This window comes from Streptomyces sp. NPDC001889, assembly GCF_053594535.1.
Genome location: NZ_JBSFER010000020.1, coordinates 111,887 through 166,674 on the forward strand (window position 1 = coordinate 111,887; position 54,788 = coordinate 166,674).

A 54,788-nucleotide genomic window follows, 5' to 3' on the forward strand; every position below is an offset into this window, starting at 1 on the left:
AGACGAGCTGATCACTCTCGATCCCCACGGCCGTTCCCCTGACGTTCCCCGACGTTGCCCGCCGACCGTAGCGCGCCCGTCAGCGCTCCGGGGACTCCACGGGCCGCTCCAGCGACTACCGTGGTGCGGATGGGGACCACGCCCGAGGCAACACCCGCAGCAACACCCGAAGGATCACCCGGAACAGGCTCTCCGCGCACACTGGCCGAGGCCCTGCGCCACCGGGGTGACCCGGAGCTGGCCGCGCTGCTGCGCGCCCGCCCCGATCTGCTGAGCCCCGTCCCGGGCGATCTCACCCAGCTGGCCACCCGGGCGGGCACCCGTGCCTCCGTGGTGCGCGCGCTGGAGCGGCTCGACCGGTTCACGCTCCAGACCGCCGAGGCACTGGCCGTCGCCCCCGACCCCGCCCCCCGCGCCACCCTCCTCGCGCTGCTGGGCGGCGACGACGGCGACCCGGCCGTCGAGGCGGCCCTGCCGGGAGCCGTGGAGGCGCTGCGGACCCGGGCGCTGGTGTGGGGCGGCGACGACCGGCTCCGGCTGGTCCGCACCGCCCGCGAACTGCTCACCCCCTCCCCCACCAGACCCTCCCCCACCGGCCTCGGCCCCACCGTCGCGGAGGCGACGGCCGGGATGTCACCGGGCCGGCTCCAGGAGATCCTGGCCGCGAACGCCCTGCCGACCACCCACGATCCGGTGTCCGCCGTGGCCGCGCTGACCGCGCTGTTCACCGACCGGACACGGATGGGCCGGCTGCTGGACCAGGCCCCGTCGGAGGCGCTGACGGTGCTGGACCGGCTGGTGTGGGGCCCTCCGTACGGCGAGGTCACGGCCAGCCCCGCGCCGCCCGTGCGCTGGCTGCGGGACCACGGGCTGCTGCTGCCCGCCTCCCCCCGCACGGTGGTGCTGCCGCGCGAGGCGGCGCTGCATCTGCGGGCGGGCCGGGCGCACCGCGTGCCCGAGCCGGTGCCGCCGGCTGTCACCGCCACCTCGGCGGTCGCGTCCGGCCGTCCACAGGCTGTGGACAGCACCGCCGCCGGCCAGTCCTTCACCGCGCTGGCGACCGTCGAGGAACTGCTCCAGGACTGGCACGAGGGCGGCCCCCCGGTGCTCCGCGCCGGCGGCCTCGCCGTGCGCGACCTCAAGCGGACCGCCGCCGCCCTGGACACCGGCGAGCCGATGGCCGCCTTCTGGATCGAGGTGGCGTACGCGGCGGGCCTGCTCGCCGCCGACGGCGAGGCCGACGAGCGGTACGCCCCGACCCCGGTGTACGACGAGTGGCTCACCCTCCCCGCCGCCGAGCGCTGGGCGCTCCTCGCCGACGCCTGGCTGACCGCCACCCGCACCCCCGGCCTGGTGGGCGGCCAGGACGGCAAGGGCCGCACCCTGTCGGCGCTCGGCCCCGAGCTGGACCGCTCGGCCGCTCCGGAGGTGCGGCTGCGGGTCCTGGAGCTGCTGGCGACCCTCCCGCCCGGCACCGCCCCCGACCCGGAGACCGTTCTCGCACGGCTCCGCTGGGAGCGCCCGCTGCGGACCGGCGGCGCCGGCACCGGCACCGGCACCGGGAGCGACGGCGCCGGAGGCGGCAGCGGCGGCCCGGTGGATCTGCGCTCCCGGATCGCGGCCTGGACCCTGGGCGAGGCGGAGACCCTGGGCATCACGGGCCGGGGCGCGCTCTCGGCCCCCGGCCGGGCCCTGCTGGGGTACGGACCCGAGGCCGTCGCCCCCGACAGCACCCCGCCCCCGGCCGCCCCGGCGCCCGCCGCCCTGACCACCGCCGGGCGCGCGGCGGCCCAGACCGCCGCCGCGGCGGCCCTCGCCCCACTGCTGCCCACCCCGCTCGACCACGTCCTGCTCCAGGCCGACCTCACCGCCGTCGCCCCCGGCCCGCTGGAGCGCCCCCTCGCCGAGACCCTCGCGGTGCTCGCGGACGTCGAGTCCAAGGGCGGGGCCACCGTCTACCGCTTCACCCCGGGCTCGGTGCGCCGCGCCCTGGACGCGGGCCGCTCGGCCACCGATCTGCACACCTTCCTCGCCACCCACTCCCGTACCCCGGTGCCGCAGCCGCTGAGCTATCTCATCGACGACGTGGCCCGCCGCCACGGCCATCTGCGCATCGGCGCCGCCTCCGCCTACGTCCGCTGCGACGACGACGCCCTGCTGGACGAGATCCTCGCCGACAAGCGCTCCCAGAGCCTCGGGCTGCGCCGGCTCGCGCCCACCGTCCTCGCCGCCCGGGCCGAGCCGCCCGCGCTCCTCGCCGGGCTGCGCTCCCTCGGCTACGCCCCCTCCGCGGAGTCCGCCGAGGGCGATGTGCTGATCACCCGCGCCCACGCCCGCCGCACCCCGCCGCGCACCCCGCCCGTCCCGGTCCCGGACGGCCCGCCGGTGCCGGACGCCACCCTGCTGGGCGCCGCGGTGCGGGCGATCCGCGCCGGGGACCTGGCGGCCACGGTGGAGCACCGGCCGGCGGGCGCGGCCCGGGAACCCGGCCGCCCGCCGGGCCCGGGTACGGGCACGGGCGCGGGCGCGGGCCGTCAGGGCGGGCTGCCCCGCTCGACCTCGGCCGAGACCCTGGCCACCGTCCAGGCGGCGGTGATGACCGGTTCGGCGATCTGGATCGGCTATGTCAACGCCGAGGGCACGGCGAGCCAGCGGGTGATCGCCCCGGTGCGGGTGGAGGGCGGCTTCGTGACCGCGTACGACCACACGGCCGACGAGGTCCGCACGTATCCGCTGCACCGCGTCACGGGCGTCGCGGAACTCGCCGACGAGCCGGCCGACGACCCCGCCGTCCCCTGAACGAACCCGGCCGCCGCCCCCGCCGTCCCCTGAACGAACCCGGCCGCCGCCCCCGGGCAACCGGCCCGCCCCCCGGCTAACCCAGCGTCGCGTCCACCACCCGCACCACCTGCCCCAGCAGCCACACCCCGACCAGCAGCGTGGTGAGCGCCTCCGTCATGTACCACGCCAGCGCGCACCCCGCCGCCCCCAGCACGATCCTCGGCCGCCGCCACCGCGCCGTCCGCCCCACCAGCCAGGAGGCGGCCACCAGCACCAGCGGCAGCAGATACACCAGCGCCCACCACGACGCCGTCCAGCCGCCCGGCAGCGCCCCCGCGTCGAGGTGCGCCAGCACCGGCGCCGCCGCCGTCGCCAGCGCGGGCGCCGCCCACCAGTGCCGGTCCGGCGGGTCGGCGGGGGCCACCGGCATCCGGGGCGGGACGGAGCCGTACGGGCCTGCGGGGTTCTGCGGGCTTCTCATGCCACCACTCAAGCGGCCCCCCGCCGCCCGGGGCACCGCCCGCGTACTCAGCTCCATTCGGACGGATACTCAGGACGAGTACGGCACACTGGAGGTTTGGCTTACCGAAAGGGCGCAGGTGTGAACGGACCACTCATCGTCCAGAGCGACAAGACCCTCCTCCTGGAGGTCGACCACGAGCAGGCCGGCGCCTGCCGCCGTGCCATCGCCCCCTTCGCGGAGCTGGAGCGCGCCCCGGAGCACATCCACACCTACCGCATCACCCCCCTCGGCCTCTGGAACGCCCGCGCCGCCGGGCACGACGCCGAGCAGGTGGTGGACGCGCTGGTGCAGTTCAGCCGCTACCCCGTACCGCACGCCCTGCTCGTCGACGTCGCCGAGACCATGGCCCGCTACGGCCGGCTCACCCTCTCCAAGCACCCCGTCCACGGGCTGGTCCTCACCTCCACCGACCGGCCCGTCCTGGAGGAGATCCTCCGCTCCAAGAAGGTCCAGCCCCTGGTGGGCGAGCGGCTCGACCCCGACACCGTGGTCGTCCACCCCTCCGAGCGCGGGCAGATCAAGCAGACCCTGCTGAAGCTGGGCTGGCCCGCCGAGGACCACGCCGGATATGTCGACGGCGAGGCCCACCGCATCGACCTCGACGAGACCGGCTGGGGTCTGCGCCCCTACCAGCAGCAGGCCGTCGAGGGCTTCTGGCACGGCGGCTCCGGCGTGGTCGTGCTCCCCTGCGGCGCGGGCAAGACCCTCGTCGGCGCGGGCGCCATGGCCCAGGCCAAGGCGACCACCCTGATCCTGGTGACCAACACCGTCTCCGCCCGCCAGTGGAAGCACGAGCTGGTGAAGCGGACCTCGCTGACCGAGGAGGAGATCGGCGAGTACAGCGGTACGCGGAAGGAGATCCGCCCGGTCACCATCGCCACCTACCAGGTGCTGACCACCAAGCGGAAGGGCATCTACCCCCATCTGGAGCTGTTCGACTCCCGCGACTGGGGCCTGATCGTCTACGACGAGGTGCATCTGCTGCCCGCGCCCGTCTTCAAGTTCACCGCCGACCTCCAGGCCCGGCGCAGGCTCGGACTCACCGCCACCCTCGTCCGCGAGGACGGCCGCGAGTCGGATGTCTTCTCGCTCATCGGACCCAAGCGGTTCGACGCGCCGTGGAAGGAGATCGAGGCGCAGGGGTACATCGCGCCCGCCGACTGCGTGGAGGTGCGGGTCAACCTCACCGACGCCGAGCGGCTCGCCTACGCCACCGCCGAGACCGAGGAGAAGTACCGCTTCTGTGCCACCACCGCGACCAAGCGGAAGGTCACGGAGGCGCTGGTCGCCAAGCACCGGGGCGAACAGACCCTGGTCATCGGGCAGTACATCGACCAGCTCGACGAGCTGGGAGAGCATCTGGACGCGCCCGTCATCAAGGGCGAGACCTCGAACGCGCAGCGCGAGAAGCTCTTCGACGCCTTCCGGCAGGGCGAGATCTCGGTGCTCGTCGTCTCGAAGGTGGCCAACTTCTCCATCGACCTGCCGGAGGCGACGGTCGCCATCCAGGTCTCGGGCACCTTCGGTTCCCGCCAGGAGGAGGCCCAGCGGCTGGGCCGCGTACTCCGTCCCAAGGCGGACGGGCACGAGGCCCGCTTCTACTCGGTGGTCGCCCGGGACACCATCGACCAGGATTTCGCGGCCCACCGCCAGCGGTTCCTGGCCGAGCAGGGGTACGCGTACCGGATCGTGGACGCGGACGAACTCCTGAAGTAGGAGCCGGGGTCAGTGGCGGCGGACGCCCGCGTCCTCCGCGTACTCCCCGAGGACGGCGACGCTGAAGAGCGCGCCCGCGAAGGTCATGACCGCGCGCAGCGCGCCGCCGACGCCCTGCGGGGCGGGGGCGGCGCCGCCCTCGGTGTGGCCGGTGCGGGAGGCGTGGGTGCTGGGGGTGAACGTCGCTGTGTTCATGTCCCCATCCTCGTTTCCCGCCCCTCCCGCCACATCGCCCCGAGGGCGGAACCCTGCCCCGCCCCTCCTACGACTCCAGGCATAGGGGTTCGTCTCAGGGTCCGGCACCTGAGGAGGAGACCCGGGTCCTCCCTCGCGCGGAGAAATCCGTTCGCCCTCCTCCCGGCCGATGACTAGACTCCCCCGCCTGCCCGCCTCCCGTTTCCCCGGGGAGAGCCGCCGCCCGGACGGAAACCGGCCGGTCATGTCATGTCCCCCATGCCTGTACGTCCGCCCGGAGGCGACCTGTGCCCGCGCACGCCCCTGACCACACCGACACCGGCCCGCTCGCGCGTGAGCGCGCCCATCTGACGGCCTCCCGCACCGCCCTGCGGGTGATGCGCGAGGGCGTGGAGGCCCTCGATCTGAGCAATGTCACCGCGAACTGGGTCAACTCCCTCGTGCTGGCCACCCAGATGGAGACCCGGATCAAGGAGCTGGCGGACCTCAGCCACACCCCGCTCTTCTTCGGCCGTCTCGACTATCTGCCCGGCGCCGGAAGCGCCCCGGGACCCGACGAGTTCCGCTTCTACATCGGCCGCCGGCACGTCCACGACGCCGACGGCGACCCCATGGTGGTGGACTGGCGCGCCCCCGTCTCCCAGCCCTTCTACCGCGCCTCCCGGAAGGACCCCCTGGGCGTCGGGCTGCGCCGCCGCTTCGGCTACACCGCGGGCGAGCTGACCGCCTACGAGGACGAGCACCTCACCGACCCGGCCGAGGAGGCCCGTACCAGCAGACTCCTCCAGGCCGAGATCGAACGCCCGCGCGTCGGCCCGATGCGCGACATCGTCGCCACCATCCAGCCCGAGCAGGACGAGATCGTGCGGTCCGGGCTCGGCGGCACGGTCTGCGTCCAGGGCGGCCCCGGCACCGGGAAGACCGCCGTCGGCCTGCACCGGGTCGCCTATCTGCTGTACGCGCACCGGGAGCGGCTCGCCCGCACCGGGACCCTGGTGATCGGGCCCAACCGGTCCTTCCTCCACTACATCGAGCAGGTGCTGCCCGCCCTCGGCGAGCTGGACGTCCGGCAGTCCACCGTGGACGACCTGGTCGCCGGGGTGGAGATCCGGGGCACGGACGGCGCGGCGGCGGCCGTCGTCAAGGGCGACGCCCGCATGGCCGAGGTGCTGCGGCGCGCCGTCCGTGCCCATGTCACCCTCCCCACCGAGCCCGTGGTGGTCGTGCGCGGCTCGCGGCGGTGGCGCGTGCCCGCCGGTGAACTGGAGGCGATCGTCCGCGAACTGCTCGCCCGGGACATGCGGTACGGCGCCGCCCGCGACGCCCTCCCCCAGCGCATCGCCCACTCCGTCCTCGTCCGCATGGAGGAGTCCGGGGAGGCGCCCGACGACCGGGTGCAGGACGCGGTGGCGCGGAACCCCGCCGTGAAAGCGGCCGTCAAGGCCGTGTGGCCGCCGGTCGACCCGGCGAAGCTGGTGCTGCGGCTGCTCTCCGACCCGGAGTACCTCGCGGTCCACGCCGACGGCGTGCTCAGCGAGGACGAGCAGCACACCGTCCGCTGGGAGAGGCCGGCGCGGAGCGTCCGGTCCGCGAAGTGGTCGGCGGCCGACGCGGTCCTGATCGACGAGGTGACGGATCTGGTGCAGCGCACCCCCTCCCTCGGCCATGTCGTCCTCGACGAGGCCCAGGACCTCTCCCCCATGCAGTACCGCGCCGTCGGGCGCCGCTGCTCCACCGGCTCCGCGACCGTGCTGGGGGACCTCGCCCAGGGGACCACCCCGTGGGCCACCGGGAGCTGGGCGGAGGCCCTGACCCATCTGGGCAAGCCCGACGCCGCCGTGGAGGAGCTGACCGCCGGGTTCCGCGTTCCGCGCGAGGTGATCGCCTACGCCTCGCGGCTGCTGCCGCACATGTCCCCCGGGCTGCGGCCGGTCAGCTCCGTACGGGAGTCCCCCGGCTCACTGGAGGTGCGGCGGGTCGCCCCCGAGCCCGCCTCCGCGACCGCCTCCGTGGTGGCCGCCTGCGAGGAGGCGCTGCGCCGGGAGGGTTCCGTGGGTCTGATCGCCGCCGACGCCCGGGTGCCGGAGCTGGCCCTCGCCCTCACGGACGCGGGGCTCGCCCCGCTCTCCCCCGGCTCCGAGACCACCGCCGAGTCGCGGCTCACCCTCGTCCCGGCGTCGCTGGCGAAGGGCCTGGAGTACGACTACGTGGTCCTGGACGAGCCGGCCGCCGTGGTCGCCGGGGAGCCGGACGAGCGGACCGGGCTGCGACGGCTGTACGTGGCGCTGACCCGGGCGGTGTCGGGGCTGACGGTGGTGCACCGGGAGGAGCTGCCGGAGCAGCTGGGCGCGGTGTGAGCCTCCGCTAGGCCGCCGGCGCTCTGGGGCGGGGGGCCGCTGGGGCGGGGGCGCGGGGGCCGTGGCGGGTGACCCGGGGTGTGGGGGCGCCTGTGGTGGCGGGACCGGGGGTCGCTCCGGTGCGGTGCCGGGACTCATGATTTACGGCGCGTGCGGGCCCCCGCGAAGCGCGGCCCCCTCAGCGCCACAAATCACGTTTTACGTCCCGGCACCTCCCCTGCGCGCCCCCCTCCCACCGTGAGCACCATGGTGTCCGACCCGCCGTTGCGCCCGACGGTCGTGAACCCGCACGCGGTGTACAGCCCCACGGCGGCGTTCCCGTCCTCCACACTGAGGCTGAGCCGGGGGACACCTGTCCGAGCCGCCCGGTCGATGAGCCCCCGCATGAGCGCCCGCGCGACCCCGCGCCTGCGGAAGTCCGGCAGCACGCCGAGGGTCAGCTCCGGCACGTCGGGGCCTGTGTAGCCGTACCCCTGGTCGTCGCTGGGGAAGCTCCGCGCCCAGGCGGCCCCCATGGCCACCCCCGAGGCGTCCTCGGCCACCACCCCGAAATCCCCGGCCTGCGGCCATCCGCTCACATAGTGCGCGATCTGCGGCTCCCGCATCATGTCGTCGAGCGTGAACCGTGCCTTCCCGTCCCAGTTGAAGGCTTCCAGGAGGATGAGCGCGAGGAAGTCGGCGTCGTGGGGGGCGGCTGAGCGGATGTGCATACGTGCCTCGGGGTTGGGAGGGATCGGAGCTGTCGCGGTGCGAGGGTAGGGCGCGGGCGGGCAGCTCTGCGACCGAATTCCGACCCGGAGGGGTCAGCCCGCCGGCGTACGGACGGCGAAGTGCACAAACGACGCCCAGGCCGCCGACCCGACCACCAGGGCCGGACCGGACCGCACCTTCGAGTCACGGACACCGACCCGGCCGGTCAGAGCCGCGACCTCGACACAGCTGTTGCCGGTGTCACCGCTGTAGGACGACGTGAACCACGCGTTTCCGGGAGCGGGGAGAGCCGCTTCAGTGGAGGTCATGCTCTCTCCGTTCCCCTGTCCGGGGCCTTCGATACGAACAGCGCCCCGTTGGAGTGATAAATCCGTGCGGCCCATTCCCGGGCCGGTCGGGCCGGAGCAGTCGTATGACCATGGGAATCGGGGACCGGCACCAGAAGAAGGATGTCGAAGCCGCACTCAGGAGGGCGGAGGCCTGTGGCCTTAAGGTGACCCACGACAAGAACCGGCACCGGTGGGGTTCGTCATCTGCTGTCCCTGCACACCCCAGAACGCGGGAAACGAGTCGAAGAGAATCGATGGTTTCGTCCGAAAGCGCCGGGACCACGCCTGGCTGGCATTTCATCATGCACCCTCAGACCCCGCTGACGGTGGAGCAGAACGACATCATGGACACCCATGACAGCTTTGAAGTGCGCGCTCGCCCGCATCGAGCACATCCCAGGGGTTCTGATCAGCAGCATCGAACTGGACCCGTGCTCCTTCGACCACAACGGCATGGTGACGGCATCCGTCGTGCCGTGGCCGCCTGACTGAGGAGGCGTGAACTGCCGCATGACCTCGGAAGTCTCTGTGAGGTGCCCTCCCCCTGAGCCGGGGGAGGGCACTCGCGCTGTACGTGTGTACGGATCAGGCCGCCGCGAAGTGCACGAACGACGCCCAGGCCGCCGAGCCGACCACCAGGGCCGGACCGGACCGCACCTTCGAGTCACGGACACCGACCCGGCCGGTCAGAGCCGCGACCTCGACACAGTTGTTGCCGGTGTCACCGCTGTAGGACGACTTGAACCACGCGTTTTCGGGGGCCGGCGCTATGGCCGGGGTCTGCGTGTTGATGGCTCTACTACCTTCTGGCTAGTTCCGTCAGGAATGCGATGGTCTCCTCGACCCCGAGGGCCAGGCCCACCATCGCGTCGAACCGGCGGTTGAACCGGTCCACTTCTCGGGGCTTGTCGGACGCGGAGACCGCTCCCCAAGCGTTGTCGGTCTGGACCCGGGGCGGAAGCTCGCCGAGATCCAGAATCGCGAAGTCGTTGTTGGCACGGTATCCGCGCCGGAAGGGGAGAATCTGTATCGAGACATGGTCCAGCCGGGCGATCCGGATGATCTCCTCGTACTGCTCGCGCATCACTTCGTCGTCACCGACCGGAATACGCAGCGCCGCCTCGCCCAGGATGAAGCGGAGGCGCACCGGTCCTTGGCGCGTCAGCACCCGGTGTTTGCGCTCCATACGGAGTTCGACATGGCGTTGGACGAACTCCGCCGTGGTGTCCTCGACCGGGCGTCCGGTCTCGAACAGCGCCTTCGCGTAGGACTCGGTCTGAAGGAGGCTGTAGACCACTGTGGGGTGGTACGCGGTGATCCCGACCGCCTCGGCCTCCAGACCCACGAAATGCGGCATGCCCGTCGGCAGAAAGCTGCGGTACTGGGTCAGCCACTCCTCGTTCGGCGCTTCCCGGTTCAGTTCGATGAGCTGTTTGATCAGATCCTCGTCGGTCACGCTGTACCGCTTGAGCAGCGTCCGGAGATTTCCCACATTGCGACGGAAGTTCAGCTCGCCGAGTTCGATCCGGGCAAGCGTCGGCTCGGAGATGTCCTTCAACCCCCGGACCGCTTCCTTTCGGGTCATCCCCTTCAGCCTGTCCTCTTCGACCGGCGGGCAGTTCTCCCTGATCTGCCTCAGCTGGATGCCTAACTCCAGCCGGCGTCCGGTGGCTCCGCGTTTTGCTCCCACCTGTGCACCCTTCCAGTTCCTCTGTGCGTGTCAAGTGCGTCCGTGCGCAGGCCCCCTGGAGCCTCAGACAGGTTCCGCATCGCACCGCGCATGTTCACGCATAGTCCATTTTTGGGGGTTGCTGAAAGTTCAGGGATGTTCCGCTTGCAAGGCATCATCCCTACGCGTCACGGTAGTTGAGAACAAGCGCGAGGGGACGAAGTTCCCAGAGCAGGGGGCGTGCGGCCCTCCGCCCGCGCGCTCCCAACACACCCTCACGCGGAGGACTCCGCCATGCCACTTCTCCCCCTGCACCCCGACACCGCGCATCTCGCCGCGCGGCGGGAGCAACTTCTCTCCGGACTGACCGAGCCGGCGAACGGCTTCCTGGTCGCCGTGTACGCGCTGACGACCAGCGACCGGGCGCCCGCGCGGACGCTGGAGCGGGTCACGGCGTACGCGGTCCACCGGGGGTGGCGGGTGCACGCGGAGGTGCTGTGGGACGGGTGCGGGATGACCGAGCCGCTGGGGCGGGCGGGGTGGCGGCGGGCCGAGGAGCTGGTTGTCGGGGGTTTCGTCCAGGGAGTGGTGACGGCGGGTCAGTCCGCCGTGAGCACCGCCGCCGGGGAGTACGAACAGGTACTGGACCGGCTGGGGTCGCGGCGGACGTTCCTGGCGCATGTGCCGCTGGGATGGGAGCCGGCCGGGGGCAGCGCCCCGGGAATCGCCGCACGGCGGGCGGATTCGTCGTGATCGCCGACAGGGGCACTCAGTAGGCTGACGCGTCGAGCGAAGGAGCAGCGCACATGGGATTCCGCCTCAAGACGATCACCCGTGAGGAGCATCTGGCCTTCATCGCGGCCCTGCCCTCGGCCAGTCATATGCAGGTCCCCTCGTGGGGGGATGTGAAGCCGGACTGGCGGGCGGAGAGTCTGGGGTGGTTCGACGACGGGGGCCGCCTCGCCGGGGTGGGGCTGGTGCTGTTCCGGCCGCTGCCGAGGCTCAAGCGGTATCTCGCGTATCTGCCCGAGGGGCCGGTCATCGCCTGGGAGGCGCCGGATCTTGAGCGATGGCTGGAGCCGATGCTGGCCCATCTCAAGAGCAGGGGCGCGTTCTCGGTGAAGATGGGGCCGCCCGTTGTCGCCCGCCGGTGGAGCGCGGAGGCGGTGAAGGCCGCGATCGCCGACCCGGAGGCCCGGCAGTTGCGCGATGCCAGGGCCACCGCACACGAGCCGGGGGCCTTCGATGTCGCCGACCGGCTGCGGCGGATGGGCTGGCAGCAGACCGAGGCGGGAGGCGAGGAGGGCTTCGCGGCGGGGCAGCCGCGCTATGTGTTCCAGGTCCCGTTCGCGGGGCGGTCGCTGGAGGAGATCCACCGGGGTCTGAACCAGCAGTGGCGCCGGAACATCAAGAAGGCCGAGAAGGCGGGGGTGAAGGTGGTCCTCGGCGGCTACGACGATCTGCCCGCCTTCTACGAGCTGTACGCGGAGACCGCCGAGCGCGACCGGTTCATCCCGCGACCGCCGGCGTACTTCCAGCGGATGTGGACGGTGCTGACGGCGGAGGACCCGGACCGGATGCGGCTGTATCTGGCGCACCACGAGGGGGAGGTGCTGGCGGCGGCGACGATGCTGACCGTCGGTGAGCATGTCTGGTACTCGTACGGCGCGTCCACGAGCCGGAAGCGGGAGGTGCAGCCGAACAACGCGATTCAGTGGCGGATGATGTCGGACGCTCACGCGCTGGGTGCGGGGGTCTACGACTTCCGGGGCATCACCGACACGCTGGAGGAGGGCAACCATCTGCTGGGGCTGCTCAGGTTCAAGGTGGGGAGTGGGGGGCAGGCCGTGGAGTACCTCGGTGAGTGGGACTTCCCGCTGAACAAGTTGCTGCACAAGGCGCTCGATCTGTACATGTCGCGGCGCTGAGGGGGGGCTGGCCGCTGGGGGGTGAGGGGGGTGCAGGGTCGTCCCCGGAAGGGATCGGCGGGGAGACCCGGTCGATCCCGGCGTGACCCCGCTGCCCGCCGACCCTGAGGAGTCGAGCCCGGAGGCCGCCGGTCCCGCCACCAACGCGGATGCCCAGCCCCGAGCGCCGGGCCCCGCACCCCGACCCCCCGCACCCCAACAGGGGCGGCCACTCCCAGCCCGTCTGGGGGCACCTCCCAGAGGCAGCTCTGGGGGAGTTTGAGGACGGACCCCGCACCACAGGACACCCGCACCCTGCGGGCCACCGTCGGGGACCAGCCCCCGAACCCCCGCGCCTCAAACGCCGGCGGGGCTGGATTTCGTGCCTCAGCTCGCCAGAGAGGCTGAGCAACCCCAGCCCCGCCGGGGGCACCTCCCAGAGACAGCTCTGGGGAAGCTTGAGGACGGACCCCGCACCACAGGACACCCGCACCCCGCGGCCCCCCGGGCCACAGGACCCCGTACAGCCCACCCCCTACCCGTCCAGGACCTTGCGCCATTCGCGGACCGCCCCCGCGTCCACCGGGCCCTCCCAGCCCTGGGGGCGGGCCGCGCCGCCGATGTGGAAGCCGGTGAGGCCGGCCTCGATGAGCTGGGGGACGTGTTCGAGGCGGAGCCCACCCCCCACCAGGATCAGGGGGTCGTACCCGGGCTCGCCCCGGCGGGCCGATTCCGTGAGGAGGGTGGGGAGGCCGTCGTCGACCCCGCCCGGCGCCCCGGCGGTGAGGTAGGTGTCGAGCCCGGGCAGGTCCGCGAGCTGCTTGCGCAGCGCGTCCCGGTCCGCCGCGCGGTCGATCGCGCGGTGGAAGGTCCAGGAGCAGCCCTCCATCGCGGCGACGAGCCGCTCGACGGTCACGAGGTCCGCGTTCCCGGCCTCGTCGAGGAAGCCGAGCACGAAGGCGTCGGCGCCCTCCGCCCGCAGCCCCTCGGTGGCGCGCACCAGCGCGTCCACCTCCGCGGGCGTACCGGCCGAGAACCCGTCGGCCAGCCTCAGCATCACCCGCAGCGGAACATCCACCGCCGCGCGAATCCGCGCGAACGTCTCCCGCGACGGCGTCAGCCCGTCCGCCGCCATGTCCGCGACCAGCTCCAGCCGGTCCGCGCCGCCGGACTGCGCCGCGACCGCGTCCGCCGCGTCCAGCGCGATCACCTCCAGGACCGCACGGTTGCTCATGGGAACCCCATTCCTCCTGGTCGACGGCTAATGGTTAGAAATAGGTCTAGTCCAATGCCAGCCTAGTGCGCACGCTCCGCGAGCGCACCAGCACCCCTGCCGGTCGAGGGCGGGATCAAGACAGGGGCACGGCCGCGCCCGGAGCCCATCCGGAACCGCGTCCGGGGTCGGCCTACACTTGCGATTAATACCTAGAGGGGGTATACATGGAGCCATAAGAGATACCCCCTAGGGGTATAGGCCACCGGACAGGGAGGAACCGTGGCGCACACAGCCACCCACCAAGAGGTAGAGCTCGCCATCGGCGGCATGACGTGCGCCTCCTGCGCGGCCCGCATCGAGAAGAAGCTCAACCGCATGGACGGCGTCGAGGCCACGGTCAACTACGCCACCGAGAAGGCCAAGGTCACCTACCGCGGCGCGGACATCTCCGTACAGGACCTGATCGGAACCGTCGAGGCGACCGGATACAGCGCCACCGAGCCCCGCCCCCGGGACACGGCCGCGGAGGCCGGACCCGGTGAGGACGGCGCTCCGGAGGACGACCGCGAGCTGCGCACCCTGCGCGAGCGGATGATCACGGCGGTCCTCCTCTCCGTCCCCGTCATCGCGATGGCGATGATCCCCGCGCTTCAGTTCCAGTACTGGCAGTGGCTCTCGCTCACCCTCGCCGCGCCGGTCGTGGTCTACGCCGGCTGGCCCTTCCACCGCGCCGCCTGGACCAACCTCAAGCACGGCGCGGCCACCATGGACACCCTGGTCTCCGTCGGCACTTCGGCGGCCTTCATCTGGTCGCTGTACGCGCTGTTCTTCGGCCACGCGGGCATGCCCGGCATGACCCACCCGTTCGAGCTGACCATCTCCCGCACCGACGGCGCGTCCAACATCTATCTGGAGGCCGCCGCCGGAGTCACCGCCTTCATCCTCGCCGGGCGCTACTTCGAGGCCCGCTCCAAGCGGAAGGCGGGCGCCGCGCTCCGGGCCCTGATGGAGCTGGGCGCGAAGGAGGTGACCGTGCTCCGCGAGGGGCGCGAGGTCCGCATCCCCACCGCCGATCTGGCGGTCGGCGACCGGTTCGTCGTACGCCCCGGTGAGAAGATCGCCACCGACGGCACCGTGGTCGAGGGCTCCTCCGCCGTGGACGCCTCGATGCTCACCGGCGAGTCCGTCCCCGTCGAGGTCTCCCCCGGCGACGGCGTCACCGGCGCCACCCTCAACGCCGGCGGCCGGCTGGTCGTCGAGGCCACCCGCATCGGCGCCGACACCCAGCTGTCCCGGATGGCGAAGCTCGTCGAGGACGCCCAGAACGGCAAGGCCGCGGCCCAGCGCCTGGCCGACCGGATCTCCGCCGTCTTCGTCCCGATCGTGATCCTGCTCGCCCTGGGCACCCTCGGTGTCTGGCTGGCGACCGGGGAGGGCTGGACCGCCGCCTTCACCGCGGCCGTCGCCGTACTGATCATCGCCTGCCCCTGCGCCCTGGGGCTGGCCACGCCGACCGCGCTGATGGTCGGCACCGGCCGGGGAGCCCAGCTCGGCATCCTGATCAAGGGACCCGAGGTCCTGGAGACCACCCGCAAGGTCGACACCGTCGTCCTGGACAAGACCGGCACCGTCACCACCGGCAGGATGACCCTGCTCGCCGTCCACACCGCCGCCTCCACCGACGAGAACGAGGTCCTGCGGCTGGCCGGCGCCCTGGAGAACGCCTCCGAGCACCCCATCGCCCAGGCCGTCGCCGCCGGCGCGGCCGAGCGGACCGGGGAGCTGGCCACCCCCGAGGACTTCGCCAACGTTCCCGGACTCGGTGTCCAGGGCATCGTGGACGGCCACGCCCTCCTGGTGGGCCGCGAGAAGCTGCTCGCCGAGTGGGAGATCCACCTGCCGGAGGCCCTGCTCCGGGCCAAGCGCGAGGCCGAGGCGGCGGGCCGTACCGCCATCGCGGTCGCCTGGGACGGCGAGGCCCGCGCGGTCCTGGAGGTCGCCGACGCGGTCAAGGACACCAGCGCCGAGGCCATCACCCGGCTGCGCGCCCTGGGCCTGACCCCGATCCTGCTGACCGGTGACAACAAGGCCGTGGCCGAGTCGGTCGCCGCCGAGGTGGGCATCGACGAGGTGATCGCCGAGGTCATGCCCGAGGACAAGGTCGATGTGGTCAAGCGCCTCCAGGCCGAGGGCCGCAGCGTCGCCATGGTGGGCGACGGCGTCAACGACGCCGCCGCGCTCGCCCAGGCGGATCTGGGTCTGGCGATGGGCACGGGCACGGACGCCGCCATCGAGGCCGGCGACCTGACCCTCGTACGGGGAGACCTGCGGGCGGCGGCCGACGCCATCCGGCTGGCCCGGCGCACCCTCGGCACCATCCGCACCAACCTGTTCTGGGCCTTCGCCTACAACGTCGCCGCCCTGCCGCTCGCCGCGCTGGGCCTGCTCAGCCCGATGATCGCGGGTGCGGCGATGGCCTTCTCGTCGGTCTTCGTGGTCGGCAACAGCCTGCGGCTGCGGGGCTTCAAGGCCGCCTCGTAGGACTCGCGGGACCCAGCGGGGAGGCGGGGCCGGGCGCGTCAGCGCCCGGCCCCGCCTCCCTGTCCTTGTCCCGGAGGGGTGCTCGGGGCGGCGCGGTCAGCCGTAGCCGCCGCTGCCGAAGGCCCCGCCGCCGACATTCGGCCCGTGGTCCGGGCGCGCCTCCCGGCCCTTGCCGGTGCTGTGGCTGCTGTGGGTCTTCATGTTGTACGGGAGGAGCCGGTCCTCACCCTCGTGCGGGAAGGTGTCGGCGTCCTCCTCCCGTACTTCCTCGATGTGCTCCCGGTGATCGGGCTTGTGCGGCTGTTCCTCGGCGGTCGGGGGGACGAACTTCTCCCGCCGGATCGCGTCCCACCAGATGGTGCTGGTCAGCAGGGCGACCAGAACGACGCCGATGACGATGATGACGGTGATCATGGTGTCTGCCTCCAGGGAACCGGGATGGCACACGGTGCTTTGATCCCAGTGTGACCCCATAAGCTGCTTTTGTGCAGACGGAGACCCGCGCGGACCCCTCCGGAGCGGCCCGGGGCCGCCCTAGAGTCGGCGTATGAGCCCCGACCGCCCCGACCTCCGCACCCGCTGGTCGCAGACGCTCCGCGCCGCCCGCCCCGCCCGCCCCGCCGGCTCCGGCGCCCCGGACCCGCTCCCGTACGCCGATGAGCTGCTCGCCCGCTGGGCCGAGCCCCAGCGCCGCTACCACACCACGGCCCACCTCACCGCCGTGCTCGACCACATCGACACCCTCGCGGACCACGCCGCCGACCCCGCGCTCGTACGCCTCGCGGCCTGGTTCCACGACGCGGTCTACCTCCCCGACCGCTCCGAGAACGAGGAGCGCTCGGCCCGCCTCGCCGAGCGCGCCCTCCCCGAGGCGGGTCTCTCCCCGTCCGGTACGCGGGAGGTCGCCCGCCTGGTCCGCCTCACGGTCACCCACGCCCCCGGGGACACCGACACCAACGGCGCCGTCCTCTGCGACGCCGACCTCGCGATCCTGGCCTCCGGCCCGGACGCCTACGCCGCGTACGCCGCCGCCGTCCGCGAGGAGTACGCCTTCGTCCCCGACGACGCCTTCCGCGCCGGCCGCGCCGCCGTCCTCGGCCATCTCCTCGCCCTGCCGAGGCTCTTCCACACCCCGCACGGCACCCGGCTCTGGGAGGCCCCGGCCCGCCACAACCTGGCGACGGAGCTGGCCCTCCTCGCCTAAAATCGGCGGACACCAGAGGGCCGGCGCCGGACAGCCGGCACCAGATGGCCGTACCGACCGGGACCGGGGGCTCATGGCACGGCAGAGGGCCCTCCTCATCGGGGCCGGCGACTACGACGACCCCATTCCGTCGCTCCCCTTCGTCAAGGACGACCTCCAGCGGCTCGCCGCCGCCCTCACCGAGCGCGGCTTCGACTCGGCGGAGGTCGCCGAGCCCCGGCGGGGAGTCACCCGCAACGTCGTCGACGGGCAGATAGCCCGCTTCCTCCGCGACGCCGGGCCCGCCGACACCCTCCTCATCGTGCTCAGCGGGCACGGCCAGCACTTCGAGGGCGACGACTACCTCATCCCGGAGGACGCCAGCTACGAGATCAGCCCGTTCTCCGACAGCTGTGTGAAGATCGGCTGGGGCAGGGAGCTGGAGAGCTGCGAGGCCGCGCGGATCGTCTTTCTGATCGACGCCTGCCGGGAGGGCCTGGAGCGCGACTCCATGGCACCGGGCGGCGCCCCGCGGGGCTGGAGCCGCCGCAAGATCGCCGCCGCGCTGCGGCGCAAGGTCGCCTATGTCTACGCCTGCTCACCGGCGCAGGTGGCGCTGTATGTGCGCCCGTCGGACACCGTCCGGGAGGGCGGCGACTGCGGCACGGCCCCCGGCGAGTCGTTCAGCCTCTTCTCCCGCGCCGTGTGCGATGTCGTCGCCTCCCACCCGCACGCGCTCGATCTGGAGGCGTTCGGCGAGGCCGTCCAGGAGCGGGTCCGCCTGCTCCACACCGGATACGGCAAGACCCGGCCGCTCCAGCGGATCCGGATCGTCGCCGACATCCCCGAGCGGGAGTTCACCGTCCTGCCGGGACCGGTACGCGCCCCGAACGAGCACCCCTGGAAGCGCGCGGTCGCCCGCCACCCCGCCTGGGAGCGCACCGACCCCGAACTCGCCCCGACCACCGAAGCCCTGCGCACCGCCTGCACCGCGCTGGCCGAACACCTCGCCGGACAGTACGGGAACACCCGCGCGAGCGGCCTCGGGGACGACCCCTGGCACGACCCCGACGTGGCCGGGCGCGTCAGCGAACGGCTCGGCTTCCTCATCGGCAGGATGGTCAGGGGCACGGTCCTCTCCCCGGGCGAGGCGGCGCTGCTCGCTCTGCTGCCCTTCCTCGATACGGCGTTCTGGACGCGGGAGGCGGCCCGCCGGGTGGGGGTGCTGAACGCGGCCCCGGGCGAGGACGGCGGGTTCCGGGAGTTCCTGCGGCAGTACCCACGGCTGGAGCGCCGGCTCTCCGACGGCCGCCGGCCGGACGCGGAACGGGCCCGGCCCGTCCTGTGGTGGGTCTTCCACCGCTGGCTGCCCCAGCAGCCGGCTGCCTACGCCCCCGGCGTCCTCGGCGAGTGCCTCGGCGCGGTGCCCGGCGCCGACCCCGTCGTGGAGCGGGTCCTCGGCCGGGAACGGCTGCTGCGCTTCGTCCAGGACCGGCGCACGGCCCCCTTCTCCGCACCCCGCCCCGGCACCCTCGCGGACAGCGAGGTGATCGCGGCGGCCACCATCCACGAACACCCCCTGCGCGAGACGCTCGTGGCCTGTCTGCTGAAGGCCGCGCACGCCCTCGCGCTCGACCCCGCCGATCTGCCCGCCGTGGTCGCCGAGCACCTCGGCATCTCCGACAGCGTCGACCTCGGCGCACTGCGCGAAACCCTCCGCGCGGCGCAGTGGACGGTCTCCGGCAGCGGCCGTTCGCTGCACGCCGTCTGCCGGCACCCGGCGGTGGAACTCGCCCTCCAGGAGCACACCGGCCGCGTGGACGCCCTGCTGCGCGACCTCAATGTGCTCGCCGCCCGCCCCGGCAGCCCCGCGGACCCGCTGGCGACCCTCCCCGCCCACGCCAACGCCGACGGGGTGCGCCAGAGCTGGGCCGCACCCGACGGACTCTCCTCGGGCATCCGCTTCCATCTGGCCGAGGACCGGGTGCAGCGGCTCCTCATGGGAAAGGAGCTGTACGGCGATGCCGGTCTCGCCGTCCGCGAGCTGTACCAGAACGCCCTGGACGCCTGCCGCTACCGCGAGGCCCGCACCGAATGGCTGCGCCGGACCACCGGCCGGACCGTCGAGTGGACCGGGCTGATCGACTTCACCGAGGGCGAGGACGAGCACGGCCGTCCCTATCTCGACTGTGCCGACAACGGCGTCGGCATGGGGGTCCGGGAACTCGCGAGCACCTTCGCCCAGGCCGGCACGCGCTTCACCGACCTCCCGGAGTTCGTGCGGGAGGCGGCGGAGTGGGCCCGGCTGGACCCCCCGGTGGAGCTGTACCCGAACAGCAGGTTCGGGATCGGGGTGCTCAGCTACTTCATGCTGGCGGACGAGATCACCGTGGAGACCTGCCGGATGGGGAGGGACGGGTCGCCGGGGCGGACGCTGCGGGTGACGATCGCCGGGCCCGGGAATCTGTTCCGGGTGGAGGATCTGGGGGAGGGGCGCGAGGCGGGGACGAGGGTGCGGCTGCATCTGAGGCGGACCGCCGACCGGACATCGGTCGTGGACCATCTCCTGGGGGTCCTGGCGGTGGCGCAGTACCGCACCCGGGCCCGGGACGGCCGGGATGATCGCGTCTGGGAGCCCGGCCGGCTCCTGCCGCACGGCACGGTCGCGTCCCTCGCCATGTCCCAGGTGGTCAGAGGGGATTCCCGGCCGTCGGGCCATCCCGATCTCTGGTGGCACCCCGGTCCGGGCCAGTTGCTCGGCGATGGCCTCTCCGTGAACACCGACCGCTTCTGGAACGTGAGAATCCCCCACGGTCTCGTCGTCAACCTCCAGGGGGCGCACCGTCCGGAGCTGACCGTCGACCGGACCCGGCTGCGCTCCTACGACGAGACCCATGTCCACGGTCTGTTCCGCTCCACCGTGGCCGGGCTGGTGGACTCACACCCGTCCCTGGTGACCCGGACATGGATCGCCGACCTCGCGCGGCACTCGCCCGATCTCGCCGACCTGGTCGTCGAGGAGCTGCGGAAGAGGGACCGTCCGTGGGACGGCTTCCCGCTGAGCTACCGCACAACGGGCTTCTTCGAACCGGATCTGCTGCTCGTGCCGTTGCTCACCGGCGACTACGACCACCCGGACACCCCCTTCCGGGACCACCACTCCGAGCTGGTCCGTGCGCTTCCGGAGAAGATCCTCCGGTGGCGGCTGCTCGCTCTGCACTCCGCGCGGGGCGATCTGGCCCCGGCAGCTCCGCCGGACGGACACCCGCCGCTGCCGGCACTCCCCTCGGACCTGCACCTCCTCAGCGATTCCCCGAACGGCCCCGGACGCTGGCGGAGCTGTCTGACCCAGGGGCCTCCGGGTTCGAAGATCCTCTCGCCGTATCTCGCCCATCAGCCCTCACCGGCACTCACCGCCACCGGCTGGTCCGTCCTCGCCACGCTGTTTCCCTGGCGTTATGAGCGCGAGGTGGACGCGGGAGCCGTGTTCCACCTCATGGCCGCCACCAAGCGATCGGCCGGTGAGACGGCCGATCGACTGGCGGTGCTCGGATACCGCGTACCCGGCCTGGGGGCGGCGCGCGGCGCGCTGCCGTCCGACAATCCCTTGCTGGGACCCGGCCATGGCCGCCTGCCGCCCCCGGGACATCCGGTCTCCAGACTCCAGGTCTTCCAGCGCGCCCGGTTCGGCGGAAGTCCGCGCGCGACGGCCCGGAGGCTCGGTGAACTGGGTTATCCGGTGGACGGTTCCGACTATCCGCCGGAGGTCGATGAGGATGTTCTGCTGCTCCTGCCCGAGTTGCGGTCCCGCCCTGCCGAGGACCAGCGGCTGTCCCCCGGTGAGGCCATGATCCTGGCGGCCCGCGTCCGCCGGCCGGTCGGCGTGGTTCTGCGGAGCGCCGCGCTCCTCGGACTCTCGGCTCCGGGGGAGAGCGAGACCCGTCGGCTCATGGAGCGGAACACCGAGCTGGTGACGCGACTGGCACGGCACGGAGCGCGGGGCGGAGAGGTCACCCGCGCCGAACTGGTCACCGTCGCGGCCGACCTCGGAGTGCTCCCCGAAGAGGTCGCCGCCCGGGCCGTCCAACTCGGTCTCGCGGTCCCGAGCCGGGTACCGGGGCCGGAGTGGCTGGACGGAGAGTCCCGGGCCGTCGTGGTGGGCCTGTCCCGCCGGCTCCCGGACCGCCGGCCGGTCACCGTCCGGGACCTCGACGCGATCAGCGAGGCATCGGGTCTGGACATCGACCGGGTCGGGGTGAGGCTGAGGCGCCTCGGCTACCGGGTCAGGGAGACCCGCCGACAGCGGGGTTTCCGCCGCTCGGACTGGCTGCTGATCGAGCGGCACGACCTCCGCGGCCGGCTCACCCCGGACACCGTCCACGCCGCCGCCCGGCACACCTGCCGGCCCCCGGAGGTCATCGTCGCCGCCCTCCGTGAACTCGGCCTCCCCGCCGGCCCCCTCCCCGAGGAGTTCCAGCGGGACCTCCTCGCCGGGGAGGTCCTCCACCGGTCCCTGAAGGGAGAGCAGCCCCTGCCCGACCTCCCGGGCGCCCCCGTCTCCCTCCGTGCCATCGCCGCCGTCGCCATGCGCCACCGCACCACCTTCCGCGCCGCCGCCGAGCGGGCGAGCGCGCTCGGGATGCGGCACTCGGCGGAGGGGTGGTTCGACGGAGCCGCCCCGTCAGGGGCGGACGGCCGGGGCCCGCTCCAGGAGTGCGGTGAGGATCGGCCCGGAGTGGGTCCACAGAAGGGCGCCGCCGATGCCCGGGACGAGCCGGTGGCGGGCGGCGGGGATACGGGTGGTGAGGAAGGCGCCCTGGTCCGGTGAGTGGGTGGTGTCCAGCTCTCCGTACCAGAGGTCGACCGGGACGGTGATGTCGGCGAGGGCGAACGGCCAGCGGCCCATCGCGAGGACGGTGTCGCGGGCGTAGCCCGCCGGGCCCCGGGCGAAGCCCTCGGCCAGGGCGCGGCGGTGGGCGGCGGCGAAGGCGGGGTCCCGGAAGACGGCGAGGTCGGGTTCCGGGCTGCCGCCCAGGACCAGGTTCTCCATGGCGTCCGCGCCGAACCCGGCGAAGAACTCCTCCGCCCCGGCCGGGTCGGTCACGGCCCGGTGGACCAGCTCCCGCAGCTCCGCCGGGAGCGCGGCGGCGAACTCCGGTGCCGCGACCTCGTCCGCGCCGGAGACGAGGGCGAGCGCGGAGACGAACCCCGCCGCCGCGCAGGCGAGGGCGAAGGGCGCGCCCTGGGAGTTGCCGACCATGAGCGGGCGGCCCAGGCCGCGCAGGGCGGCGAAGTCGTGGATGTCGGTGGCGAAGCCGGCGAAGGTGCGGCCGGGGGCGGGGGTGGAGGCGCCGAGGCCCGGGCGGTCCACCGAGATCAGCCGGACGCCGAGCGCCTCGACGGCCTCCGGGCCGAAGCCGAGCCGGCGGCTGGTGGCCGCCCCCGGGCAGAGCAGCACGGGCACACCGTGCCGCGGTCCCCACTCGGCCCAGCCCATCAGCCGCCCGCCGGGCAGCCGGGTCTCACCGAGGCGGGCAGGATCGTTGGCATATGCACTCATGGGTCGTCATCCTGGCAGCGCCCACCGGGACTCTTCTCCGGGTTTCCACCCTGTGGGAAGAGCCGGGGATCTAGGCTGACGGGCATGAGCGACAGCGCACCCGTGCCGGAGATGGAGACCCTGCCGTTCTGGGTCGAGGCGACCGACCAGGATCTGGAGGAGGCCGCTCAGGGCGGCGACACCATGGGCCTGTTCAGCCGGGACAACGACGCCGTGCTGCGTTCGGTCCCTCTTGGGCCCCTCCGCAAGAACCTCGCCGACACGGTGGACGCCCTCCAGAAGGTCTTCGAGGAGGTGGCGGCCCGTGGGGGTGCGCTGCCGCTGGCGGAGGCGCAGTTGTCGTTCCAGGTCACGGCGAGCGGGAGCATCCAGCTCATCGGCAGCGGGCAGGTGCAGGGCACCCGGGGACTGACACTCACCTTCCGCCGCACGGAGAACTGACACCGCCGCGCACACGGGAGCGGACGCCCGGAGCACAGCTCATCGGCAGCGGGCAGGTGCAGGGCACCCGGGGACTGACACTCACCTTCCGCCGCACGGAGAACTGACACCGCCGCACGCACGGGAGCGGACGCCCGGAGCACAGCTCATCGGCAGCGGGCAGGCGCAGGGCACCCGGGGCTCCGCACGGCCACGGCGGCGCGGCCGGAGGCCGCCCCGTGGCAGGCGGCCCCGTCGGGGGTGGGCTTGGCGGCGGCGACGGGCGCGGCGACGGGCCCGGGCCCCGGGGCCGGGCAGGACGCGGCCGGCTTCCCCGGGCCCGCGCAGACCCCGGGCGCTTCCCCGGGCCGGCAGAGACCCCGGGTTACAGCCCGGTGAATTCCCCCGCCCCCGGGAATGCCTGCCCCGACCACCCCCGTTACCCCTGTCATGCCCGATTCCGCCCCGCCGCGCCCCCGCATGCCCCTCGCCGTCTACATCCTCGGTCTCTCCGTCTTCGCTCTCGGTACGAGCGAGTTCATGCTCTCCGGTCTGCTGCCGCCGATCGCCGAGGACATGGACGTCTCCATCCCCCAGGCCGGTCTGCTGATATCCGCCTTCGCGATCGGCATGGTCGTCGGCGCGCCGCTGCTCGCCGTCGCCACGCTCCGGCTTCCCCGCAAGACGACGCTCGTCGCGCTCATCACCGTCTTCGGCCTCGGGCAGGTCGCGGGCGCGCTGGCGCCGACGTACGAGATCCTCTTCGCGTCCCGGGTGATCAGCGCGCTCGCGTGTGCCGGGTTCTGGGCGGTGGGGGCGTCCGTCGCCATCGCGATGGTGCCGGTGAACGCGCGGGCGCGGGCGATGGCCGTCATGATCGGCGGGCTCTCCATCGCCAATGTGCTCGGGGTGCCGGCCGGCGCCTTCCTCGGGGACCATCTGGGGTGGCGGTCCGCGTTCTGGGCGGTGGGGCTGTCGTCCGCGATCGCGCTGGTGGGTGTGGTGACCCTCATCCCGCGCATTCCGCTGCCCGCCGAGCGGCCCCGGCTGAAGCGGGAGCTGTCGATCTACGGCGACCGTCAGGTGTGGCTGGCGATCGGGCTCACGGCGCTCGCCGCGGGCGGGGTGTTCTGCGCGTTCTCGTATCTCGCGCCGCTGCTCACGGATGTCGCCGGGCTCGGCGAGAGCTGGGTGCCGAGTGTGCTCGGGCTCTTCGGGCTCGGTGCGCTGATCGGTACGGCGGTGGGCGGCCGGGTCGCGGACGCCCACCTCTTCGGGGTGCTGCTCAGCGGGATCACCGCGTCGACCGTCTTCCTGGCGGCGCTGGCGCTGCTCGCCTCCAGCCCGGTGGCCGTGGTCACGCTCTCGTTCCTGCTGGGGGTCTCGGCGTTCTACACGGCTCCCGCGCTGAACGCCCGGATGTTCAATGTCGCGGGCGCGGCCCCGACGCTCGCGGGCGCCACGACGACCGCCGCGTTCAATCTCGGCAACACGGGCGGGCCCTGGCTGGGCGGCACGGTGATCGACGCCGGTCTCGGGTACGCGTCGACGGCCTGGGCCGGTGCGGCGATGACCGTGGTGGCGCTGGCGCTCGTCGCCGTCTCGCTGCGGCTGCACGGCCGGTCGCGGACGGTGATGGTGTCGCCGGCGGTGGCCTCGGCCGGTGCCGGGACCCGCGTCAAGGGATAGCGCCGCCCACGGGGCGGCCCGGACCCCGTCAGGGGGCGGCCCGGCCCTTGGGGCGCCGCAGCCCCGCCGCGACCAGCAGCCGCACCACCTCGCGGCTCGACACCTCCACCGCGCCCGCCGCGACCGCGTCCCGGTAGCGGTCGGAGGGGAGGTCGTAGTGGTCGCGCTCGAAGGCGCGCGGCGGGCAGCCGATGCCCGCCGCGAAGCGGTGGAGTTCGCCGAAGGAGACATCGCTGACGAGGTGCGACCACATCCGGCCGTGGCCCGGCCAGGCGGGCGGGTCGATATAGACCGTCACGCCAGCTCGCCGACCCTGGCGACCGTCACCCCGGCCTTGTGGCAGACCCAGCGCGGGTCCGCCCCCAGCTCGGGCTCGATCTCCAGGGCGTGCGGATCGCCGGAGTCGCAGACCGGGCAGAGCGGCCAGCGGCCGTGCCGCTCCAGCAGGGCGTCCTGGACGTCCTGGGCGATCAGGCCCGTGACGTACTCCAGGCCGTCCGGCCACTGCTCGACCCACCAGCGGCGGTGTGTCACCGACTCCTCGACCAGGGAGACCACTCCGGAATCCGCCACATCCCGGGCGGCGAGATCGGCCAAGATCAGGGCGCGGGCGGTGTGCAGGGCCTGTTCACGCGGGTCGGAGGCGTCCATGGGCCCATTGTCCCCCGGACGGCGGACACTCCGTCCGCCCAGCAGGGGTTGACCACACCCAAATAGTGAAAATATCTTTCAAATGTGACCGACTCGCTGAAGGAAATTTTCAGTCCCGGGGTGCGCGCCGAGACCCCGCCACCCGCTCCGGCCGCCCTGGCCGCCAAGGTCCGCACACTCACCCCGTCCATGACCCGCTCCATGCAGCGGGTCGCCGGGGCCGTCGCCGAGAACCCGGCGGCGTGCGCCGCGCTCACGGTCACCGGGCTCGCCGAGCTGACCGGCACCAGCGAGGCGACCGTGGTCCGCACGGCCCGGCTGCTGGGCTACCCCGGCTACCGCGATCTCCGCCTCGCGCTGGCCGGGCTCGCCGCGCACCAGCAGTCCGGCCGGGCGCCCAGCGTCACCGCCGACATCGCCGTCGACGACCCCCTCCCCGAGGTGGTCGCCAAGCTCGCCCGCGACGAGCAGCAGACCCTCGCCGACACCGCCGCCGGACTGGACACCGTCCAGCTCGCCGCCGCCGTCACCGCCGCCGCGACCGCCCGCCGGATCGACATCTACGGGGTCGGCGCCTCCTCGCTCGTCGGCCTCGACCTGGCCCAGAAGCTGCTGCGGATCGGCCTGATCGCCCACGCCCACACCGATCCCCATCTCGCCGTCACCAACGCCGTGCAGCTGCGCTCCGGCGATGTCGCCATCGCGATCACCCACTCCGGCTCCACCGGCGATGTGATCGAGCCGCTGCGCACCGCCTTCGAGCACGGGGCGACGACCGTCGCCATCACCGGCCGCCCGGACGGCCCCGTCACCCAGTACGCCGACCATGTGCTGACCACCTCCACCGCGCGCGAGAGCGAGCTGCGGCCCGCCGCCATGTCGTCGCGCACCAGCCAGCTCCTCGTCGTGGACTGCCTCTTCATAGGAGTCGCCCAGCGGACCTACGAGACGGCCGCGCCCGCTCTCTCCGCCTCGTACGAAGCCCTCGCCCACCGCCACAGCCCGCGCGGCACCAGCCGCTGACACACACGGACCGACCGCAGCAGAACAGACGGACAGACCGAAGGAAAGCGTGCTCGATGACCTCCACCTCACCCGCGTACGGTGAACTCCGCGCCCAGCTCGACTCCCTCACCACCGAGGCGTTCCGGCCCGAGCTGGCCGAGATCGACCGGCTGCCCACGCTCGACATCGCCCGGACCATGAACGGCGAGGACCGGACCGTACCGGACGCCGTCGCCGCCCGGCTGCCGGAGATCGCCTCGGCCATCGACGCCGCCGCCGAGCGGATGGCGCGCGGCGGGCGGCTCGTCTACGCGGGCGCCGGCACCGCCGGCCGGATGGGGGTGCTGGACGCGAGCGAGTGCCCGCCGACCTTCAGCACCGACCCCGGTGAGGTGGTCGGTCTGATCGCGGGCGGCCCCGGCGCCGTGCTCAGCGCGGCCGAGGGCGCCGAGGACAGCGCGGAGCTGGCCGCCGCCGATCTGGACGGGCTGGGCATCGGCCCCGACGACACCGTGGTGGGGATCTCCGCCTCCGGCCGCACCCCGTACGCCGTCGGCGCGGTCACCCACGCCCGCTCGCTCGGCGCGCTCACCATCGGGCTCTCCTGCAACGCGGGCAGCGCGCTGGCCGCCGCGGCCGACCACGGCATCGAGGTGGTCACCGGGCCCGAGCTGCTCACCGGCTCCACCCGGCTGAAGGCCGGCACGGCCCAGAAGCTCGTCCTCAACATGATCTCCACCATCACCATGATCCGGCTCGGCAAGACCTACGGAAATCTGATGGTCGACCTCCGCGCCTCCAACGAGAAGCTGCGGGCCCGCTCCCGCCGGATCGTCTCGCTCGCGACCGGCGCGTCCGACGCCGAGATCGAGAGCGCCCTCGCCGCCACCGACGGCGAGGTGAAGAACGCCATCCTCACCCTCATCGGCCGGGTCGACGCCCCCACCGCCGGCCGTCTGCTCACCGAGAACGGCGGCCATCTGCGCGCCGCGCTCCGGTCCGCCGTCAGGGAGTGACCGCGCGGCACCCGCCGCTCGGCACACAGCACACCGCACAGCAAGGCAGCCCCACATGCCTCACAGACACCAGAACCCCCCGGATGACCACCGGGCCGTCGCCGCCGCGATCCTCCCGCTCGTCGGCGGCGCGGCCAACATCACCTCCGTCGCCCACTGCATGACCCGGCTGCGGCTCGGAGTGCGCGACCGCGCCCGGGTGAGGGAACCGGAACTGCGGGCGCTCCCCGCCGTCCTGGGCGTGGTCGAGGGCGATACGTACCAGATCGTCCTCGGCCCGGGGGCGGTCAGCCGGGTCACCGCCGCGTTCGAGAGGCTGATGGCGGCCGGGAGCGGGGAACCGGTGACCGGAACCGGGACCGGGACCGGCGGACCCGGGACCGGCGGACCCGGGCTCGCCGAGCGGGGCGCGGCCCTCAAGGCGGCGCGGAAGGCCCGCAACGCCACCCCGGGCAAGCTGCTGCTGCGCCGGATCGCCCAGGTCTTCGTCCCGCTGATCCCCGCCCTCATCGGCTGCGGCATCCTCGCCGGACTGGGCGGACTGCTGGTCAACCTCGGTCTGCTGCCGGGGCTCACCACCGCGCTCACCGCCCTCACCGGCGGATTCATGGCGCTGCTGCCCGTCTTCGTCGGCTATCTGGCGGCGAAGGAGTTCGGCGGCACCCCGATCCTGGGCGGCGCGGTCGCCGCGATCATCGTCTTCCCCGGGGTCGAGCGGATCGACGCCTTCGGCCAGCGGCTCTCCCCCGGGCAGGGCGGTGTCCTCGGCGCGCTGGGCGCGGCGGTGCTCGCGGTGTACGTGGAGCGGGCGTGCCGGCGGGTGGTGCCGGGGGCGCTCGATGTCCTGGTGACACCGGCGCTGACGGTGCTCATCACCGGTCTGGTCACCGTCTACGGGCTGATGTTCGCCGCCGGTACGGTCGCCACCGCCATCGGCGACTTCGCGGGGGCGCTGCTCGCCGGGGGCGGGGCGCTCGCCGGGTTCGTGCTCGGCGGGCTGTTCCTGCCGCTGGTCATGCTGGGGCTGCACCAGGCGCTGATCCCGATCCACGCCACCCTGATCGAGCAGCAGGGGGCCACGGTGCTGCTGCCGATCCTGGCGATGGCGGGCGCGGGGCAGGTCGGGGCCGCGATGGCGGTCTATCTGCGGCTCCCGCACGACCCGCGCATCCGCGCCACCATCCGCTCCGCCCTCCCGGCGGGACTGCTGGGCGTGGGCGAGCCGCTGATCTACGGGGTCTCGCTGCCGCTGGGCCGCCCGTTCGTCACGGCCTGTGTCGGCGGGGCCTTCGGCGGCGGGTTCGTCGGTTTCTTCCACATGCTGGGGACCACGGTCGGCTCGACGGCCATCGGACCGTCGGGATGGGCGCTCTTCCCGCTGCTCCAGGGCAGCGGGGGTCTCGCGCGCACGGTCGCGGTCTACGCGGGCGGGCTGCTGGCGGGGTACGCGGCCGGGTTCTGCGCGACGTACTGGTTCGGGCTGCGGGGGGTGCCGGAGGCCGGGGCCGGGGCCGGGGCCGGGACAGCGGAAGGGTCCGTGGCGGGTCGGGGCGATGCCCGGCCGGCCGCCGCTGCGGAATGACCATCCCGGTCGGGGGGGAGGGTTGGAATGTGTCGCATGGCTCAGGCCGACTGCCCCACCTGTGGTGGTGCGTCGCTGGAGCAGCGGGGCGATCAGTCCGGCCTGGCGGGCCCTCGCGGTGGCTACGTGTGCGGGACCCGCGACTTCGGTGTGACCCCAGTCGGGTACGAGCTGGAGAGCGCGGAGGCCCGGAAGCGGGTGTCCACCGGGCGGATCGCCCGCGCCAAGAAGGAGCGCGCCGCGCGGGAGAAGGCACCCCGCAGCGCTGAGGCCGCCTCGTAGTCGCGCGGGCGCCCGCCCCGCCGCAGGAACTCCGGCAGATCACGGTCCGAGTGCGCCAGCCGGAGGACCTGCTCTTCCACGGTGACCCGCCGACCGCCCGCGAGGGAGGGCCGGTGCAAGACGATCATCGGCGCGGCCGTGACTTCAGCCCAACGTCATCCCCGCTGGAAGCAACGGCACCACCGACCTGGTATCCCCTACCGTGTTCAACATGATCATTCGGACGGTAGCGCTTGATATCGGCGAGACGCTCACCCGGGATGACCGCTACTGGACCGCCTGGGCTGACTGGATCGGAGTACCGGGACACACCCTTGCGGCGCTGGTGGGCGCAGTAGTCGCTCAGGGGCGGGACAACGCCGACGCCCTCCGTCTCCTCAGGCCGGGCATCGACGTGCGGGCCGAGTACGAAGCTCGCGAGCTGTCAGGCTGCGGGGAGCAGCTGGGCGAGAGCGACCTGTACGACGACGTCCGGCCGGCGCTCGGAGACCTGCGCGCCCTGGGCGTTCGGGTGGTGGTCGCGGGAAACCAGACCGTGAAGGCGGGCCGGATGCTGCGCGCGCTGGACATCCCCGCCGATCTGGTCGTGGCATCCGGGGAGTGGGGGGTCGCGAAGCCGGAGCCCGGATTCTTCGAGCGGCTCCTTCAGGTCGCCGACGCCGAGCCGCACGAGACGCTCTACGTCGGAGATCACCCGGCCAATGACGTTCACCCGGCCAAGGCCGCTGGACTGCGGACCGCTCATCTGCGGCGCGGACCGTGGGGCCATCTGTGGGCCGACGATCCAGCCGTCAGGGACGCGGCGGACTGGAGCGTCAACAGCCTGCACGACCTGGTGGCCGTCGTCGCCGACGTCAACAGGACCGCCCCGCTGACGGATTGACGGGGCCATACCTTGTGCCAGCGCGTTACCACGCGGGTACGGTTCGAAGTGGACGCTTCGAACCTGGAGGCAGGTGTGCCCTCGTACCCCGCGCGCGAGCTAGGCAGACGCATCGCCTACTACCGCAGCATCGCCAGGCCCAAATTGACTCAACAGCACTTGGCCGATCGTGCGCTCATCCATGTCGGCACCCTGAGGAAGATCGAGCGCGGGGCGCGCGGTGTCGGCGACGCCGTGCTGGCCGCCATCGCCGAGGCACTCGGTGTGGACCCCTCGGTTCTGACCGGTCGGCCCGAACGCGGTGACGAGCTGGTCCACGCCGCCATGCCCGCCCTGTCCGCCGTGCTGGCGACCGTCGACATGCCCGACGACGGGCCCGTGCGCTCGCTCGCCGAGCTGACGGAGGCGGTCGGCCGTACCGTGCTGTGGCGTCTCGGCGCGCAGTACGCGCTCCTCAGCGAGAAGGTGCCCGACCTGCTCGCCGAGCTGGCTCGGGCCCGAGCCCAGGCCACCCCGGGTGACCGGCGCCCCGTCGCGCGTCTGCTGATCAGCACCTACCGGGCCGCAGACGCCGTGGCCTACAAACACGGGGCCACTGACCTCAGCGCCCGCCTCATCGACCAGATGCGCTGGATTGTGCCGGAGACGGAGGACTCGCTCACCAAGGCCGCCGTCGCGTACGTCCGCACGGAGACCTTCTTCGCCGCCCGTGCGCACAGCGCCGGCCTGCGGGCCCTGGAGCAGGCGATCGACGCGAGCGCCCGGCCGGACACCCGCCCGGCCGCCGCCGCGCGCGGCGCCCTGCACATGCGCGCCGCCGTCGTGGCCGGCAGGGCGCAGGATGCCGACGCGGCAGACGCACACATGCGCGCCGCCACCGAGCTGGCCGGCACGGTCCCCGAGGGCATCTACCACGGCACCGCCTTCGGACCGGACTCGGTCCGCATCCATCAGGTCTCCGTCGCCGTGGGCCTCGGAGGCGAGCACGCCGCCGACGCACTGGACGTCGCCAGCGAGTGGAAACCGGGTCGCGACATGCCGGCGGAGCGGCGCTCGGGCTTCTACATCGACCTCGCTCGGGCGCAGCTGTGGACCGGGCGGCCCGACCACGCCTTCGAGTCGCTGAGAGTCGCTCGGAAGGTCGCGCCCCAGCACACCCGCCGGCACCCCTGGGTGCGCGAGGACGCAGCCACTCTGCGGCGGCTCAAGCGCGCCGACGCCGAAGACCTCAGCGCCTTCGCCCTGTGGTGCCGCGCCGAAGGCTGACCCGCAAGGTGACCCCCGCTGGGTCAGTTGTGCCCTGTGCGCCGTTCCATCATCAGTTCCGTCAGCAGCCACGGCAGACGGAGCGGAGGGGGCATGGCACACCGATACGAGCATCCTGCCGCTGCGACGAGCACGGTGAGCATCGCCCGCCTCCACGGTGAGGCGTGCTGGCACTGTGGCACCGTCGCGGGACAGCTCGCACCGGCAGGCACGGTGGTGCTGCCCGGCCGCCGGACGCCGTGGCCCGTGGTCAGCTGCGGCTGTGTGCCAACGGCATTCACCATCTACCGGGTGCCCAGCCGGGGCGAGTGGCAGGCCCTCGCGCCGACAGACTTCGCCGAGCACCTCAGCGGGCCCTACGTCGTGGTCTGCCCCGCCGGCACCCTGCGCGTCGACGAACTGCGCTCCGCGCTCGCTGCGAGCATCCCCATCCGTACGTCCCCGGCGACCGCGGACACGGTCCCGGGGCATGGCCAACGCACCTCATCAGGAAGGTCAGGAGCGTCAACATGAATCACGATACGGCCCCTCCGTCCTCACCCGCAGCCGAAGAACCGGACATCGGCGCCATGCGCATGATGTACCGGCGACTGCTCAGCGGAACGGATGTCCCATCCCTGCCCGCGCAGTTGCAGAGCCTCACGGAGACTCTGCACACGTACGTCACGGAACTCATGCCCCGTGTTGAGGTCCTCATCCGATCCCGGCCTGTCAACGACCAGCCCGCGCTGGTGGCGCAGGCGGGGCTGGCGGAGGCCACCCGGCGGGTTCACACGCCGCCCGGTTTCGGTGCCGCTGCCGTCTACCGCCACGCCGAGCGACTGGCCCGGTCGGTCGGCGCGCTGTGCGACCACTACGAGAACCTTTGCCACGCGCCCCTGCCCACGTGCGAGAAGCTCGTGAGAACGTGGGTGGAACCGGAAGGTAAGGGGTACGTCCCCTGGCTGCTCATCGCCCCGATTGGGCCCGTGCCGTCAGTACGGGACATTGGTCGCGGGAGCGTCGCCGAGCTGGCCGAATCGCTCGGGCTGGTTCCCGTCAACGAGGCCGTGCCGAACGCGGGTCCCCGCATCCACGTCGCGGGCAGCAGAGCGGCGCTCCGCTACGGCGTCGGCTCTCTGGCCATCCCGGCCCCTCCGCCCGCCTGGCTGGACCTCCTCAGCCAGGGCGCCCTGGTCAGTATCGCCGTCGGCCTGGAGGCCACCCCGCCCGGCGAGCTGGGGCCCTCCTCCTCGGAGGCGACAGACGACGCGACGGCCGCCTACATGCTCCGGTGCGCACGCCAGCAGCTGCTGCTGCTCGGGGCCGCCACCCTCGCGCCCCCGGCGCAGTCCTGAGCCACGCCCCCGGGCCTCCCTCCCGGCCACGGTGGGCCTCCCCGCCCCGGCCTGCCGCCCCCGGGCAGGCCGGGGCACCCAGACACGAATGGCGAACCCATCATGTTCCGCATCAAGCCACTCGGCGACGACTTCGTCGAGCACCTCATCATCCGCGCCTGGCTCGACCAGGCCCCGGACGGCCCTCCCGGCATCCTGATCGGCCACCCCGGCGCACCTGAGCCCCAGGGCGGGTTCGTGGACGCGTGGCACAAGCTGGCCGTCGCCGGTCTGTCCATCTGGCCCGACGACGGGTACACGCCCGCCGTCCACCCGTCCCTCACCGTTCCGCGTCATGGCGAGGCATGGGTCCTCGACATCCACCAGACCCGGCTGCCCGTCCCCGGCATCACCGACGCCTGGGAGAGCCACGCCCACCGCACCCGCCGGGTGCGCCTCACCCTCGTCACCCACCCGCTCCCCGCCAACCTGGACGAGGACACCGCCCGGGCCCACGTCGACCAGGCCCTGGCGGACGAGAAGAGCGGAACCCGCACCGGCACCACCGATGTCCGCCACCCCCGGAAGAGGCGGACCTGATGCCCTGGTTCCCACACACCCAGCGGATCACCCGCCCACCCGACGACTTCGGCGCCTGGGTCGTCGCCGCCATCTGCGTCCTCTCGGCCATCGGACATGTCTGGGACAGCTCGGCCCGGCTGCTCGACGAACGGCCGCCGGCCCCCAAGCCCGCGTCCGCACCGCCCCCGCCGCCCGGCTGAGACCGTCCCGGACAGAACTCGCCGCCGCCTCTCGACAGCGGCGCTCACACCCACCACCTGCCCCGCGTTCGGACCAGGAGGCTCTGATGAGCACTGCCGCCTTATCGCCCGCGCCCGCTTCTTCGCTCGGCTTCGCCTGGCTGGAAGTCACTGGCTTCTGCAATCTGGAATGCACGCACTGCTACGCCGACTCCAGCCCCAGGGGCACCCACGGCACGATGACGGTCGGCGACTGGAAGTCCACCATCGATCAGCTCGCCGACATGGGTGTGGAGAACGTCCAGTTCATCGGCGGCGAGCCCTGTCTCTACCCGCACCTGGCGGAGTTGATCGACCATGTCCGGCACCGGGGCATCACCGGGATCGAGGTCTACAGCAACCTCACCCACGTGAGTGATTCGCTGTGGGAGACCTTCGTGGCGCAGCGGGTGGACCTGGCCACCTCGTACTACTCGGACCAGGCCGCCGAGCACGATGCTGTCACGGTCCGCCAGGGCTCCCACAGGCGCACGAGGGCCAACATCCAGAAGGCCCAAAGGCTGGGCCTTTCGGTCAGAGGATCGACCATCGAGGTCGGCCCTGGCCAGCGGGCAGGGCAGGCCCGCCAGGATCTCAGGGACCTCGGTCTCGGGAACGTCGGCGGAGACCGGGCGAGGGCCTTCGGCCGCGCGAGCCGAGGCGCGGCGCCAACCGCCGCCGACGTGTGCGGACACTGCGGACGGGGCAGCCTCGCGATCGGGCCCACCGGTGACGTCTGGCCCTGTGTGATGTCCCGCTTCATGACGGTCGGCAACGTCCGAAGGGCACTCCTTTCCACCATCTGGAGCGGCAACGCGATGGCGATGGCGCGGGCCCGTATCCAGGCAGCCCAGGACAGCAGCCCGGAGTCCTGCACTCCGCCTGCGTGCCTCCCTTGGTGCGGGCCCTGTCAGCCGTGCCCTCCGATGGTCGTCCGAGGCACGGCGAAGAGCCGGTCCCGGAGTCGGAACGCTGACTACGATCGGTGACCACGCCGAGCGAGTCGGAGGTACTTTCATGGATGATCACGGCGACGATTTCATCGCCTGGCTTGAGGGCCATGGTGACCCGGTGGAGCGGCACGAGGAGCAGTGGCAGTTGTTCGCCGGTTATGTACGGCACGCCGCGAACAAGGTGGGCCCCACCTTGCCGCTCTGCCTCCCTGGGGAGCCCCAGGAGTGCGGCCGTGACGCGCGGCAGCACACCCTCGCGTGGGCCGCCGCGCTGAAGGCGGCGGCCCAGCGGATCATCGAGACCAGCACGGCCACCCCGGCGGAGTCGTCGTACTACGCGGGACAGTTGTACCTGCGCAGGCTCGCCGCGCTCCGAGAGGGAGACTCAGCGAGGGCGAGCAGCGAGGTTCCGCTCCAGCGGCACTCAGGGGCCGACCGGCTCCACTGATCGGCGGCCGGCGGCTCCGGTACCACCCGAGGCGACCGAATCGGGTAAGGGTCGCGCCCATGAACGACCTCCCGGCCGGTGGGCCGGAATCCTCCGACGGTGGGGCCGGGGGCGGCCGGGACGAAGGGCTCCTCCTTCGCCGGCAGACCAGGACGGCCGGAGGAGCCGGGCGCGGCGCGTGGCACGGACCGCCGTGCCGCGATCGGCGGAGGAGCGGGACCGAGCCGGCGCGGGCTCCGGTGGCGGGGCTGATGGCATCGAAGCTCCGGTCACCAGTGCCGGTGGGGTGGGCGCCGTCGATCGGTGCCGGTGGGGTGGGCGCCGTCGATCGGTGCCGGTGGGGTGGGCCCGATGGCTCAGCGGCCCGATTCCCCGGTCAGGGCCGCGCGGAGGGGTCCAGGCCCAGCGATACGAGGAGCCGCCGGGCCCGGGTCCCGCCCCGCAGGAGGGCGTCCACCAGAGGCCCGGTTCCCCCGTCGCCGCCGGCGGCGTCCAGATAGGCGTCGAAGGGGCGGTCGTCCGGGCCGAGATCGGTGCCGGCGCGCTCGACGGCCCGGAGGAGCGGGGCGTAGCGGGCGCCCATCGCGGCCAGCCGGGCGCCGCCCGCCGAGCGGACCTCCGGGTCGGCGGCGCCCTCGCCGGCCATGTGCGGATAGCGCAGCCCCACCTCGTGGGTGGCGAGGACCGCCAGCAGCAGATGCTCGGTGCCGGTCTCCTGACCGGTCCTGCGGGACTGGTCGACGGTCTCCAGGGCGACCCAGGCGACCGGGTTCGCCGCGAGGTTGGCGCCCCGGGCGAGGAACAGCACCACCCTCAGCCAGAAGGGGCGCCCGGTGCGCGGGCGACGGCCCAGCAGGGTGTCCCGGGTGGGCCGCAGCTCCGGGCCGAGACCGTCGGCCGCCGGGGGGAGGGTGTCGTCGTCCAGCAGCCTCCGCACCTCCCCGGGGGACGTACCGCAGATCCGCAGGACCTCGGCGGCGCGGCTGTCCTCGTCGGCCAGCAGCCCGCGCAGCAGATGCTCCACCGAGCAGCTGAGCGCGTCCGCGCGCCGGGCGTCCTCCATCGCGGACCGGAACGCCCGGGTCGCGGCGCCCGTGAGCCGGCGGCCGCGGTGGCCGTCGTCGCCCAGCACCTCCACGGACGGAACGCTTCCCCCGGCGTCGTCCGTGCCGGCCCAGGAGCCGGGGCGGGAGGCGCGGTCGCGGATGACGGCCAGCTGGGCGGCCATGGTCGCCCCCGTCCGGCCGAGCGCTCGACCGGCGGGGCCCCTGGCCTTGGCGAGGGCGGCGAGCAGATGCTCGGTCCCGATGGTGTCGCCGCCGTCGTCCACCGCGCCCCAGGCCGCGCCCAGGACACCGACCACGCTCCAGTCCGCCTCCACGATCGCCGTCCTCGTCCTCATCCCGTTCTCCCCGCTGTCGCCGCTCATGGGGAGAGCTTCGCGGGGGGCGGGGGGCCACCGCGTCCCCACAATGTCGTTGCCGCGATCTCCCTTCGGCTGAAGAATCACGTCCGGGCCGGGCCGGCCCGTACCCGAAAGTCTTGGGGCTTTCCCTCTTCCGACTTCCGTCTTCCGTTCGTCAGGAGTGTCGATGACCGCCCGTCCCGGTTCGCTGAACGGTTTCTGCTGGCTGGATCTCAAGACCGGGGACACGGCCGCCGCCGGGGAGTTCTTCGGGGCGGTGCTGGGGTGGGGGTTCGCGGTGGACGAGGAGGACTGGCGGCGGGCGGTGAAGATATCGGCGGGCGGGTGGCGGATCGGCGGGGTGAGCGATCTGTCCGCGCCGGTCTATCCGCCCGGGACGCCCGCGCACCTCGCGTACTACCTGGCGGTCGACGAGGTGGACCGGCGGGCCGAGCGGGCGGTGGCGGGCGGGGCGCGGCTGGTGGTGGAGCCGTTCGACGCGGGGGACCAGGGGCGGATGGCGACGCTGGTCGATCCGTTCGGCGCGGCGGTCTCGCTCTGGCAGGCGAGGGAGTTCACCGGGTGGGGGTTCCCGGCGGGGGGCGCGGCGGGCCTGCCGCACCGGATGGTCCTGGCGTGCGCCGACCCGGCGGGCGCGCGCGCCTTCTACCGGGACGCGCTCGGGGTCGAGCCGCGTCCCGGCGACGTGGTCGCCGCGCCCGGGGAGCCCGGCTGGCGGCTGGAGGTCGCTGTGGACGACCCGGGGGCGGTGTCGGAGGCGGCGGCCCGCTCGGGCGGCGAGGTGAGGGAGGGGGTGCTGTACGCCCCCGAGGGGCTCGCCCTCCGGATCAGCCGGGCAGCGCGGCCGTGAGGTCGACCTCGACCAGCTGCCCGGGGAACCCGAGCCGGGCGACACCCAGGAGGGTGCTCGCACTGGTGAACGCCTCGGCGATGACGGATTCGTTCAGCCGGGTCCAGGCGGCGGCCAGGGCGGCGGGGTCGTCGGAGACGACGTAGATCACCGAGCGGACGACATGCTCGGGCCCGGCGTCGACGAAGCGGAGCGCGGTGAGGGCGTTGGCGGCGACCTGGTCGATCTGGGCGCCGAGGTCGTTCTCGCCGACGAGGGTGCCGGAGGGGTCGAGGGGGCACTGGCCGGCGAGGTGGGCGGTGAGGGAAGGGGGGGTGAGGGTGATGTGGTGGTAGCCGGGGGTGGGGTGGAGGGAGGGGGGGTTGATCCGTGTGATCCTGGAACTCATCCCCCGAGTCTCGCCCTTCCCTCCCCCGGGAGCACCTTCTTTTCCCTCCCGCCACCCGAGCAATCCCGGCCCGTCCGGGGGCACCTCCCGGAGCCGGCTCCGGGGGAGTTTGGGGACGGACCCTGTGCGACAGGACCCCGCACCCTGCGGGCCACGGCCGGGGGCCGGCTCGAACACCATCAGGCCGGGAGCCGTGCCCCGCGAGGGGCGCGTCAGGGAAGAAGGCGGTGTTCCTTCGCGAAGGCGACCGCCCCGGCCCGGGTGTCGACACCCAGCTTCGCGTAAATCCTCCCCAGATGCGTCTTCACCGTCGCCTCACTGATGAACAACTCCCGCGCGATCTCCCGATTCCCCACCCCCCGCCCCAACTGCCCCAGAATCTCCCGCTCCCGCTCCGTCAGCTCCGGCAGCCCCCCACCCCGCATCCGGTCCATCACCCGGCTCGCCACCGGCGGCGACAGCGTGGTGCGCCCCCGCGCCGCCGAGTGGATCGCGGTGAAGAGTTCCTCGGGGCGCTCCGCCTTCAGGAGATACCCGGTCGCCCCCGCCCCGATCGCCCGGGTGATGTCCGCGTCCGTGTCGTACGTCGTCAGCACCAGCACATGCACATCGGGCGCCGCGATCCGCCGTGTCGCCTCCACCCCGTCGATCCCGGGCCCCAGCTGAAGGTCCATGAGCACCACGTCCGGGCGGAGCTTCGCCGCCAGCGCCACCGCCTCCTCCCCGCTGCCCGCCTCGCCCACCACCTCGATGTCGGGTTCGCTGCCGAGCAGGGCGAGCAGACCGGCGCGGACGACGGCGTGGTCGTCGCAGAGCAGAATCCGTACGGCGGTCATCGGTCCTCCAGAGGGCGCCCCAGGGGCACGGCGGCCGAGACGACCGTCCCCTCCCCGGGCGCCGATTCGATGGTCAGGGTCCCGCCGAGCTGCCGCAGCCGGGCCCGCATCGCGGGCAGACCGTGCCCCCGGACCCCGGGCGCGGACTCCCCCGGCTCGAACCCGCTCCCGTTGTCGGCGATGTCCAGCACCACCTGGTCGTCCAGCCGGCTCAGGGTCAGCGCCGCCGTGGTGGCGCCCGCGTGCTCGGTCACATTGGCCAGCGCGCCCTGGGCGATCCGCAGCAGCGCCGACTGCACCCGGTCGGGCAGGGCGACGGGCGCTCCGTCCAGATGGAAGCGGACCCGCAGCGCGTCGGTGGTCTCGCGCTCGGCGAGCGTCCGCAGCGCCTGGGCGAGCCCGCCGCCCTCCGCCAGTTCGGCGGGGGCGAGGTCGTGGACGAAGCGGCGGGCCTCCGCGAGGCTCCGCTCGGCGATGGACTCGGCGGTACGGACATGGGCGCGGGCCCGCCCGGGGTCGCTGCCCCAGGTGCGCTCGGCGGCCTGGAGCAGCATCTGCTGGCTGGAGAGGCTCTGCGCGAGGGTGTCGTGGATCTCCATCGAGAGCCGCTGGCGTTCGGCGAGGGTCCCCTCGCGCCGCTCGGTGGCGGCCAGCTCCCGGCGGGTCCGCACCAGGTCGTCGACGAGGGCCCGCAGCCGGTCGGCCTGGCGGCGCATATGGAGGAAGACGGCGGTGGCGAGCGCCGCGACCACCGGCGGCAGCAGGAAGAGGTTCGGGTCGATGCCCTGCCGCAGCCGCCACTCCGCGATCACGACGAGCAGACAGAGCACCGCGACGAGGGCGACGGCCGCCCGCGTCGGCAGCGAGCGCAGCCCGGTGTAGATGAGCGGGACGGCGCACCAGGCGAAGCTGGGCGCCAGCAGCACGACCACCACCCAGCAGCCGACGACGAGCCCGAGCCGGATGGGCTCGCCGCGCGGGTGGAGCCGGGCGGCGAGCCGGCGCCCGGGGAGCTGGAGCACGGCGAGGGCGGTGCCGAGCCCGATGACCCACGGCACCGCCGGGCTCTCCGGGTGCCGGATCAGATACCGCAGCAGGGCCCCGGCGAGCAGCGCGAGGAAGGCCGTGTCCATGACGGCGTCGAGGAGCCGGCTGTCCCGGTCCGCGCCCCGGGTGTCGCGCGCCAGGGGGTCCCGGGCGTCCACGGGGGTCGGGTGCTGGGACATCGTTCGCCGTTCTTCTCTCCGCGTGCTCCGCCGACGGTCTGCGCGTGCTCCGCCGCCGGCCCTCCTCGCATCGTGACCCGGCGGGCGGCCCGCCGCATCAGCCGATCGGCTGACACCCGCCTCCACCATGATGCCTGCGCGGTCCAGCCGGTACGCCGATCCGCCGGGGCGGCCGCCGGCGACAGGATCGGTGGCGGAAGGCGACCACCAGCCCTCCACCAGCAGCAGCACCCCACCAGCACAGGAGCCCAGGCCATGAAGAAGCTGTCGACCCGCACCCGTGTCCTCGCCGGTACCGCCGCCGCCGCCGCCGTCGCCCTCAGCGCCGGAGCGTTCGGCGCGGTCTCCGCGAACGCCTCCGCCCCCGCCGCCGAGTCCCGGGCCGCGGTCAAGGCCGACCCCTCGCACCGCAGCCTCCAGCAGACCACGCATCTGACGGTCGACGCGGCGTCGAAGGCCGCGCGGGCGACGCTGGACGCGGCCGAGCGGGCCGGCCAGCGGGTGACGGTCGCCGTGGTCGACCGGAACGGCAACACCATCGTGACGCTGCGCGGCGACGGCGCGGGCCCGCAGTCCTACGAGTCCGCCGAGAAGAAGGCGTTCACCGCCGTCTCCTGGAACGCGCCGACCTCGGAGCTGGTCAAGCGCCTGGAGTCGACCCCGAACCTGAAGGACATCCCGGGCACCCTGTTCCTGGGCGGCGGCGCGCCGGTCCAGGTCAAGGGCGCACCGATCGCGGGCATCGGTGTGGCGGGCGCGCCGAGCGGCGCCCAGGACGAGGAGTTCGCCAAGGCGGGTGTCGCGGCCCTCAGCCGCTGAACCACGCCCTTCCGCCGCCCGGGGCCCTCCGTTGAGATCTTGCTGGGCTCGCGTGCCCCGGCACCGCGCCTCGCCGCGTTGGCGTCCATCACGCAGGGCCCCCTGGGCCCTGACGGGCACGGGAGGGACCCGCGGTGGCTCACATCCTCCGCCCGGCGACGCACGGCACCGGGCCCGCTCACTGATCCAGCCCGATCCGGACGGAAGACCCTAGGATGCGGCGCGTGATCCGGTCATGCGCCGTGCGCCGTGTCCTGCTGCCCGCCGTGGCGGTGTGCCTCCTCGGGGGGTGCACCGGCGGCGGGCTCGGCACGGTCCGGGACGGGCCGGGGCTCGCGGGGCTCGGTGATCCGCTCTTCCCCCGGCTGGGCAACGGCGGCTACGACGTCCGGCACTACCGGCTGGCGCTCGACTACGACCCGGACACCGGGCGGATCGAGGGCACGGCGGAGATCACCGCCCGCGCGCTGCGGACGCTCGGCGCCTTCCATCTCGATCTGCACGGGCTGACCGCCGACGGGGTCACCGTCGGCGGCGAGCGGGCCGCCACCGGCCGGTCCGGTGACGAGCTGACCGTGCGGCCCGGCACCGGTATCCCGGCGGGCGCGGTCTTCCGTGCGGTCGTCCGCTACTCCGGCACCCCCCGGACGATCACCGACGCGGACGGCTCCGACGAGGGGTGGCTCCCCACCCGCGACGGCGCGCTCGCGCTCGGGGAGCCCGCCGGGTCGATGGCCTGGTTCCCCGGCAACCACCACCCGAGCGACAAGGCGGCGTACGACATCTCCGTCACCGTACCCCGGGGGCTGAAGGCGGTCTCCAACGGGGAACCGGCGCGGGAGCGCGCGGACGGCGGGCGCACGGACGGCGAGCACACGGACGGCGAGCACACGGGCGGCGGGCGCACGGGCGGCGGGCGCACCACCTTCCGCTGGCGCACGGCGGAGCCGATGGCGAGCTATCTGGCGACGCTGGCGATCGGCCCGTACCGGATCACCTCCTCCCGCACCCCGGCCGGTCTGCCGGTGATCACCGCCGTGGACCCGGCGGTGGAGGAGACGCTCTCCGGGCGCATCCCGGAGGTGCTGGCCTGGGCGGAGCGGCACTTCGGCCCGTACCCCTTCTCGTCCATCGGCGCGATCGTGGTCCCCGACGGGGTGGCCGGCTACGCCCTGGAGACACAGAGCCGGCCGGTCTTCCCGGCCCGCCTCCTCACCGTGCGGACCCTGGTCCACGAGATCGCCCACCAGTGGTACGGCAATTCGGTGACGCCCCGGTCCTGGCGGGACATATGGCTCAACGAGGGCTTCGCGACCTACGCGGAGTGGATGTGGGCGGCGGAGTTCGAGTCCGTGCCGGTGGAGCGGAGCTTCGAGGCCGCGTACGCGGAGCGGGACAACTGGTCCTTCGCCCCGGCCGATCCGCCGTCGGCCGCCCGAATCTCCGGCGCTCCGGTGTACGGGCGGGGCGCGATGGTGCTGCACGAGGTGCGGCGGGCGGTCGGGGACGCGGCCTTCGCGCGGATTCTGCGCGGGTGGGCGCGGGAGCACCGGCACGGCAACGCCTCCACTGGGGAGTTCACGGCGTGGGCCGAGCGGTCCTCGGGCCGGGAGCTGGACGCGGTGTGGCGGGGCTGGCTGTACGGGGAGGGACGCCCGGCGCGGCACTGACGCCGGAGCGCGGCGGGGCCCCGCCTCTCCGGAGCGGCGCGTCGCCGAGACGCGCGCCCGGAGGCGGCGGCCGGGGCGCACCGTGCGCCACGGCCGCGCCAGGCGCCGGCCCCGGGAGTGCTCCCGGGGCCGGCGCGCCGCCGGTGCCGGACGGGTGTGTCAGAGATTGACGCCGAAGTCGCGGGCGATGCCCTCCAGACCGGAGGCGTACCCCTGGCCGACGGCGCGGAACTTCCACTCCGCGCCGCTGCGGTACAGCTCGCCGAAGACCATCGCGGTCTCCACGGCCGCGTCCTCGCTCAGGTCGTAGCGGGCGATCTCGGCGCCGCCGGCCTGGTTGACGACACGGATGTACGCGTTGCGCACCTGGCCGAAGTTCTGCGTGCGGGCGACCGCGTCGTAGATGGAGACCGGGAAGACGATCTTGGTGACATCGGCCGGGAGACCGGCCAGGTTCACATTGATCTGCTCGTCGTCGCCACCGCCCTCGCCGGTGCGGTTGTCACCGGTGTGGACGATGGTCTGGTCCGGGGTGGCCCGGTTGTTGAAGAAGACGAAGTGGGCGTCGGACGCGACCTTCCCCGCGGCGTTGACCCCGATCGCGGAGGCGTCCAGGTCAAAGTCCGTGCCGGTGGTGGTACGGACATCCCAGCCGAGGCCGACGGTGACGGCGGTCAGCCCCGGGGCCTCCTTGGTGAGCGAGATGTTGCCGCCCTTGGTCAGGCTTACTGCCATTGGGAAGTCCCCTTCGTGTACGAGTGTGCGGCGGCCCCGGGTCGTCCCGGCGCTGCCGTTACCCGTCTTAACGCAGACGGAGGACCCACAGGTTCCAGGGAAGTTCCAGGGAAATCGAGATGACGTGAACATCTCGGACACGGGACGATGGGGGCATGTCCGGTCCCTATGTCATCCGAGGCTCCGTCTCCCTCCCGGAGGCCGAGCTGATCTGGCGTTTCTCCAGGTCGTCCGGGCCGGGCGGCCAGCATGTCAACACCAGCGACTCCCAGGTGGAGCTGCGCTTCGACCTCGCGCGCACGGAAGCGCTGCCCCCGGTGTGGAAGGAACGGGCGCTGGAGCGGCTCGCGGGACGGCTGGTCGGCGGTGTGATCGCCGTGCGCGCGTCGGAGCACCGCTCCCAGTGGCGCAATCGCGAGACGGCGGCGGTCCGCCTGGCGGCGCTGCTGGCGGAGGCGACCGCGCCGCCGCCCAAGCCCCGGCGGGCGACCCGCGTCCCGCGCGGGCTCAACGAGCGGCGGCTGCGGGAGAAGAAACAGCGCTCGGACACCAAGCGCGGGCGCTCGGGCCGCGACTGGGGCTGACCCTGCGGACCGGACGGACCGGACGGACGAGCCGGACCGGACGGACGAGCCGGGCGGGAGCCCCGCCGGCCCGGGCGCACCGGGCCCCGGGCGCACCGGGCGGCCACGGCTCACCCCAAGTGCCGGTACTTCCCCCGGAAGTACATCAGCGGCCCGCCCTCGGCGACCGGCACACCGGCGGACAGCACCCGCCCGATCACCAGGGTGTGGTCACCCGCCACCACCCGCTGCTCGGTCCGGCACTCCAGCGTCGCCAGCGCGCCGCCGATCAGCGGGGCACCGCTCAGCTCCCCGCGCACCCGGGGGACGTCCTCGAAGAGCAGCCGGTCGCTGACCCGGCCCTTCATGGCGAACCGCCCGGCGATGTGGCGCTGGTCCTCGGAGAGGACCGAGACCGCCCAGAGCGGCTGCTCGTCCAGCAGATCGTCCATCCGGGAGCCGTTGCGCAGACTGATCATCACCAGCGGGGGGTCCAGGGAGACCGAGACGAAGGCGGTCGCCGTCATGCCCGCGTCCTCGCCCCGTGGTCCGTCGTCGGCGTCGTGGGCAGTCACCAGGACGACACCGGCCGCCAGCCGGGCCAGGGCCGCGCGAAACTCCTCGTTGCTCACCCCATCAGCATGGGGGATCGGGGCGGCGGAGCCGGAGGCCCCGGGGGCGGAGGCGGAGGCGGCGGCTGTTGCGGTGGCAGCGGTAGGGAGCACAGCCGACACGCTAGCCGCGCGGACCGGGGCCGCACATCGGGCCAGGGGACCAGTGCGGTCCTAGGACCAGCGTCCCGGCCGGACGCCCCGGACCCGCGCGGAACCGGAACCGGACCCGGACCCGTACCGGCGCCGTACCGGCCCGCACCCGAGCCGCACCGGACCCGAACCGGACCCGTACCGGCCCTGAACCGGCCCGCGCAGCCCCGTGCCGGTCCCGTACCGGCTCCGTACCGCCCCGTATCGGACGCCGCCGGGACGCGTGTACGGTCCGGGGGCCGCGCACGGCCCGGATTTGCGTTCGGAGACACCGGAGGGAGGCGAGGGCGGCTCACCCCCGCTCCGATGACCACGGAGGCGCTCATGTGACTTGAGTCACAGAGGGCCTTATTTGTTGACCCTGTGTACCGAGTGGACAGCTCGCTGTGATTCAGTGGCCGGGGATAGGCAACGTGAAGACCGCACGAGAAGGCCGAAGAGAAACCTGGAGTCTGCTGTCGAGGTCTCGGGGAGAGCGAGCATGGAGACCGAGTCGGAGCCCTACGTCCGTCTTGCGACCCTGCGGCAGCTGCACAAGGTGGTCGCCGATCTCAACACCGCCCGCAGCCTGGCCGACACGCTGCAGACCGTCGCCGACGGCATCGTCGCGGGGCTCGGCTACGAACTGGCCTGCGTCAATCTCGTGCGCCCCGACGGGGATCTCGTCGTCGCCGCCTTCGCCGGCAGCGCCGCGGCCGAGGCCCTGATCACCGGCCGGGTCGGCTCCCGGCCCTCCTGGGAGCGCCGGCTCTCCATGGGCGAGGCCTGGGGCGAGCTGCGGTTCATCCCGCACACCGAGGGCTGGGTGCTCATCGAGGACGATGTCCCGCAGTGGCACACCGAGGGTCCCGACCCCCGCTTCGAGGACGAGTGGCACCCCCAGGACCGGCTCTACGCCCCCATGTTCACCTCCGGGGGCGGGCGCGAGCTGCTCGGCGTCATATCGGTCGACCGGCCGCGCAACGGGCGCCGTCCGGGCCCCTGGGGGCAGGAGGCCCTCCAGATGTACGCCTCCCAGGCCGCCATTGCGATCAGCAATGCCCGGCTCCGAGCAAATATGCAGCGGGCGCTGGTCCGCCTGGAGCGGGAGCAGCAGGCGCTGCGGGCCAGCGAGGAGTCCTTCCGCCAGGCCTTCGAGTACGCGCCGAGCGGGATGGCGATCGCCGAAATGGGCGGTGACCAGCACGGACGGCTGCTGCGCACCAATGACGCGCTCTGCCGGCTGCTGGGCCGGCCCGCCTCCGCGATGCGGCGGTACTCCTTCGCGGATCTCGTCCACCCCGAGGACGTGGGCACCCTGCTGCGCACCTCGGCCGAGGGCGGGCGGGCGGAGCTGCGGCTGGGGCGGCGCGACGGCAGCTACGTCTGGGTCTCGCTGCGGAACTCCGTCGTCGCGGACACCACCGACGGCCCGCGCTTCCTCCTCACCCACGTCGAGGACATCGAGGACCGCAAGCGCCATGAGCTGGCGCTCGCCCACCGCGCCTCGCACGACGCGCTCACCGGGCTGCCCAACAGCGCGGAGCTGCGGGCACGGCTCAGCGCCAAGCTGTGCGAACGGCCGCCCGCCGCCCGGGACGCGGAGGGCAACCCGCTGGACGCGACCGACGCGGGATACGACCCGGAGACCAGCGCGCTCTTCAACGCCGACGGCTTCGACTTCGGCCCGGCGGGCGTCCCGTACGACCACCATGTGCACATGATCGCGCCGGCGGACGACGTGGACGACGGCACCAAGGGCCTCGCGGTCCTCTTCTGCGATCTGGACGGCTTCAAGTCGATCAACGACCGGTTCGGCCACCAGACCGGTGACGCGGTCCTGGTCGAGGTCGCCCGCAGGCTCACCCGGGGCGTGCGGGAGGGGGACACGGTGGCCCGCCTCGGCGGTGACGAGTTCGTGGTCCTCGCCGACGGCCTGGGCGCCGCCGACGCCGCCGATCTCGCCGTACGGCTCCGGAACGCGATCATTCTGCCGATCCGGGTGGGCGGTCGCGGGGTGCGCGTGGGAGCCAGTTTCGGTATCAGCTGGGCGAGTTGCGGGATGTCCGTCGAAGAGGTGCTGCGCTCCGCCGACCAGCGGATGTACGTGGAGAAGCGCTCCCGCTCGAAGGTGCACCGGCGGGCGGGCTGAGCCCGGCTCCTGTCATGTTCTGGTCTTGTGACGATGGCCCCGATTGGGGTCAACGCCACCCATTCCGTTACTCCGAACCGGGTAGGCTCGCCCGCGTCGGCGTAGGGCTGACGACGGTGAGGAGGGACCAGGGATGACGGCCGGGAACAACGGCGCGAGCACGCCAGAGGACGATGATCCTTTCGGGTATCTGTACGAGGACGGGCACGCGGCGGGCGCCACACCACCCTCGGGCCGGGGGCGCGGCTACGGCTACCCGGGTCCCCAGGCACCTCAGCCCGGAGTCCCCCGGACGTCGTACAACCAGGTGCGCGCGGTGGGCGAGCGCCAGTACGGGCAGCAGCCCCCGCCCCAGCAGCCGGGGTACGGCTACCCCCCGCAGCAGGGCTATCCGCCCCAGCAGGGACACCAGCAGGGACACCAGCAGGGGTACGGACAGCAGGGGTACGGGCAGCAGCAGGGCCACCCGCAGCAGGGTTACGGACAGCCGGCCCCGCAGTACGCGGCCCCCGAGACCTACCCCGGCGGCGCCACCACCCGGGTCGTCCCCCAGCCGGACCCCGGCGGCCGGGGCCGCGGCCCCAACACCAAGGGCCTGCTGATCGGCGCGATCGCGGTGGTCGCGGTGGTGGTGATCGGCATCAGCGCCGCGGTGATCGGCAACCTCGGCGAGGACAAGGACGGCGACCAGGCCGGCAAGGAGCCCCAGAGCAGCGCCTCGGCGCCCGCGCGGTCGGTGGAGCCCAGCGGCCAGCCGTCGAAGCCCCCCGAGCCCGCGGAGAAGCCGGGCTCACTGCCCAAGCAGGACGCGGCGACGCTCCAGCTCGGCGGGCCCGCGACCCTGAGCCGCGACATCAAGGGCGCCAAGGGCGCCAACGGCGGCTATGTGGCCTTCAACGGGGCCGGCGGTTCGGCGAGCTGGTCGGTGGACGTGCCCGCCGACGGCGCGTACACGATGACCATCAGCTACAGCGTCCCGGGCAAGAAGGCCGAGACCTCGCTGACCGTCAACGGCGAGACGCCCCGCGACATCAACATGTCGAACTTCGCCAAGGCCGGTGAGGGCCAGTGGGACAAGGGCTGGACCTACACCTACGCCTATGTGAACCTCAAAAAGGGCAAGAACGATCTGAAGATCTCCTGCGAGCCGGGCGACCAGTGCGAGGCCCTGCTCGACCAGGTCTGGCTGGACGCGGGCCAGAAGGGGAGCTGACGGCCCCCGGCCGGGGCCGGGGGCCCCGCCCGTCCCCTCAGGAGGCCGCGGGCCCGGGTGCGGGCGCGGGGGCGAGCAGCCCCAGAAAGCCCGCGACGGTCCGCGACATCGCCTCACGGGCCGGGGTCAGATACTTCCTCGGGTCGACGACCCCGGGGCCGGCCGTCGTCAGGAACTCCCGTACGGCGCCGGTGAACGCCGTGTTCAGCGCCGTACCCACATTGATCTTGACCATTCCGGCGGCGACCGCCGCGCGGATCTCCGCGTCCGGGACGCCCGACGAGCCGTGCAGCACCAGCGGCACCGGGACCGCGGTCCGCAGCCGGACGATCAGGGCGTGGTCCAGGGCGGCGGTGCGCTCGGTCATCGCGTGGGAGGAGCCCACCGCCACCGCCAGCGCGTCCACCCCGGTCGCCGCCGCGTAGGCCGCCGCCTCCGCCGGGTCGGTGCGCACCCCGGGGGCGTGGGCGTCGAGCGGCGGCTCGCCCTCCTTGCCGCCGACCTTCCCCAGCTCCGCCTCGATCCAGATGCCGCGCTCCCGGCCCCAGGCCACCGCCGCCGCCGTGGCCCGCACATTCTCCTCGTACGACAGCTTCGACGCGTCGAACATCACCGAGCCGAAGCCCGCGCCGTCGGCGGCGTGCAGCAGTTCCACCGAGACCACATGGTCCAGATGGAGGGCGAGCGGCGCGCCGGAGGACCGGGCCACGGCGGCGGTGGCCGCCGCTATCGCGGAGAGCCGGCCGCCGTGGAACCGGACCGCGTTCTCGGAGATCTGGAGGATGGCGGGCGCGCCCGCCGCCTCCGCGCCGGCCGCGATGGCCTCCGCGTGCTCCAGGGTGATGACATTGAAGGCGGCGATCCCGCGCCGCTCGGCGGTGGCGGCGCTGACCAGTTCGGCGGTGCTGACGAGAGGCATGGGTCCGTTCTCATTTCCCGGGCGCCGGGCCCGTGGTGCGGCCCGCCGGTGCGGGGGTGCGGCCGGACCGGTCGTACGGCCGCGCTGGGGTCATGCGGGGCCCGTGTGTTCCGTCACCCGGACACGGGGCAGGAGATCGTCGCGGACCGCCCGGTCGAACTCGCCCGCCGCCGGGGCCAGGACCGTCGCCGCCGAGAGGGCGACCGCGCGGGCCAGCAGCTCCGGCCAGGGCCGGGACTCCACCGTCCCCGCGAGGAGGGCGGCCACCGCCGAGTCGCCCGCGCCCGTGGGGTTGCCCCGGACCGGCGCGGGCAGGGCGGCCTGCCAGACGCCGTCGGGGGTGACCGCGAGCAGACCGGCCGGGCCGAGCGAGGCGATCACGGCGTGCGCGCCCCGGCGGCGGGCGTCCCGGGCGGCGCGCAGCGGCTCACGGGCCCCGGTGAGCCGGGCCAGTTCATCGGCGTTGGGCTTGACGAGGTCGGGGCGGGCGGCGATGCCCCGGCGCAGGGGTTCGCCGCTGGTGTCCAGCAGGACGGGGACCCCGGCCGCGCGCGCCCGGCGGACCAGCTCCGCGTAGGCGCCGACGTGGATGCCGGGCGGGAGGCTGCCGCAGAGGGCGACCGCGTCGGCGCCCGGCAGCAGCGTTCCGTACCGGTCGAGGAAGGCGGCCCACTCCCCGGCGGTGACGACCGGTCCCGGCTCGTTCAGCTGGGTGGTGTCGCCGGTCGCGGTGTCCACGACGGCGATGGTGCGCCGGGTGGTGCCGGAGGTGGGGACGAGGGCGTCGTGCGGCGGGAGGGGCGCGAGGAGTTCGCGCAGTACGGTCCCGGCCGGGCCGCCGGCGAAGCCGGTGACGACGGTCTCGTGGCCGAGGGCGGAGAGCACCCGGGCCACGTTCAGCCCCTTGCCGCCGGGGCGTTCGCCGACCTCGCCGACGCGGTGGCTGGTGTGCGGGGTGAGGGCGTCGACGGTGTAGGTGATGTCCAGCGCGGTGTTGAGCGTGACCGTCAGGATCACCCGTGATTCCCCTTCCGGCGGCGGCGGCCCGGCGAACGGTGCTCGTACAGTCCTGATCATGCCAAACGGAAGGCGGTTGGCCCAGACCCTGGACCAACCGCCTTGCTGTGCTTTGCGGGGTTTCACGGCGACATCGCCGTCAGAGCCCCTGAATGTCAGCCCTGGGCCGGATCGACCACCCAGGCGCCCTGGCGCATCACGCCCTTGAGCCGGAACTCCTCGTCCAGGACGACGAGATCGGCGTCCTTGCCGGGCTCCAGCGAACCGACCCGGTCGTCGATGCCCAGCAGCTTGGCCGGGTTGGCGGAGATCGCCTGGACGATGTCGGCGACGGGGATGCGGTCCACGGTGGCCGCCCGTCTGAACGCCGTGTCCAGGGTGAGCGTGGAGCCCGCGATGGCGCCGCCCTCGGCGAGCCGGGCCACGCCGTCGACGACATCGACGGCCATCGAACCGAGCTGGTAGCGACCGTCGCCGAAGCCCGCCGCGTCCATGGCGTCGGTGATGAAGGCGACCCGGTGCGCGCCCGCGCGGTGGAAGGCGAGTTCGAGCGCCGCGGGGTGGAGATGGGTGCCGTCGTTGATCAGCTCGACGGTGACCCGCTCGTCCTCCAGGAGCGCGGCGATCGGGCCGGGCGCGCGGTGGCCGATCTGCGGCATGGCGTTGAAGAGGTGGGTCGCCACGGTGGCGCCCGCGTCGATGGCCTCCACCGTCTGCTCGTACGTCGCGTCGGTGTGGCCGAGCGCGGCGATCACGCCGTGTTCGGCGAGCAGCCGTACGGAGTCGATGCCGCCGGGGAGTTCGGCGGCGAGGGTCACCATCCTGGCCGTGCCCCGGGCCGCGTCGATCAGCTTGCGGACCTCGGCCGGGTCGGGGTGGAGCAGCAGATCCTCGTTGTGCGCCCCCTTGCGACAGGGGGAGATGAAGGGGCCCTCGAAGTGGAGGCCCGCGATGTCGCCCTGCTCGACCAGTTCGGAGAGGGCCGCCGCGCGGTGGGCGAGGTAGTCCGGCTCGGCGGTGACCAGGGAGGCGACCAGGGTGGTGGTGCCGTGCTCCCGGTGGGTGCGCACACCGAGGAGGACGTCGTCGATGGTGCCGCCGGTGAAGGAGGCTCCGCCGCCGCCGTGGTTGTGGAGGTCGATGAAGCCCGGGACGATCCAGTGGCCGGAGAGATCGCGCGCGGGGGCGTCCTCCGGGGCGGTACCGGTGATCTTCGTACCGGCGACAGACACCCGGCCGTTCTCGACGGTCCCGGTCGGCAGGACCACCCGGGCTCCGGTGAGGACGGTGCTGTCGGCGCGTGCGGCGCTGTCGGCGAGTGCGGCGCGAGCGGCCATTAGGCGGTTACCTCCGAGTCGGTGGCGAGCAGATCCCAGGCGAGCAGCCCCGCACCCAGGCATCCAGCGGTGTCCCCGAGGGCTGCCGGGACGATGGAGGGCAGCTTCTGGAACGTGACGCGCTCCTCGACGGCGGCCCGCAGGGGTGTGAACAGGGTTTCACCGGCCTCGGCGAGGCCGCCACCGATGATCAGGGTGCGGGGGTCCAGCAGGGTGAGTGCGGTGACCAGTCCGGCGGCGAGGGCGTCGACGGCGTCGAGCCAGACGGCGATGGCCTTCGGGTCGCCGGACTCGACGGCCTTGGCGCAGTCGGCGGCGTCGGCGTCCGGGTCGCCGCTGGCCTTCGCCCAGGCGCGGGTGACGGCGGCGGCGGAGGCGAGGGCCTCCAGACAGCCGCGCTGGCCGCAGCCGCACAGGGGGCCGTCGGGGCGGACGACGACATGGCCGATCTCGCCGGCGTAGCCGTGGGCGCCGGCCTCGATGGTGCCGTCGATGCCGATGGCGCCGGCGATGCCGGTGCCGAGCGGTACGAAGAGGAACCGGTCGGCGCCGTGCCCGGCGCCGATCCGTCCCTCGGCGAGGCCGCCGGTGCGGACGTCGTGTCCGAGGGCGACGGGGACGCCGCGGAGGCGCTCGCTGAGGAGTTGCCGCATGGGGACGTCCCGCCAGCCGAGATTGGTCGCGTAGACGACGGTGCCGCTCTCGGAGTCGATGATTCCGGGGACGACCACTCCGGCGGCGAGGGCGGTCTCGCCGAGGTGCTCTCTGCCGTGGGTGCGGAGGTCGTCGGCGAAGTCGAGGATGGACTGCACGACGGCCTCGGCGCCACGCTCCCGCCCGGTGGCGCGGCGGGCCTCGTAGAGGAGGTTTCCGTCCGCGCCGACGAGGGCGGCTTTCATGCCGGTGCCGCCCACATCGAGGGCGATGACGTGTCTCACGTGCACAGTCTCGCGCGAGATGGCCCGAAAGGTCTAGTCCACTATCCTCGATTGTTGCGGAACAGTACAAACCTATCCACCCCCCACCAGCACAAACCCCCCGCCCGCCGGGCTCGGCCCCCGTCCCGCGTCCAGGCCGAAACTCCCACTCCCCTCCGCCAGCCGGACCCCGCGCTCAACCACCCCCGGAGCCGCCTCTGGGAGGTGCCCCCGGACAGGCTGGGCTGCCCAGCCCCCCAGCGAGCCGAGGCACGAAATCCAGCCCCTCCGGCGATTGAGGAGCGGGGGTTCGGGGGCCGGCCCCCGACCCGGGCCCGCAGGATGCGGGACCCCGTCGCACAGGGCCCGCGCCCGGGCGCCCCGGTCAGGGGAGGATCACGCTGCGGGAGAGATTCCTCGGGCGGTCCGGATCGAACCCCTTGCGCTCCGCCAGCTCCACCGCCAGCCTCTGCACCCTCACCAGATCCGCCATCGGATCACCCCCCTGATGCACCACCAGACTCCCCCCCACCCTCCCCACCTCACCGGACAACCCCTCCGGCAGCTCCCCGAACACCCACGCCACCCGCCCCGCCCCCGTGATCGCGATCGGCCCGTGCCGGTACTCCATCGCCGGATACGCCTCCGTCCACGCCCCGGCCGCCTCCCGCATCTTCAGCCCCGCCTCCAGCGCCAGCCCGTACGTCCAGCCGCGCCCGAGGAACGTCCACTGCTCCGCCCCCACCGCCGCCTCCGGCAGCGGCTCCGTCACCGCCAGCTCCGCGTCCACCGCCGCCTCCGTGACCGGCTTCAGACCCGGCACCGGGCCGAGGCCCGCGCGCAGGAAGGCCAGCGCGGTCGTGGCGAACCGGGTCTGCACCACCGACTCCTCGTCCGCCCAGTCCAGCACCGCCACCTCGTCCGCCGCGTGCATCACCGGGGTCGCCGGGTCCGCCGTCAGGGCCGTCGTCGGGACCCGGCCCTTGAACCGGGCGAGCAGGTCCAGCACCTCGGTGGTCGTCCCCGAGCGGGTGATCGCCACCACCCGGTCGTAGGAGCGGCCCACCGGGAACTCCGACGCCGCGAACGCGTCCGTCTCCCCCTGCCCCGCCGCCTCCCGCAGCGCCGCGTACGCGATCGCCATGAACCACGACGTCCCGCACCCGGTCACGGCCACCCGCTCCCCCGGCCTCGGCAGCCCCCCGAAATCCACCACGGCACGGGCCGCACGGCGCCAACAGGCGGGCTGGGTGGCTATCTCTGTCGCAGTACGGGACATGTGGCAAGACTCCTCGCGCGCGTACACGTGTATACCGACCGGCACTTGACCATTCCGTGCCGAGACGTGCTTAGCAGGCCCGGACACACCAGGGCAATGGGCACCTCCCGCGCCCCATAACAAAACCCTTCTGTAGAACAGACGTTGCAGAAGTGAGACCGCGCGGCATAGACCACTGAACCCCCCGTGATGGAAAATCGCAGCTCGCCCGGGGGGCGGCAGCAGGCTGCATGCGGGCACACATCAAGCAATCGGCGAACCGGGAGCAGAGCTGTGCCACGGCACTTCTTGAGTCTGACGGCGGCGACCGCGGCACTGGCCCTCACCCTCACGGGCTGTGGCGGCTCCAGCGGCCCGGACGAGGTCACGCTCAGCCTCATCGCCGCCGACTACGACGTCAGCGGCGGCCAGAGCAGCAAGACGTACTGGTCCAAACTGGTCCGGGAGTTCGAGTCCCAGCACACCAACATCAAGGTCGAGGTGCGGATAGAGCCCTGGACCGATGTGGACCGCGAGGTCTCCGAGCTGGTGAAGGAGGGCAAGGCCCCCGACATGGCGCAGATCGGCGCCTACGCCGACTACGCCGCCGACGACAAGCTCTACAGCGCGGACGAACTCCTCTCCATCCCCGTGCAGTCCAACTTCCTGCCCCCGCTGGCGGACGCCGGCGAACAGCGCCGGGTGCAGTACGGGCTCCCGTTCGCCGCCTCCACCCGGCTGCTCTTCTACAACAAGGACCTCTTCGCGGAGGCCGGGATCGAGAAGGCCCCGAAGACCTGGGCGGAGCTGAGCGAGGCCGCCGAGCGGCTGAAGTCCGGCACCGATGTGAAGTACCCCTTCGCGCTGCCGCTGGGGCCCGAGGAGGCCCAGATCGAGACCATGATGTGGCTGCTCGGCAGCGGCTCCAACGGCTATGTGGACCCCGGCGGCGGCTACTCCATCGACACCGAGGAGAACGCCGGCACCCTTCAGTGGATCAAGTCCCATCTGGTCGGCCCCGGCCTCACCGGACCCGGCGCCCCCGGTGAGCTGAACCGCAAGGACGCGTTCGCCGCCTTCACCCGGGGCGAGGTGGGGATGCTCAACGGCCACCCCTCGCTGATCAAGCAGGCCAGGGCGGCCGGTGTCGGGCTCGGCATGGTCCCGGTGCCCGGCCGCACCGGGGAGACCAAGGCCTCCCTCGGCGTCGCCGACTGGATCATGGGCTTCAAGGAGAACGGCAACAAGGACGAGATCGGCACCTTCCTGGACTTCCTCTTCGCCGACAAGAACGTCCTGGCGTTCGCCTCGCAGAACGATCTGCTGCCGGTGACGGTGACCGGCTCCGAGGCGATGGAGCTGGACCCGGACCACAGGGATCTGCGGCAGTTCCTGCGGGAGCTGCCCGCCGCGCTGCTGCCCCCGGTCGACAAGACCTCCTGGGGCGCCGTGAGCGACGACATCAAGCGGAACATCGGCAAGGCCGTGACCGAGGGCACCACCCCGGAGAAGGTGCTGGGCCGGATCGCCCGGAACGCCGCCGAGGCCGAGGCCAAGGAGGAGTAGCGGGCACCGGCCCGGCGGGCGCGGGGGGCGGGCTGTCGGCGCCCGCGTCTATGTTGGAGGCATGACCGACACCGCGCCGCTCTCCGAGCGTGACCGCGCCGTGCTCGCCATGGAACAGCACTCCTGGCCGGGCCCCGGCGCCAAGGAGCGCGCC

The 54,788-nt window shown here is 73.3% G+C and carries 53 protein-coding genes and 1 pseudogene (2 of these 54 running past the window's edge); 31 read left to right on the forward strand and 23 right to left on the reverse strand.

Going from position 1 to position 54,788, the window contains the following annotated elements; all coding sequences use genetic code 11:
- Positions 1 to 28, reverse strand: the 5' end (the start) of a protein-coding gene (locus tag ACWCRA_RS23655; RefSeq protein ID WP_451068527.1) for a hypothetical protein. Its footprint begins 986 nt before the window's first position; the window shows 28 of its 1,014 coding nt (coding positions 1-28); it begins with the start codon at positions 26 to 28; its stop codon lies off the left edge, out of view.
- Positions 29 to 129: 101 nt separating this feature from the next.
- Here ACWCRA_RS23655 and ACWCRA_RS23660 point away from each other — a divergent pair, with 101 nt between their 5' ends.
- Positions 130 to 2,799 (forward strand): helicase-associated domain-containing protein, encoded by a 2,670-nt coding sequence (locus ACWCRA_RS23660; RefSeq protein WP_451068528.1) that lies wholly within the window; start codon positions 130 to 132, stop codon positions 2,797 to 2,799.
- 76 nt (positions 2,800 to 2,875) lie between these two features.
- Here ACWCRA_RS23660 and ACWCRA_RS23665 read toward each other — a convergent pair whose 3' ends face one another.
- Positions 2,876 to 3,262 carry a hypothetical protein gene (locus tag ACWCRA_RS23665; protein ID WP_351553056.1) on the reverse strand — a complete coding sequence of 129 codons (387 nt, stop codon included), beginning with the start codon at positions 3,260 to 3,262 and terminating at the stop codon, positions 2,876 to 2,878.
- Between the two features lie 120 nt (positions 3,263 to 3,382).
- Here ACWCRA_RS23665 and ACWCRA_RS23670 point away from each other — a divergent pair, with 120 nt between their 5' ends.
- Positions 3,383 to 5,020 carry a DNA repair helicase XPB gene (locus tag ACWCRA_RS23670; protein ID WP_451068529.1) on the forward strand — a complete coding sequence of 546 codons (1,638 nt, stop codon included), beginning with the start codon at positions 3,383 to 3,385 and terminating at the stop codon, positions 5,018 to 5,020.
- A gap of 9 nt (positions 5,021 to 5,029) precedes the next feature.
- On the opposite strand, the gene ACWCRA_RS23675 is transcribed toward ACWCRA_RS23670, so the two are convergent.
- A complete protein-coding gene (locus ACWCRA_RS23675; RefSeq protein WP_351553040.1) occupies positions 5,030 to 5,215 on the reverse strand; it encodes a hypothetical protein in 186 nt (61 codons plus the stop codon).
- Between the two features lie 287 nt (positions 5,216 to 5,502).
- Here ACWCRA_RS23675 and ACWCRA_RS23680 point away from each other — a divergent pair, with 287 nt between their 5' ends.
- The gene (locus ACWCRA_RS23680) at positions 5,503 to 7,572 is read left to right on the forward strand and encodes a HelD family protein (protein ID WP_451068530.1); all 2,070 of its coding nucleotides are present in this window, start codon (positions 5,503 to 5,505) and stop codon (positions 7,570 to 7,572) included.
- 191 nt (positions 7,573 to 7,763) lie between these two features.
- Here ACWCRA_RS23680 and ACWCRA_RS23685 read toward each other — a convergent pair whose 3' ends face one another.
- Positions 7,764 to 8,282 (reverse strand): GNAT family N-acetyltransferase, encoded by a 519-nt coding sequence (locus ACWCRA_RS23685; protein ID WP_351553034.1) that lies wholly within the window; start codon positions 8,280 to 8,282, stop codon positions 7,764 to 7,766.
- 93 nt (positions 8,283 to 8,375) lie between these two features.
- Complete coding sequence (locus ACWCRA_RS23690) at positions 8,376 to 8,591, reverse strand: DUF397 domain-containing protein (RefSeq protein ID WP_451068531.1); 216 nt, start codon at positions 8,589 to 8,591, stop codon at positions 8,376 to 8,378.
- Between the two features lie 375 nt (positions 8,592 to 8,966).
- Here ACWCRA_RS23690 and ACWCRA_RS23695 point away from each other — a divergent pair, with 375 nt between their 5' ends.
- The gene (locus ACWCRA_RS23695; RefSeq protein ID WP_351553028.1) at positions 8,967 to 9,104 is read left to right on the forward strand and encodes a hypothetical protein; all 138 of its coding nucleotides are present in this window, start codon (positions 8,967 to 8,969) and stop codon (positions 9,102 to 9,104) included.
- A 93-nt stretch (positions 9,105 to 9,197) separates the two neighbouring features.
- On the opposite strand, the gene ACWCRA_RS23700 is transcribed toward ACWCRA_RS23695, so the two are convergent.
- Both ACWCRA_RS23700 and ACWCRA_RS23705 read right to left on the reverse strand, forming a co-directional pair.
- Positions 9,198 to 9,404, reverse strand: a complete 207-nt coding sequence (locus tag ACWCRA_RS23700; protein WP_451068562.1) for a DUF397 domain-containing protein — start codon at positions 9,402 to 9,404, stop codon at positions 9,198 to 9,200.
- 7 nt (positions 9,405 to 9,411) lie between these two features.
- On the reverse strand, positions 9,412 to 10,197 hold the full coding sequence (locus ACWCRA_RS23705; protein WP_451068532.1) for a DUF5753 domain-containing protein: 786 nt from the start codon (positions 10,195 to 10,197) through the stop codon (positions 9,412 to 9,414).
- Between the two features lie 378 nt (positions 10,198 to 10,575).
- Between ACWCRA_RS23705 and ACWCRA_RS23710 the strand changes: the two genes are divergently transcribed.
- Positions 10,576 to 11,034 carry a hypothetical protein gene (locus tag ACWCRA_RS23710; RefSeq protein ID WP_351553022.1) on the forward strand — a complete coding sequence of 153 codons (459 nt, stop codon included), beginning with the start codon at positions 10,576 to 10,578 and terminating at the stop codon, positions 11,032 to 11,034.
- A 53-nt stretch (positions 11,035 to 11,087) separates the two neighbouring features.
- Positions 11,088 to 12,209 (forward strand): lipid II:glycine glycyltransferase FemX, encoded by a 1,122-nt coding sequence (locus ACWCRA_RS23715; RefSeq protein ID WP_351553019.1) that lies wholly within the window; start codon positions 11,088 to 11,090, stop codon positions 12,207 to 12,209.
- 514 nt (positions 12,210 to 12,723) lie between these two features.
- Here ACWCRA_RS23715 and ACWCRA_RS23720 read toward each other — a convergent pair.
- Complete coding sequence (locus ACWCRA_RS23720; protein WP_351553016.1) at positions 12,724 to 13,422, reverse strand: copper homeostasis protein CutC; 699 nt, start codon at positions 13,420 to 13,422, stop codon at positions 12,724 to 12,726.
- A 261-nt stretch (positions 13,423 to 13,683) separates the two neighbouring features.
- Between ACWCRA_RS23720 and ACWCRA_RS23725 the strand changes: the two genes are divergently transcribed.
- A complete protein-coding gene (locus ACWCRA_RS23725; RefSeq protein WP_351553013.1) occupies positions 13,684 to 15,945 on the forward strand; it encodes a heavy metal translocating P-type ATPase in 2,262 nt (753 codons plus the stop codon).
- Between the two features lie 96 nt (positions 15,946 to 16,041).
- Here the strand turns inward: ACWCRA_RS23725 and ACWCRA_RS23730 are convergent, their stop codons facing one another.
- Positions 16,042 to 16,359 carry a DUF6479 family protein gene (locus ACWCRA_RS23730; RefSeq protein ID WP_351557659.1) on the reverse strand — a complete coding sequence of 106 codons (318 nt, stop codon included), beginning with the start codon at positions 16,357 to 16,359 and terminating at the stop codon, positions 16,042 to 16,044.
- A gap of 133 nt (positions 16,360 to 16,492) precedes the next feature.
- On the opposite strand from ACWCRA_RS23730, the gene ACWCRA_RS23735 reads away from it, so the two are divergent.
- Positions 16,493 to 17,149, forward strand: coding sequence for an HD domain-containing protein (locus tag ACWCRA_RS23735; RefSeq protein WP_451068533.1), 657 nt, complete (start codon positions 16,493 to 16,495; stop codon positions 17,147 to 17,149).
- Between the two features lie 73 nt (positions 17,150 to 17,222).
- Positions 17,223 to 19,040: pseudogene (locus tag ACWCRA_RS23740) on the forward strand (HD domain-containing protein); the annotation flags it as partial.
- A gap of 2,769 nt (positions 19,041 to 21,809) precedes the next feature.
- On the opposite strand, the gene ACWCRA_RS23745 reads toward ACWCRA_RS23740, so the two are convergent.
- On the reverse strand, positions 21,810 to 22,688 hold the full coding sequence (locus tag ACWCRA_RS23745) for an alpha/beta fold hydrolase (RefSeq protein ID WP_351557665.1): 879 nt from the start codon (positions 22,686 to 22,688) through the stop codon (positions 21,810 to 21,812).
- Positions 22,689 to 22,772: 84 nt separating this feature from the next.
- Between ACWCRA_RS23745 and ACWCRA_RS23750 the strand changes: the two genes are divergently transcribed.
- Entirely contained in the window at positions 22,773 to 23,129 is a 357-nt protein-coding gene (locus tag ACWCRA_RS23750) for a Pepco domain-containing protein (RefSeq protein ID WP_451068534.1), read from the forward strand.
- Positions 23,130 to 23,588: 459 nt separating this feature from the next.
- Positions 23,589 to 24,797 carry a Cmx/CmrA family chloramphenicol efflux MFS transporter gene (locus ACWCRA_RS23755; protein ID WP_351557752.1) on the forward strand — a complete coding sequence of 403 codons (1,209 nt, stop codon included), beginning with the start codon at positions 23,589 to 23,591 and terminating at the stop codon, positions 24,795 to 24,797.
- Positions 24,798 to 24,825: 28 nt separating this feature from the next.
- Here the strand turns inward: ACWCRA_RS23755 and ACWCRA_RS23760 are convergent, their stop codons facing one another.
- The gene (locus tag ACWCRA_RS23760; RefSeq protein WP_351557671.1) at positions 24,826 to 25,095 is read right to left on the reverse strand and encodes a DUF4031 domain-containing protein; all 270 of its coding nucleotides are present in this window, start codon (positions 25,093 to 25,095) and stop codon (positions 24,826 to 24,828) included.
- Complete coding sequence (locus tag ACWCRA_RS23765; RefSeq protein WP_351557674.1) at positions 25,092 to 25,448, reverse strand: hypothetical protein; 357 nt, start codon at positions 25,446 to 25,448, stop codon at positions 25,092 to 25,094. Before ACWCRA_RS23765 ends, ACWCRA_RS23760 begins: the two co-directional genes overlap by 4 nt.
- Positions 25,449 to 25,532: 84 nt before the next feature.
- On the opposite strand from ACWCRA_RS23765, the gene ACWCRA_RS23770 reads away from it, so the two are divergent.
- From ACWCRA_RS23770 to ACWCRA_RS23825, 12 genes are all read left to right on the forward strand, one after another.
- The gene (locus tag ACWCRA_RS23770) at positions 25,533 to 26,471 is read left to right on the forward strand and encodes a MurR/RpiR family transcriptional regulator (protein WP_351557677.1); all 939 of its coding nucleotides are present in this window, start codon (positions 25,533 to 25,535) and stop codon (positions 26,469 to 26,471) included.
- Between the two features lie 56 nt (positions 26,472 to 26,527).
- On the forward strand, positions 26,528 to 27,469 hold the full coding sequence (gene murQ / locus ACWCRA_RS23775; protein WP_351557680.1) for an N-acetylmuramic acid 6-phosphate etherase: 942 nt from the start codon (positions 26,528 to 26,530) through the stop codon (positions 27,467 to 27,469).
- Between the two features lie 55 nt (positions 27,470 to 27,524).
- Positions 27,525 to 29,051 carry a PTS transporter subunit EIIC gene (locus ACWCRA_RS23780; RefSeq protein ID WP_351557683.1) on the forward strand — a complete coding sequence of 509 codons (1,527 nt, stop codon included), beginning with the start codon at positions 27,525 to 27,527 and terminating at the stop codon, positions 29,049 to 29,051.
- Between the two features lie 36 nt (positions 29,052 to 29,087).
- The gene (locus tag ACWCRA_RS23785) at positions 29,088 to 29,333 is read left to right on the forward strand and encodes a hypothetical protein (RefSeq protein ID WP_451068535.1); all 246 of its coding nucleotides are present in this window, start codon (positions 29,088 to 29,090) and stop codon (positions 29,331 to 29,333) included.
- 211 nt (positions 29,334 to 29,544) lie between these two features.
- Positions 29,545 to 30,216: an HAD family hydrolase gene (locus tag ACWCRA_RS23790; RefSeq protein WP_451068536.1), complete on the forward strand. Its 672-nt coding sequence runs from the start codon at positions 29,545 to 29,547 to the stop codon at positions 30,214 to 30,216.
- 48 nt (positions 30,217 to 30,264) lie between these two features.
- Positions 30,265 to 31,482, forward strand: coding sequence for a helix-turn-helix domain-containing protein (locus ACWCRA_RS23795; protein WP_451068537.1), 1,218 nt, complete (start codon positions 30,265 to 30,267; stop codon positions 31,480 to 31,482).
- Positions 31,483 to 31,575: 93 nt separating this feature from the next.
- Positions 31,576 to 31,995, forward strand: coding sequence for a hypothetical protein (locus tag ACWCRA_RS23800; RefSeq protein ID WP_451068538.1), 420 nt, complete (start codon positions 31,576 to 31,578; stop codon positions 31,993 to 31,995).
- Positions 31,992 to 32,819: a DUF6415 family natural product biosynthesis protein gene (locus tag ACWCRA_RS23805; protein ID WP_451068539.1), complete on the forward strand. Its 828-nt coding sequence runs from the start codon at positions 31,992 to 31,994 to the stop codon at positions 32,817 to 32,819. The genes ACWCRA_RS23800 and ACWCRA_RS23805 overlap by 4 nt, the downstream gene beginning before the upstream one ends.
- Positions 32,820 to 32,921: 102 nt before the next feature.
- A complete protein-coding gene (locus ACWCRA_RS23810) occupies positions 32,922 to 33,398 on the forward strand; it encodes a hypothetical protein (RefSeq protein WP_451068540.1) in 477 nt (158 codons plus the stop codon).
- Complete coding sequence (locus tag ACWCRA_RS23815; protein ID WP_351557701.1) at positions 33,398 to 33,580, forward strand: hypothetical protein; 183 nt, start codon at positions 33,398 to 33,400, stop codon at positions 33,578 to 33,580. The genes ACWCRA_RS23810 and ACWCRA_RS23815 overlap by 1 nt, the downstream gene beginning before the upstream one ends.
- Positions 33,581 to 33,666: 86 nt before the next feature.
- The gene (locus tag ACWCRA_RS23820) at positions 33,667 to 34,587 is read left to right on the forward strand and encodes a radical SAM protein (protein ID WP_451068541.1); all 921 of its coding nucleotides are present in this window, start codon (positions 33,667 to 33,669) and stop codon (positions 34,585 to 34,587) included.
- A gap of 28 nt (positions 34,588 to 34,615) precedes the next feature.
- Positions 34,616 to 34,999: a hypothetical protein gene (locus ACWCRA_RS23825; protein WP_351557707.1), complete on the forward strand. Its 384-nt coding sequence runs from the start codon at positions 34,616 to 34,618 to the stop codon at positions 34,997 to 34,999.
- A 376-nt stretch (positions 35,000 to 35,375) separates the two neighbouring features.
- Here the strand turns inward: ACWCRA_RS23825 and ACWCRA_RS23830 are convergent, their stop codons facing one another.
- Complete coding sequence (locus tag ACWCRA_RS23830) at positions 35,376 to 36,428, reverse strand: Clp protease N-terminal domain-containing protein (RefSeq protein WP_451068542.1); 1,053 nt, start codon at positions 36,426 to 36,428, stop codon at positions 35,376 to 35,378.
- A gap of 163 nt (positions 36,429 to 36,591) precedes the next feature.
- Here ACWCRA_RS23830 and ACWCRA_RS23835 point away from each other — a divergent pair, with 163 nt between their 5' ends.
- Positions 36,592 to 37,275 carry a VOC family protein gene (locus ACWCRA_RS23835; RefSeq protein WP_351557713.1) on the forward strand — a complete coding sequence of 228 codons (684 nt, stop codon included), beginning with the start codon at positions 36,592 to 36,594 and terminating at the stop codon, positions 37,273 to 37,275.
- Here ACWCRA_RS23835 and ACWCRA_RS23840 read toward each other — a convergent pair.
- The 3 genes from ACWCRA_RS23840 to ACWCRA_RS23850 form a co-directional block, all read right to left on the reverse strand.
- Positions 37,253 to 37,663 (reverse strand): RidA family protein, encoded by a 411-nt coding sequence (locus ACWCRA_RS23840; protein ID WP_351557716.1) that lies wholly within the window; start codon positions 37,661 to 37,663, stop codon positions 37,253 to 37,255. The two genes, ACWCRA_RS23835 and ACWCRA_RS23840, sit on opposite strands and share 23 nt — an antisense overlap.
- Before the next feature lie 212 nt (positions 37,664 to 37,875).
- Positions 37,876 to 38,499 (reverse strand): response regulator transcription factor, encoded by a 624-nt coding sequence (locus tag ACWCRA_RS23845; RefSeq protein ID WP_351557719.1) that lies wholly within the window; start codon positions 38,497 to 38,499, stop codon positions 37,876 to 37,878.
- Entirely contained in the window at positions 38,496 to 39,725 is a 1,230-nt protein-coding gene (locus ACWCRA_RS23850; protein ID WP_351557722.1) for a sensor histidine kinase, read from the reverse strand. The genes ACWCRA_RS23845 and ACWCRA_RS23850 overlap by 4 nt, the downstream gene beginning before the upstream one ends.
- Positions 39,726 to 39,980: 255 nt before the next feature.
- Between ACWCRA_RS23850 and ACWCRA_RS23855 the strand changes: the two genes are divergently transcribed.
- Positions 39,981 to 40,544, forward strand: coding sequence for a GlcG/HbpS family heme-binding protein (locus ACWCRA_RS23855; RefSeq protein WP_451068543.1), 564 nt, complete (start codon positions 39,981 to 39,983; stop codon positions 40,542 to 40,544).
- 215 nt (positions 40,545 to 40,759) lie between these two features.
- On the forward strand, positions 40,760 to 42,214 hold the full coding sequence (locus tag ACWCRA_RS23860; protein WP_451068544.1) for a M1 family metallopeptidase: 1,455 nt from the start codon (positions 40,760 to 40,762) through the stop codon (positions 42,212 to 42,214).
- Positions 42,215 to 42,373: 159 nt separating this feature from the next.
- Here the strand turns inward: ACWCRA_RS23860 and ACWCRA_RS23865 are convergent, their stop codons facing one another.
- On the reverse strand, positions 42,374 to 42,949 hold the full coding sequence (locus ACWCRA_RS23865; RefSeq protein ID WP_351557728.1) for a TerD family protein: 576 nt from the start codon (positions 42,947 to 42,949) through the stop codon (positions 42,374 to 42,376).
- Positions 42,950 to 43,104: 155 nt separating this feature from the next.
- Here ACWCRA_RS23865 and arfB point away from each other — a divergent pair, with 155 nt between their 5' ends.
- On the forward strand, positions 43,105 to 43,533 hold the full coding sequence (arfB, locus tag ACWCRA_RS23870) for an alternative ribosome rescue aminoacyl-tRNA hydrolase ArfB (protein WP_351557731.1): 429 nt from the start codon (positions 43,105 to 43,107) through the stop codon (positions 43,531 to 43,533).
- Between the two features lie 110 nt (positions 43,534 to 43,643).
- Here arfB and ACWCRA_RS23875 read toward each other — a convergent pair whose 3' ends face one another.
- Positions 43,644 to 44,237 (reverse strand): flavin reductase family protein, encoded by a 594-nt coding sequence (locus ACWCRA_RS23875; RefSeq protein ID WP_351557734.1) that lies wholly within the window; start codon positions 44,235 to 44,237, stop codon positions 43,644 to 43,646.
- 520 nt (positions 44,238 to 44,757) lie between these two features.
- Here ACWCRA_RS23875 and cdgB point away from each other — a divergent pair.
- Entirely contained in the window at positions 44,758 to 46,407 is a 1,650-nt protein-coding gene (cdgB, locus tag ACWCRA_RS23880; protein WP_351557737.1) for a diguanylate cyclase CdgB, read from the forward strand.
- A gap of 133 nt (positions 46,408 to 46,540) precedes the next feature.
- On the forward strand, positions 46,541 to 47,620 hold the full coding sequence (locus ACWCRA_RS23885; protein ID WP_451068545.1) for a carbohydrate-binding protein: 1,080 nt from the start codon (positions 46,541 to 46,543) through the stop codon (positions 47,618 to 47,620).
- Positions 47,621 to 47,657: 37 nt separating this feature from the next.
- On the opposite strand, the gene ACWCRA_RS23890 is transcribed toward ACWCRA_RS23885, so the two are convergent.
- The 5 genes from ACWCRA_RS23890 to ACWCRA_RS23910 all read right to left on the reverse strand — a co-directional run bounded on the left by ACWCRA_RS23890 (position 47,658) and on the right by ACWCRA_RS23910 (position 53,089).
- A complete protein-coding gene (locus ACWCRA_RS23890; protein ID WP_451068546.1) occupies positions 47,658 to 48,539 on the reverse strand; it encodes a class II fructose-bisphosphate aldolase in 882 nt (293 codons plus the stop codon).
- A gap of 90 nt (positions 48,540 to 48,629) precedes the next feature.
- Positions 48,630 to 49,556 carry a 1-phosphofructokinase family hexose kinase gene (locus ACWCRA_RS23895; RefSeq protein WP_351557746.1) on the reverse strand — a complete coding sequence of 309 codons (927 nt, stop codon included), beginning with the start codon at positions 49,554 to 49,556 and terminating at the stop codon, positions 48,630 to 48,632.
- Positions 49,557 to 49,711: 155 nt separating this feature from the next.
- Positions 49,712 to 50,893, reverse strand: coding sequence for an N-acetylglucosamine-6-phosphate deacetylase (gene nagA, locus ACWCRA_RS23900; RefSeq protein ID WP_351557748.1), 1,182 nt, complete (start codon positions 50,891 to 50,893; stop codon positions 49,712 to 49,714).
- A complete protein-coding gene (locus tag ACWCRA_RS23905) occupies positions 50,893 to 51,831 on the reverse strand; it encodes an ROK family protein (protein WP_351557750.1) in 939 nt (312 codons plus the stop codon). Before ACWCRA_RS23905 ends, nagA begins: the two co-directional genes overlap by 1 nt.
- 364 nt (positions 51,832 to 52,195) lie before the next feature.
- Complete coding sequence (locus ACWCRA_RS23910) at positions 52,196 to 53,089, reverse strand: SIS domain-containing protein (protein WP_451068547.1); 894 nt, start codon at positions 53,087 to 53,089, stop codon at positions 52,196 to 52,198.
- Between the two features lie 273 nt (positions 53,090 to 53,362).
- Here ACWCRA_RS23910 and ACWCRA_RS23915 point away from each other — a divergent pair, with 273 nt between their 5' ends.
- A complete protein-coding gene (locus tag ACWCRA_RS23915) occupies positions 53,363 to 54,634 on the forward strand; it encodes an extracellular solute-binding protein (RefSeq protein ID WP_351557941.1) in 1,272 nt (423 codons plus the stop codon).
- Between the two features lie 61 nt (positions 54,635 to 54,695).
- Positions 54,696 to 54,788 carry the start of a DUF3263 domain-containing protein gene (locus tag ACWCRA_RS23920; protein WP_351557943.1) on the forward strand. The gene runs 144 nt beyond the window's last position, so only the first 93 of its 237 coding nucleotides appear in the window; it begins with the start codon at positions 54,696 to 54,698; its stop codon lies off the right edge, out of view.

Excerpts from the sequence above, each read along its gene's own strand:
- ACWCRA_RS23660 (WP_451068528.1), top strand. The coding sequence starts at position 130 with ATGGGGACCACGCCCGAGGCAACACCCGCAGCAACACCCGAAGGATCA.
- ACWCRA_RS23665 (WP_351553056.1), bottom strand. The coding sequence starts at position 3,262 with ATGAGAAGCCCGCAGAACCCCGCAGGCCCGTACGGCTCCGTCCCGCCC.
- ACWCRA_RS23675 (WP_351553040.1), bottom strand. The coding sequence starts at position 5,215 with ATGAACACAGCGACGTTCACCCCCAGCACCCACGCCTCCCGCACCGGC.
- ACWCRA_RS23685 (WP_351553034.1), bottom strand. The coding sequence starts at position 8,282 with ATGCACATCCGCTCAGCCGCCCCCCACGACGCCGACTTCCTCGCGCTC.
- ACWCRA_RS23690 (WP_451068531.1), bottom strand. The coding sequence starts at position 8,591 with ATGACCTCCACTGAAGCGGCTCTCCCCGCTCCCGGAAACGCGTGGTTC.
- ACWCRA_RS23695 (WP_351553028.1), top strand. The coding sequence starts at position 8,967 with ATGACAGCTTTGAAGTGCGCGCTCGCCCGCATCGAGCACATCCCAGGG.
- ACWCRA_RS23705 (WP_451068532.1), bottom strand. The coding sequence starts at position 10,197 with ATGACCCGAAAGGAAGCGGTCCGGGGGTTGAAGGACATCTCCGAGCCG.
- ACWCRA_RS23710 (WP_351553022.1), top strand. The coding sequence starts at position 10,576 with ATGCCACTTCTCCCCCTGCACCCCGACACCGCGCATCTCGCCGCGCGG.
- ACWCRA_RS23715 (WP_351553019.1), top strand. The coding sequence starts at position 11,088 with ATGGGATTCCGCCTCAAGACGATCACCCGTGAGGAGCATCTGGCCTTC.
- ACWCRA_RS23720 (WP_351553016.1), bottom strand. The coding sequence starts at position 13,422 with ATGAGCAACCGTGCGGTCCTGGAGGTGATCGCGCTGGACGCGGCGGAC.
- ACWCRA_RS23730 (WP_351557659.1), bottom strand. The coding sequence starts at position 16,359 with ATGATCACCGTCATCATCGTCATCGGCGTCGTTCTGGTCGCCCTGCTG.
- ACWCRA_RS23735 (WP_451068533.1), top strand. The coding sequence starts at position 16,493 with ATGAGCCCCGACCGCCCCGACCTCCGCACCCGCTGGTCGCAGACGCTC.
- ACWCRA_RS23745 (WP_351557665.1), bottom strand. The coding sequence starts at position 22,688 with ATGAGTGCATATGCCAACGATCCTGCCCGCCTCGGTGAGACCCGGCTG.
- ACWCRA_RS23750 (WP_451068534.1), top strand. The coding sequence starts at position 22,773 with ATGAGCGACAGCGCACCCGTGCCGGAGATGGAGACCCTGCCGTTCTGG.
- ACWCRA_RS23755 (WP_351557752.1), top strand. The coding sequence starts at position 23,589 with ATGCCCCTCGCCGTCTACATCCTCGGTCTCTCCGTCTTCGCTCTCGGT.
- ACWCRA_RS23765 (WP_351557674.1), bottom strand. The coding sequence starts at position 25,448 with ATGGACGCCTCCGACCCGCGTGAACAGGCCCTGCACACCGCCCGCGCC.
- murQ (WP_351557680.1), top strand. The coding sequence starts at position 26,528 with ATGACCTCCACCTCACCCGCGTACGGTGAACTCCGCGCCCAGCTCGAC.
- ACWCRA_RS23780 (WP_351557683.1), top strand. The coding sequence starts at position 27,525 with ATGCCTCACAGACACCAGAACCCCCCGGATGACCACCGGGCCGTCGCC.
- ACWCRA_RS23785 (WP_451068535.1), top strand. The coding sequence starts at position 29,088 with ATGGCTCAGGCCGACTGCCCCACCTGTGGTGGTGCGTCGCTGGAGCAG.
- ACWCRA_RS23790 (WP_451068536.1), top strand. The coding sequence starts at position 29,545 with ATGATCATTCGGACGGTAGCGCTTGATATCGGCGAGACGCTCACCCGG.
- ACWCRA_RS23800 (WP_451068538.1), top strand. The coding sequence starts at position 31,576 with ATGGCACACCGATACGAGCATCCTGCCGCTGCGACGAGCACGGTGAGC.
- ACWCRA_RS23805 (WP_451068539.1), top strand. The coding sequence starts at position 31,992 with ATGAATCACGATACGGCCCCTCCGTCCTCACCCGCAGCCGAAGAACCG.
- ACWCRA_RS23810 (WP_451068540.1), top strand. The coding sequence starts at position 32,922 with ATGTTCCGCATCAAGCCACTCGGCGACGACTTCGTCGAGCACCTCATC.
- ACWCRA_RS23815 (WP_351557701.1), top strand. The coding sequence starts at position 33,398 with ATGCCCTGGTTCCCACACACCCAGCGGATCACCCGCCCACCCGACGAC.
- ACWCRA_RS23820 (WP_451068541.1), top strand. The coding sequence starts at position 33,667 with ATGAGCACTGCCGCCTTATCGCCCGCGCCCGCTTCTTCGCTCGGCTTC.
- ACWCRA_RS23825 (WP_351557707.1), top strand. The coding sequence starts at position 34,616 with ATGGATGATCACGGCGACGATTTCATCGCCTGGCTTGAGGGCCATGGT.
- ACWCRA_RS23830 (WP_451068542.1), bottom strand. The coding sequence starts at position 36,428 with ATGAGCGGCGACAGCGGGGAGAACGGGATGAGGACGAGGACGGCGATC.
- ACWCRA_RS23835 (WP_351557713.1), top strand. The coding sequence starts at position 36,592 with ATGACCGCCCGTCCCGGTTCGCTGAACGGTTTCTGCTGGCTGGATCTC.
- ACWCRA_RS23840 (WP_351557716.1), bottom strand. The coding sequence starts at position 37,663 with ATGAGTTCCAGGATCACACGGATCAACCCCCCCTCCCTCCACCCCACC.
- ACWCRA_RS23845 (WP_351557719.1), bottom strand. The coding sequence starts at position 38,499 with ATGACCGCCGTACGGATTCTGCTCTGCGACGACCACGCCGTCGTCCGC.
- ACWCRA_RS23850 (WP_351557722.1), bottom strand. The coding sequence starts at position 39,725 with ATGTCCCAGCACCCGACCCCCGTGGACGCCCGGGACCCCCTGGCGCGC.
- ACWCRA_RS23855 (WP_451068543.1), top strand. The coding sequence starts at position 39,981 with ATGAAGAAGCTGTCGACCCGCACCCGTGTCCTCGCCGGTACCGCCGCC.
- ACWCRA_RS23860 (WP_451068544.1), top strand. The coding sequence starts at position 40,760 with ATGCGGCGCGTGATCCGGTCATGCGCCGTGCGCCGTGTCCTGCTGCCC.
- ACWCRA_RS23865 (WP_351557728.1), bottom strand. The coding sequence starts at position 42,949 with ATGGCAGTAAGCCTGACCAAGGGCGGCAACATCTCGCTCACCAAGGAG.
- arfB (WP_351557731.1), top strand. The coding sequence starts at position 43,105 with ATGTCCGGTCCCTATGTCATCCGAGGCTCCGTCTCCCTCCCGGAGGCC.
- cdgB (WP_351557737.1), top strand. The coding sequence starts at position 44,758 with ATGGAGACCGAGTCGGAGCCCTACGTCCGTCTTGCGACCCTGCGGCAG.
- ACWCRA_RS23885 (WP_451068545.1), top strand. The coding sequence starts at position 46,541 with ATGACGGCCGGGAACAACGGCGCGAGCACGCCAGAGGACGATGATCCT.
- ACWCRA_RS23890 (WP_451068546.1), bottom strand. The coding sequence starts at position 48,539 with ATGCCTCTCGTCAGCACCGCCGAACTGGTCAGCGCCGCCACCGCCGAG.
- nagA (WP_351557748.1), bottom strand. The coding sequence starts at position 50,893 with ATGGCCGCTCGCGCCGCACTCGCCGACAGCGCCGCACGCGCCGACAGC.
- ACWCRA_RS23910 (WP_451068547.1), bottom strand. The coding sequence starts at position 53,089 with ATGTCCCGTACTGCGACAGAGATAGCCACCCAGCCCGCCTGTTGGCGC.